Origin of the sequence: Brachybacterium sp. GCM10030252, assembly GCF_042666535.1 — a bacterium.
Taxonomy (GTDB): Bacteria; Actinomycetota; Actinomycetes; order Actinomycetales; family Dermabacteraceae; genus Brachybacterium.
Genome location: NZ_JBHTDM010000009.1, coordinates 281,478 through 336,578, shown reverse-complemented (window position 1 = coordinate 336,578; position 55,101 = coordinate 281,478). Strand labels below are relative to the sequence as shown.

At 70.5% G+C, this 55,101-nt stretch carries 54 protein-coding genes and 1 riboswitch (1 of these 55 cut by a window edge); of the genes, 37 read left to right on the top strand and 17 right to left on the bottom strand.

The annotated features are described in order from the left end of the window. The 6 genes from ACFQRJ_RS10180 to ACFQRJ_RS10155 form a co-directional block, all read left to right on the top strand. A protein-coding gene (locus ACFQRJ_RS10180; protein ID WP_377018930.1) for a LacI family DNA-binding transcriptional regulator crosses the window boundary here: on the top strand, nt 1–651 show its 3' portion. 384 nt of this gene lie to the left of the window's left edge; only the last 651 of its 1,035 coding nucleotides appear in the window; its start codon lies beyond the left edge, outside the window; its stop codon occupies nt 649–651. A gap of 187 nt (nt 652–838) precedes the next feature. Next, on the top strand, nt 839–2,149 hold the full coding sequence (locus ACFQRJ_RS10175) for an extracellular solute-binding protein (RefSeq protein WP_377018929.1): 1,311 nt from the start codon (nt 839–841) through the stop codon (nt 2,147–2,149). 76 nt (nt 2,150–2,225) lie between these two features. Further along, nucleotides 2,226–3,203 (top strand): carbohydrate ABC transporter permease, encoded by a 978-nt coding sequence (locus tag ACFQRJ_RS10170; protein ID WP_377018928.1) that lies wholly within the window; start codon nt 2,226–2,228, stop codon nt 3,201–3,203. Continuing rightward, complete coding sequence (locus tag ACFQRJ_RS10165; protein WP_377018927.1) at nt 3,196–4,035, top strand: carbohydrate ABC transporter permease; 840 nt, start codon at nt 3,196–3,198, stop codon at nt 4,033–4,035. Before ACFQRJ_RS10170 ends, ACFQRJ_RS10165 begins: the two co-directional genes overlap by 8 nt. Before the next feature lie 70 nt (nt 4,036–4,105). Then, on the top strand, nt 4,106–4,837 hold the full coding sequence (locus tag ACFQRJ_RS10160; protein WP_377018926.1) for a sugar phosphate isomerase/epimerase family protein: 732 nt from the start codon (nt 4,106–4,108) through the stop codon (nt 4,835–4,837). A 46-nt stretch (nt 4,838–4,883) separates the two neighbouring features. Next, nucleotides 4,884–6,014, top strand: a complete 1,131-nt coding sequence (locus ACFQRJ_RS10155; protein WP_377019004.1) for a Gfo/Idh/MocA family protein — start codon at nt 4,884–4,886, stop codon at nt 6,012–6,014. Between the two features lie 160 nt (nt 6,015–6,174). On the opposite strand, the gene ACFQRJ_RS10150 is transcribed toward ACFQRJ_RS10155, so the two are convergent. Further along, entirely contained in the window at nt 6,175–7,299 is a 1,125-nt protein-coding gene (locus ACFQRJ_RS10150) for a glycosyltransferase family 4 protein (protein ID WP_377018925.1), read from the bottom strand. Nucleotides 7,300–7,523: 224 nt separating this feature from the next. Between ACFQRJ_RS10150 and ACFQRJ_RS10145 the strand changes: the two genes are divergently transcribed. From ACFQRJ_RS10145 to ACFQRJ_RS10115, 7 genes are all read left to right on the top strand, one after another. Further along, nucleotides 7,524–9,761 carry a glycogen debranching N-terminal domain-containing protein gene (locus tag ACFQRJ_RS10145; protein ID WP_377018924.1) on the top strand — a complete coding sequence of 746 codons (2,238 nt, stop codon included), beginning with the start codon at nt 7,524–7,526 and terminating at the stop codon, nt 9,759–9,761. Nucleotides 9,762–9,833: 72 nt separating this feature from the next. Next, nucleotides 9,834–10,337 carry a MerR family transcriptional regulator gene (locus tag ACFQRJ_RS10140; RefSeq protein ID WP_377018923.1) on the top strand — a complete coding sequence of 168 codons (504 nt, stop codon included), beginning with the start codon at nt 9,834–9,836 and terminating at the stop codon, nt 10,335–10,337. 145 nt (nt 10,338–10,482) lie between these two features. Continuing rightward, complete coding sequence (locus tag ACFQRJ_RS10135; protein ID WP_377018922.1) at nt 10,483–11,529, top strand: homocysteine S-methyltransferase family protein; 1,047 nt, start codon at nt 10,483–10,485, stop codon at nt 11,527–11,529. Between the two features lie 228 nt (nt 11,530–11,757). Beyond that, a complete protein-coding gene (locus ACFQRJ_RS10130) occupies nt 11,758–12,030 on the top strand; it encodes a hypothetical protein (RefSeq protein ID WP_377018921.1) in 273 nt (90 codons plus the stop codon). Nucleotides 12,031–12,276: 246 nt separating this feature from the next. Then, a riboswitch (TPP riboswitch) is annotated at nt 12,277–12,370 on the top strand. A gap of 116 nt (nt 12,371–12,486) precedes the next feature. Next, on the top strand, nt 12,487–13,149 hold the full coding sequence (locus tag ACFQRJ_RS10125; RefSeq protein WP_377018919.1) for a TenA family protein: 663 nt from the start codon (nt 12,487–12,489) through the stop codon (nt 13,147–13,149). Then, nucleotides 13,146–13,808, top strand: a complete 663-nt coding sequence (gene tenA / locus ACFQRJ_RS10120; RefSeq protein WP_377018918.1) for a thiaminase II — start codon at nt 13,146–13,148, stop codon at nt 13,806–13,808. Before ACFQRJ_RS10125 ends, tenA begins: the two co-directional genes overlap by 4 nt. A gap of 307 nt (nt 13,809–14,115) precedes the next feature. Beyond that, nucleotides 14,116–15,357, top strand: a complete 1,242-nt coding sequence (locus tag ACFQRJ_RS10115) for a polysaccharide lyase family 1 protein (RefSeq protein ID WP_377018917.1) — start codon at nt 14,116–14,118, stop codon at nt 15,355–15,357. 159 nt (nt 15,358–15,516) lie between these two features. Here ACFQRJ_RS10115 and ACFQRJ_RS10110 read toward each other — a convergent pair whose 3' ends face one another. Continuing rightward, a complete protein-coding gene (locus tag ACFQRJ_RS10110) occupies nt 15,517–16,896 on the bottom strand; it encodes a NupC/NupG family nucleoside CNT transporter (protein WP_377018916.1) in 1,380 nt (459 codons plus the stop codon). Between the two features lie 200 nt (nt 16,897–17,096). Continuing rightward, nucleotides 17,097–17,819: a TSUP family transporter gene (locus ACFQRJ_RS10105; RefSeq protein WP_377018915.1), complete on the bottom strand. Its 723-nt coding sequence runs from the start codon at nt 17,817–17,819 to the stop codon at nt 17,097–17,099. A gap of 116 nt (nt 17,820–17,935) precedes the next feature. Between ACFQRJ_RS10105 and ACFQRJ_RS10100 the strand changes: the two genes are divergently transcribed. Both ACFQRJ_RS10100 and ACFQRJ_RS10095 read left to right on the top strand, forming a co-directional pair. Then, nucleotides 17,936–18,283: a PadR family transcriptional regulator gene (locus tag ACFQRJ_RS10100; RefSeq protein WP_377018913.1), complete on the top strand. Its 348-nt coding sequence runs from the start codon at nt 17,936–17,938 to the stop codon at nt 18,281–18,283. Nucleotide 18,284: 1 nt separating this feature from the next. Next, complete coding sequence (locus ACFQRJ_RS10095; protein WP_377018912.1) at nt 18,285–19,247, top strand: permease prefix domain 1-containing protein; 963 nt, start codon at nt 18,285–18,287, stop codon at nt 19,245–19,247. A gap of 215 nt (nt 19,248–19,462) precedes the next feature. Here the strand turns inward: ACFQRJ_RS10095 and ACFQRJ_RS10090 are convergent, their stop codons facing one another. After that, on the bottom strand, nt 19,463–20,407 hold the full coding sequence (locus tag ACFQRJ_RS10090; RefSeq protein ID WP_377018910.1) for an AraC family transcriptional regulator: 945 nt from the start codon (nt 20,405–20,407) through the stop codon (nt 19,463–19,465). 219 nt (nt 20,408–20,626) lie between these two features. On the opposite strand from ACFQRJ_RS10090, the gene ACFQRJ_RS10085 reads away from it, so the two are divergent. Together ACFQRJ_RS10085 and ACFQRJ_RS10080 are read left to right on the top strand one after the other, a co-directional pair. Next, nucleotides 20,627–21,454 (top strand): NAD(P)H-dependent oxidoreductase, encoded by an 828-nt coding sequence (locus ACFQRJ_RS10085; protein WP_377018909.1) that lies wholly within the window; start codon nt 20,627–20,629, stop codon nt 21,452–21,454. A 2-nt stretch (nt 21,455–21,456) separates the two neighbouring features. Beyond that, the gene (locus tag ACFQRJ_RS10080; protein WP_377018908.1) at nt 21,457–22,437 is read left to right on the top strand and encodes a zinc-binding dehydrogenase; all 981 of its coding nucleotides are present in this window, start codon (nt 21,457–21,459) and stop codon (nt 22,435–22,437) included. A 153-nt stretch (nt 22,438–22,590) separates the two neighbouring features. Here ACFQRJ_RS10080 and ACFQRJ_RS10075 read toward each other — a convergent pair whose 3' ends face one another. The 3 genes from ACFQRJ_RS10075 to ACFQRJ_RS10065 form a co-directional block, all read right to left on the bottom strand. Then, the gene (locus ACFQRJ_RS10075) at nt 22,591–23,505 is read right to left on the bottom strand and encodes a TolB family protein (RefSeq protein WP_377018907.1); all 915 of its coding nucleotides are present in this window, start codon (nt 23,503–23,505) and stop codon (nt 22,591–22,593) included. Between the two features lie 52 nt (nt 23,506–23,557). Further along, the gene (locus ACFQRJ_RS10070) at nt 23,558–24,043 is read right to left on the bottom strand and encodes a pyridoxamine 5'-phosphate oxidase family protein (protein WP_377018906.1); all 486 of its coding nucleotides are present in this window, start codon (nt 24,041–24,043) and stop codon (nt 23,558–23,560) included. 161 nt (nt 24,044–24,204) lie between these two features. After that, nucleotides 24,205–25,581 (bottom strand): cytochrome P450, encoded by a 1,377-nt coding sequence (locus tag ACFQRJ_RS10065; protein ID WP_377018905.1) that lies wholly within the window; start codon nt 25,579–25,581, stop codon nt 24,205–24,207. A gap of 89 nt (nt 25,582–25,670) precedes the next feature. Here ACFQRJ_RS10065 and ACFQRJ_RS10060 point away from each other — a divergent pair, with 89 nt between their 5' ends. The 4 genes from ACFQRJ_RS10060 (at nt 25,671) to ACFQRJ_RS10045 (ending at nt 28,934) form a co-directional block, all read left to right on the top strand. Then, complete coding sequence (locus ACFQRJ_RS10060; protein WP_377018904.1) at nt 25,671–25,919, top strand: DUF6480 family protein; 249 nt, start codon at nt 25,671–25,673, stop codon at nt 25,917–25,919. Between the two features lie 78 nt (nt 25,920–25,997). Then, nucleotides 25,998–26,144, top strand: coding sequence for a hypothetical protein (locus ACFQRJ_RS10055; RefSeq protein WP_377018903.1), 147 nt, complete (start codon nt 25,998–26,000; stop codon nt 26,142–26,144). A gap of 84 nt (nt 26,145–26,228) precedes the next feature. Further along, complete coding sequence (locus ACFQRJ_RS10050) at nt 26,229–27,518, top strand: prolyl oligopeptidase family serine peptidase (RefSeq protein ID WP_377018902.1); 1,290 nt, start codon at nt 26,229–26,231, stop codon at nt 27,516–27,518. A 141-nt stretch (nt 27,519–27,659) separates the two neighbouring features. Beyond that, nucleotides 27,660–28,934 (top strand): ATP-binding protein, encoded by a 1,275-nt coding sequence (locus ACFQRJ_RS10045; protein ID WP_377018900.1) that lies wholly within the window; start codon nt 27,660–27,662, stop codon nt 28,932–28,934. Nucleotides 28,935–28,944: 10 nt separating this feature from the next. Here the strand turns inward: ACFQRJ_RS10045 and ACFQRJ_RS10040 are convergent, their stop codons facing one another. Continuing rightward, nucleotides 28,945–29,838 (bottom strand): helix-turn-helix domain-containing protein, encoded by an 894-nt coding sequence (locus tag ACFQRJ_RS10040; RefSeq protein WP_377018899.1) that lies wholly within the window; start codon nt 29,836–29,838, stop codon nt 28,945–28,947. Between the two features lie 152 nt (nt 29,839–29,990). Between ACFQRJ_RS10040 and ACFQRJ_RS10035 the strand changes: the two genes are divergently transcribed. Continuing rightward, on the top strand, nt 29,991–31,013 hold the full coding sequence (locus tag ACFQRJ_RS10035) for a zinc-dependent alcohol dehydrogenase family protein (protein ID WP_377018898.1): 1,023 nt from the start codon (nt 29,991–29,993) through the stop codon (nt 31,011–31,013). A gap of 4 nt (nt 31,014–31,017) precedes the next feature. On the opposite strand, the gene ACFQRJ_RS10030 is transcribed toward ACFQRJ_RS10035, so the two are convergent. Next, complete coding sequence (locus tag ACFQRJ_RS10030; protein WP_377018897.1) at nt 31,018–32,022, bottom strand: NAD(P)/FAD-dependent oxidoreductase; 1,005 nt, start codon at nt 32,020–32,022, stop codon at nt 31,018–31,020. Nucleotides 32,023–32,111: 89 nt separating this feature from the next. On the opposite strand from ACFQRJ_RS10030, the gene ACFQRJ_RS10025 reads away from it, so the two are divergent. After that, on the top strand, nt 32,112–32,672 hold the full coding sequence (locus ACFQRJ_RS10025) for a helix-turn-helix domain-containing protein (RefSeq protein ID WP_377018896.1): 561 nt from the start codon (nt 32,112–32,114) through the stop codon (nt 32,670–32,672). A gap of 18 nt (nt 32,673–32,690) precedes the next feature. Here the strand turns inward: ACFQRJ_RS10025 and ACFQRJ_RS10020 are convergent, their stop codons facing one another. Next, nucleotides 32,691–33,722 (bottom strand): aldo/keto reductase, encoded by a 1,032-nt coding sequence (locus ACFQRJ_RS10020; protein ID WP_377018895.1) that lies wholly within the window; start codon nt 33,720–33,722, stop codon nt 32,691–32,693. 183 nt (nt 33,723–33,905) lie between these two features. Here ACFQRJ_RS10020 and ACFQRJ_RS10015 point away from each other — a divergent pair, with 183 nt between their 5' ends. Both ACFQRJ_RS10015 and ACFQRJ_RS10010 read left to right on the top strand, forming a co-directional pair. Next, nucleotides 33,906–34,325: an endonuclease/exonuclease/phosphatase family protein gene (locus ACFQRJ_RS10015; protein WP_377018894.1), complete on the top strand. Its 420-nt coding sequence runs from the start codon at nt 33,906–33,908 to the stop codon at nt 34,323–34,325. Between the two features lie 3 nt (nt 34,326–34,328). Further along, nucleotides 34,329–34,772, top strand: a complete 444-nt coding sequence (locus ACFQRJ_RS10010) for a hypothetical protein (RefSeq protein ID WP_377018893.1) — start codon at nt 34,329–34,331, stop codon at nt 34,770–34,772. 81 nt (nt 34,773–34,853) lie between these two features. Here the strand turns inward: ACFQRJ_RS10010 and ACFQRJ_RS10005 are convergent, their stop codons facing one another. After that, the gene (locus ACFQRJ_RS10005) at nt 34,854–36,011 is read right to left on the bottom strand and encodes a GTP-binding protein (RefSeq protein WP_377018892.1); all 1,158 of its coding nucleotides are present in this window, start codon (nt 36,009–36,011) and stop codon (nt 34,854–34,856) included. Nucleotides 36,012–36,069: 58 nt separating this feature from the next. Here ACFQRJ_RS10005 and rpmB point away from each other — a divergent pair, with 58 nt between their 5' ends. From rpmB to ACFQRJ_RS09975, 6 genes are all read left to right on the top strand, one after another. Continuing rightward, on the top strand, nt 36,070–36,306 hold the full coding sequence (gene rpmB, locus ACFQRJ_RS10000; protein ID WP_377018890.1) for a 50S ribosomal protein L28: 237 nt from the start codon (nt 36,070–36,072) through the stop codon (nt 36,304–36,306). 11 nt (nt 36,307–36,317) lie between these two features. Next, nucleotides 36,318–36,485, top strand: a complete 168-nt coding sequence (gene rpmG, locus ACFQRJ_RS09995; RefSeq protein WP_377018889.1) for a 50S ribosomal protein L33 — start codon at nt 36,318–36,320, stop codon at nt 36,483–36,485. Beyond that, on the top strand, nt 36,485–36,790 hold the full coding sequence (gene rpsN / locus ACFQRJ_RS09990; RefSeq protein WP_377018887.1) for a 30S ribosomal protein S14: 306 nt from the start codon (nt 36,485–36,487) through the stop codon (nt 36,788–36,790). Before rpmG ends, rpsN begins: the two co-directional genes overlap by 1 nt. A 10-nt stretch (nt 36,791–36,800) precedes the next feature. After that, entirely contained in the window at nt 36,801–37,046 is a 246-nt protein-coding gene (locus ACFQRJ_RS09985; RefSeq protein ID WP_377018886.1) for a type B 50S ribosomal protein L31, read from the top strand. After that, complete coding sequence (ykgO, locus tag ACFQRJ_RS09980; protein ID WP_377018885.1) at nt 37,043–37,168, top strand: type B 50S ribosomal protein L36; 126 nt, start codon at nt 37,043–37,045, stop codon at nt 37,166–37,168. Before ACFQRJ_RS09985 ends, ykgO begins: the two co-directional genes overlap by 4 nt. 105 nt (nt 37,169–37,273) lie before the next feature. Continuing rightward, a complete protein-coding gene (locus ACFQRJ_RS09975; protein ID WP_377018884.1) occupies nt 37,274–38,812 on the top strand; it encodes an FAD-dependent monooxygenase in 1,539 nt (512 codons plus the stop codon). A gap of 120 nt (nt 38,813–38,932) precedes the next feature. Here the strand turns inward: ACFQRJ_RS09975 and ACFQRJ_RS09970 are convergent, their stop codons facing one another. The 6 genes from ACFQRJ_RS09970 to ACFQRJ_RS09945 all read right to left on the bottom strand — a co-directional run bounded on the left by ACFQRJ_RS09970 (nt 38,933) and on the right by ACFQRJ_RS09945 (nt 47,161). After that, nucleotides 38,933–40,162, bottom strand: coding sequence for a Gfo/Idh/MocA family protein (locus tag ACFQRJ_RS09970; protein ID WP_377018883.1), 1,230 nt, complete (start codon nt 40,160–40,162; stop codon nt 38,933–38,935). 364 nt (nt 40,163–40,526) lie between these two features. After that, entirely contained in the window at nt 40,527–42,536 is a 2,010-nt protein-coding gene (locus ACFQRJ_RS09965; protein ID WP_377018882.1) for a beta-galactosidase, read from the bottom strand. Nucleotides 42,537–42,589: 53 nt separating this feature from the next. Then, on the bottom strand, nt 42,590–43,945 hold the full coding sequence (locus tag ACFQRJ_RS09960; protein ID WP_377018881.1) for a serpin family protein: 1,356 nt from the start codon (nt 43,943–43,945) through the stop codon (nt 42,590–42,592). A gap of 86 nt (nt 43,946–44,031) precedes the next feature. Further along, complete coding sequence (locus ACFQRJ_RS09955; protein WP_377018880.1) at nt 44,032–44,949, bottom strand: carbohydrate ABC transporter permease; 918 nt, start codon at nt 44,947–44,949, stop codon at nt 44,032–44,034. Further along, nucleotides 44,946–45,830: a carbohydrate ABC transporter permease gene (locus ACFQRJ_RS09950; RefSeq protein WP_377018879.1), complete on the bottom strand. Its 885-nt coding sequence runs from the start codon at nt 45,828–45,830 to the stop codon at nt 44,946–44,948. Before ACFQRJ_RS09950 ends, ACFQRJ_RS09955 begins: the two co-directional genes overlap by 4 nt. Beyond that, complete coding sequence (locus tag ACFQRJ_RS09945; protein ID WP_377018878.1) at nt 45,827–47,161, bottom strand: ABC transporter substrate-binding protein; 1,335 nt, start codon at nt 47,159–47,161, stop codon at nt 45,827–45,829. The genes ACFQRJ_RS09950 and ACFQRJ_RS09945 overlap by 4 nt, the downstream gene beginning before the upstream one ends. Before the next feature lie 353 nt (nt 47,162–47,514). Here ACFQRJ_RS09945 and ACFQRJ_RS09940 point away from each other — a divergent pair, with 353 nt between their 5' ends. The 6 genes from ACFQRJ_RS09940 to ACFQRJ_RS09915 all read left to right on the top strand — a co-directional run bounded on the left by ACFQRJ_RS09940 (nt 47,515) and on the right by ACFQRJ_RS09915 (nt 54,986). Then, nucleotides 47,515–49,212 (top strand): sodium:solute symporter family protein, encoded by a 1,698-nt coding sequence (locus ACFQRJ_RS09940; protein ID WP_377018876.1) that lies wholly within the window; start codon nt 47,515–47,517, stop codon nt 49,210–49,212. 22 nt (nt 49,213–49,234) lie between these two features. Then, on the top strand, nt 49,235–49,558 hold the full coding sequence (locus tag ACFQRJ_RS09935; protein ID WP_377018875.1) for a hypothetical protein: 324 nt from the start codon (nt 49,235–49,237) through the stop codon (nt 49,556–49,558). 133 nt (nt 49,559–49,691) lie between these two features. Next, complete coding sequence (locus tag ACFQRJ_RS09930; RefSeq protein ID WP_377018874.1) at nt 49,692–51,197, top strand: S10 family peptidase; 1,506 nt, start codon at nt 49,692–49,694, stop codon at nt 51,195–51,197. 4 nt (nt 51,198–51,201) lie between these two features. Next, nucleotides 51,202–53,133 (top strand): glycoside hydrolase family 15 protein, encoded by a 1,932-nt coding sequence (locus ACFQRJ_RS09925; RefSeq protein WP_377018873.1) that lies wholly within the window; start codon nt 51,202–51,204, stop codon nt 53,131–53,133. Between the two features lie 34 nt (nt 53,134–53,167). Continuing rightward, complete coding sequence (locus tag ACFQRJ_RS09920; RefSeq protein ID WP_377018872.1) at nt 53,168–54,646, top strand: NAD-dependent succinate-semialdehyde dehydrogenase; 1,479 nt, start codon at nt 53,168–53,170, stop codon at nt 54,644–54,646. A 19-nt stretch (nt 54,647–54,665) separates the two neighbouring features. After that, a complete protein-coding gene (locus tag ACFQRJ_RS09915) occupies nt 54,666–54,986 on the top strand; it encodes a DUF3870 domain-containing protein (protein WP_377018871.1) in 321 nt (106 codons plus the stop codon). The last annotated feature ends 115 nt before the right edge of the window (nt 54,987–55,101 follow it).

The following is a 55,101-nucleotide window of genomic DNA, read 5'->3' as shown; positions in this document are numbered from 1 at the left end:
GACGGCGTGGTGCTGCTGGACCTGGCGGAGGACGACCATCGCCCGGCCGTCCTGGAGTCGCTGAACCTCGACTTCGCCGTGCTCGGCCACTACACCGGCCCCGAGGACTTCGTGAAGGTCACCACCGCCGAGGCCGAGGACGCGCGCACCGTGGTCGAGCACATCGTCGCCCGCGGCTACGACGGCTGCATCCAGCTGACCGGACCAGCCGGCTACGCGCACGAGCGCCGGCGTCTGGAACTGCTGCGGCAGCTGTGCTGCGAGCAGGGCATCGCCCACACCCACGCCTCCGGCTCGTACACCATCGACGCCGGCATCGCAGCGTTCGAGCGCTCCGACCTGGCCATCAGCGAGCGGCCCGCCGTGATCGCCTCGAGCGACCTGCTCGCGATCGGGGCGCTGCGCGCGGCGCTGGCGAGGGGACTCGACGTGCCGGCCTCGCTCGGCATCGTCAGCTGGGACGACTCGCTGATCGCAGAAGTGGCCTCCCCCGGGATCACCGCCCTCTCCCGCCAGCCGTTCGACATGGGCCACCACGCCGGTGACCTGCTTGTACGGCGGATCGAAGGCGAGGCGCTCGGCGGCGCGGAGCTGCAGAACGCCCCGGCCGGCCTGGTCCCCCGGGAGTCCACCGGCGCCCCGCGCACGTGATCGCGCGGACCGTGACCACGTCGTGACGTGACGCAGTTGACACCGGCACCTGCGCCACGCAATACTCGCCGAATCGATTAAGTCCGAATCGGTTAAGCAGGTCCGGCCCGAAGCCCTCGGAGGGGTGAGGTGCCACCGACCCGTTCCGAGTCCCACCACCAATGACGGTGTATCTAGGAGTCCCCCGATGCGACGACGCACACTTCTGACCGCAGCCCCTCTCGCCGCCGCCGGCGTGACCGGACTCGCCGCCTGTGGCGGAGGGTCCGGAAGCGGCGGTTCCAACGAGAGCCCTGATTCCCTCACCTACTGGGCGTCCAACCAGGGCACCAGCCTCGAGCACGACAAAGAGGTGCTCACCCCGGTCCTGGAGAGGTTCGAGGAGGAGACCGGCATCTCCGTCAGCCTCGAGGTCATCGGCTGGAACGACCTCCAGACCCGTATCCAGACGGCGATCACCTCCGGGCAGGGCCCCGACGTGGTCAACATCGGCAACACCTGGGGCGTGAGCCTGCAGTCCACCGGCGGTCTGCTCGACCTCGGCGACGAGGAGTTCGAGGCGCTCGGCGGCCGCGACAAGTACGTGGAGGCGGCGCTGGCCACCGGCGGCGCCCCGGACACCGACCCCACCTCCGTGCCCCTGTACGGCCTGGCCTACGGCATGTTCTACAACGTGCGGATGTTCGAGGAGGCCGGCCTCGAGCCGCCCACCACGTGGGAGGAGATGGTCGAGGCCGCCAAGGAGCTCACCGACCCCGACAACGGCGTGTACGGCATGTCCCTGGCCGCGGGCTCCTACACGGAGAACAACCACTTCGCCTTCATCAACGCCGTCCAGAACGGCGCGGCGCTGAACACGCCCGACGGCGAGCCCTCCTTCACCGAGGACGGCGTGGTCGACGGCATCCTGCGCTACCTGGATCTGATGCAGAAGCACAAGGTCGTCAATCCCTCCAACGCCCAGTTCGACAACGGCACGATGTCGGTCACCTCGTTCGCCAACGAGGAGTCGGCGCTGATCATCAACCAGAACAACGCCCACTCCACCATCGAGTCCAACGGGATGACGCCGGACCAGTTCGCGGCGGTCCCGTTCCCCGCCCCGGAGGGCGCCGCCAGCGACTGCGCCTCGCACCTGGCCGGCATCAATCTGGCGATCATGAAGGACACCCAGAACCGCGACGGCGCACTGGAGTTCATGAAGTTCATGACCTCCCCGGAGACGCAGAAGGAGCTGGGCAAGCCCTTCGCCGCGCTGCCGGTGCTCAAGGACGGCGAGCCGACCTTCACCGAGGACACCGAGCAGGCCGACATGTTCATGGAGATCTACGCCGAGCGTGCCGAGCCGCTGCCGCTGGTGCCGTGGGAGGACCAGTTCGAGACCTCCGTCGGCCAGGCGATGAACGACATGTTCGCCACCATCGCCACCGGGGGCACCGTCACCCGTGACGACGTCATGACGGCCATGCAGACGGCGCAGGACTCCATCCGCGCCTGAGCCCCACAGCGGCCGACGGGACACGCCCTCCCGTCGGCCGCTGCGTGCCCGCCGTCGCCAGGAAGAGAAGAGCTTCATGACCACCCTCACCGCCCCGGAGGGCTCGAAGACGCCCGCTTCGAGTCCGGAGCACCCCGCACCGCGCCGCCCGCGCCGCAATTGGTTCCCGTACCTGATCATCCTGCCCGCGGTGCTGCTCGAGCTGCTGATCCACATCGTCCCGATGGTCACCGGCTTCTGGATGAGCTTCATCGAGCTGACCAAGTTCTTCATCCGCCGCTGGGGCGAGGCCCCGTTCGTCGGCCTGGAGAACTACCAGATCTCGGTCGATCTCAGCACCCCGATCGGCCAGGGCCTGCTGAACTCCTTCGTGGTCACCGTGGGCTACACGATCCTCGTGGTGGGCATCAGCTGGGGTCTGGGCATGGCCGCGGCCGTCGCCCTGCAGCGGCCCTTCCGCGGCCGCGGGGTGTTCCGCACCCTGTTCCTGATCCCCTACGCCCTGCCGCTGTACGCGGCGGTGATCACCTGGAACTTCATGCTCCAGCGCGACACCGGCGTGGTCAACCACGTCCTGGTCGACCAGCTGGGAATCCTCGACGGCGCCCCGTTCTGGCTGATCGGCGACAACGCGTTCCTGTCGGTGGTGATCGTGGCGATCTGGCGCATGTGGCCCTTCGCGTTCCTCATGTTCATGGCGGGCCTGCAGTCCATCCCCGGGGAGCTGTACGAGGCCTCCTCGATGGACGGCGCCTCCCCCTTCCGGCAGTGGCGCTCGGTGACCCTGCCGATGCTGGCACCGGTGAACCAGACCATGGTGCTGGTGATGTTCCTGTGGGTGTTCAACGACTTCAACACCCCCTATGTGCTGTTCGGGACGGCCCAGCCCCCGGCCGGCGACCTCATCAGCTTCCACATCTACAACGCCTCGTTCCTGTCCTGGGACTTCGGGGTCGGCAGCGCCATGAGCGTGCTCCTGCTGCTGTTCCTGCTGGTGGTGTCGCTGACATACCTCTACTTCACTCAGTGGAGGAAGGAGAAGAACAATGCGTGAGACCGTCGGAGAGAAGATCTTCCGCGTCATCGTGCTGCTGGGTCTGACCGTGTTCGTCGCGGTGCCGCTGTACGTCATGATCACCACCTCCATGAAGCCCCTGGGGGACGTGCAGGCCGGGTTCTCGTGGATCCCCGAGCGGATCACGTTCGAGCCCTTCGTCCAGATGTGGTCGACGGTGCCGCTGGCCCGCTACTTCATGAACTCCCTGGTCGTCACCGGGGTCGCGACCCTGTTCAGCGTGGGCGTGGCGACGTTCGCCGCCTACGCCGTCTCCCGCTGGCGGTTCCGCGGGCGCAACCCGTTCATGACCACCGTGCTGTCCACGCAGATGTTCCCCGGCGTGCTGTTCCTGCTGCCGCTGTACCTCATCTTCGTCAACATCGACGCCACCTTCGGGGTTCCGCTGGTGGGCACGCGGATCGGCCTGATCATCACGTATCTGACGTTCTCGCTGCCGTTCTCCATCTGGATGCTCGCCGGGTACTTCGACGGCATCCCCCAGGAGCTCGACCAGGCGGGCAAGGTCGACGGCGCCAGCAACATCACCATCCTGCTGCGCATCATCCTGCCGGCCGCCCGGCCCGGCATCGTGGCGGTGGCGATCTACGCGTTCATGACGGCCTGGGGCGAGGTGCTGTTCGCCTCCGTGCTGACCACGGAGGACACCCGCACCCTCGCCGTCGGCCTGCGGCAGTACGCCACCCAGACCAACGTGTACTGGAACCAGGTCCTCGCCGCCTCGCTCGCGGTGTCCATCCCCGTCGTCGCCGGCTTCCTGATGATGCAGAAGAACTTCGTCGCAGGCCTGACCGCCGGCGCCGTGAAGTGACGCGCGGGCCGGGAGCCACCCGCTCCCGGCCCCGCTCGCCCGACCACCACGACTTCCCCGAAGGAGCACCATGGAAATCTCCGTCCAGATGTACAGCGTCCGCGAGGCGCTGGCCGCCGACTACCAGGGCACCGTGGCCCGCCTGGCCGAGCTCGGCCTCCGCTGCGCCGAGCCGTTCCACCTCGTCGAGCACAAGGACGACCTGGTCGCCGCCCGCGAGCAGTTCGACATCACCTTCCCCAGCGCCCACCAGGGCTTCCTCGGCGATGTCGACTTCGACGAGGTGCTGGAAGCGGCCGGCGCCGTCGGCGTCGAGTACCTCATCGACCCGTTCTGGAACCCCGAGGACTGGAAGGACGCGGACAAGGTCCGCTCCCTCGCCCTCCGGCTGAACGAACGGGCGACCCAGGCCGAGGGCACCGGCATCCGCGTCGGCTACCACAACCATCACTTCGAACTGGCCTCCACCCTCGAGGGCCGCAGCGCCCTGGAGCTGTTCGCCGCCGAGCTGGACCCGCGGGTCATCCTCGAGGTCGACACCTACTGGGCCGCCGTCGGCGGGGCCGACGTCCCCGCACTGCTGGGCAACCTCGGCGACCGCGTCCAGCTGGTCCACCTCAAGGACGGCGACCTGGCGGAGGACCCCTCCGGCCAGCAGCCGCTCGGCGGCGGGAAGATGCCGCTGGCCGAGACCCTGAAGGCCTCCGCCGGCGTCGCCTACGGCGTCATCGAGTTCGACCAGTACGCCGGGGACATCTTCGAGGGCATCGCCGCCTCGCTCGAGTACCTCCGCAGCGCCTGAGGCCGAGACGACCCCCATCCCCCACTCACGAAGGAATACCGTGAACCTGCAGAACCCCTCCGGACCCGTCGGCATCGGCATCATCGGCGCCGGCACCATCTCGGCCGAGTACCTCAAGAACCTCACGTCCTTCCCGGACGTGGCCGTGCACATCATCGGTGACCTCTACCCCGAGGCCGCCGCGACCCGCGCCGCGGAGTTCGGCGTCCCCGCCTCCGGCACCGCCCAGGACGTGCTGGACCACCCCGAGGTGGAGATCGTCATCAACCTGACGATCCCCACCGCGCACGCCGAGGTGTCCCAGTCGATCGTGGCCGCCGGCAAGCACGTGTGGACCGAGAAGCCCATCACCACGATCCCGGCCGACGCCACCGCCCTGCTCGAGGCGGCCGCGAAGCACGGCGTGCGCATCGGCGGCGCCCCGGACACCGTGCTCGGCGCCGGCATCCAGACCGCGCTGCGCACCCTGCGCGACGGCTCGATCGGCGACCCGGCCAGCGCGCTGACGATCTTCCAGTCCCCCGGCCCGGAGGACTGGCACCCCAACCCCGCCTTCCTGTTCCAGGAGGGTGCCGGGCCGCTGTACGACATCGCGCCGTACTACGTCACCACCCTGGCCCTGGCCCTCGGCCCGGTCACCAGCGTCTCCGCGGTCGGCTCCAAGGCCCGCGACCAGCGCACCATCGGGTCGGGGCCCAAGGCCGGCGAGGTCTTCGACGTCACCGTGCCCACCCAGGTCTCGGCACTGCTGCGCTTCGAGTCCGGCCAGAACGCGACCGTGCTGCTGAGCTTCGACTCCCCGCACAAGCGCGCCGGCTTCGTCGAGGTCTACGGCACCGAGGCGACCCTGGCCTTCCCCGATCCCAACGTGTTCGACGGCGACTCCGCGCTGACGGTCTACCGCGGCGAGGAGCCGGCTCCGGTGCCCGCCACGGGCGCCACCACGGGTCGCGGGCTGGGCGTGCTGGAGATGGCCCGCGCGATCCGCGCCGGCGTCCCCCACCGCGCTCAGGGCGAGATCGCCGCGCACGTGCTGGACATCATGGTTGCCATCGAGACCGCCATCAGCCGCGGCGAGACCGTCACCGTGAACTCCTCGTTCACCGAGGTCGAGCCCATGCCGGCCGACTTCGACCCGTTCGCCTCGACCCTGAGCACCGCCGCGGCGACCGTCTGAGCTCCGCGCGGCTGGACGGTACTCACACGCACAGGCGCGGCTATATACGTCGCGCCTGGCCGCTGGAGTACCGCTGAGCAGGATCGCCCTGGCTCGCACGGCGCACCCGCCGAGGGCCCCTACTCCCATCACGGGAGCAGGGGCCCTCGGCGCGCCGCGGTCAGCGGGCGATCGCCCGGGTGACCTCCTCGATGCTGGTGCCGCCCTCGACCAGCATCCGGTAGATCCGCTCGTACCCCGCGGCCATCACCGGAAGGTCGAACCGCTCGAGCGCATCGCGCCGGCATTCCTGGGCACTGATCTCCCCGGAGCGCTCGATCGCGGCCGCCAGGGCCTCCACCCCGGTGGCCAGGAACCCATTGTGCCCGTCGCGGACGATCTCCGGGACACTGCCGCGCGGGGTCGCGATGACGGGGGTGCCGCAGGCCAGGGCCTCGGCCATGACCATCCCAAAGGGCTCTTCCCAACGGATGGGAAAGACCAGGCACGAGGCGCGGGCGAACAGCTCGCGCTTGAAGTCGGCATTGGCCTCGCCGACGTACTCGGCGTGACGGCCGAGCCGAGGCCGGATGACCTCGTCGAAGTACGCCTTCTCGCTCTCCTCGCGCAGCTTGCCGGCGAGGATCAGCTTGCGCCCGGCCCTGCGCGCCGCCTCGATGGCGAGATCGGGGCCCTTGTCCGGGGTGAAGCGGCCCATCCACAGCGCGATGTCGTCCTTGCGGTCCTGGAACGGGAAATCGGGCACGTCGATGGCGTTGTGCACCGTCCCCACCCAGTTCAGCTCCGGCGCCTGGCGCCGCTGGGCATCCGAGATCGCCACCACGTCCACGTCGGTGCCCAGCCGCCGGTAGTAGTCCCCGTTGTCCCCCGCGACCGGGCCGTGCATCGTCACCACCGTCGGCTGCCCGCGCCCGGCGGCCAGCAGCGGGCCCGCCGCAGAGTGGTCGTGGACGATGTCGACCTCGCGCTCGGCGAGGGCCCGGCGGGCCTCGGCGGCCAGGGTGAGCTCCGGCAGCACGCTGCGGCCCAGCAGGTGCGAAGGCGCCTCCGGATAGACCTGCACATAGTCCTGGGCGAGGGTGCCGGGCTTCCCGGCGCCGATGAGCGTGACCTCGTGACCGCGGGCGACGAGCTGATCGACGAGCGTGGCGACCACGGCCTCGGTCCCGCCGTAGGCGCGCGGCGGCAGCTCGAACCAGGGCGGGGCGATCATGCCGATGCGCAGCGGCCGCTCGCCGTCCAGCTGCGGGCCGCGCGGGGGGTTCTTCTGCGGAGTCAGCGTCATGAGTGTCCTTCCATCCACCGTGTCGCTCCACCGAGCGCGTACCCCGTCAGCAGGCCGCGCCGGCGACACCTCCTGTGAGGCCGCGACCACCGGATCGTGACCTCGCACGTAAGTTTCTTGCCTCAGTATGCATCGAGAACCTACGATCGCAACTGTAGGTTTCGCCTCGGTGCGCGTGACGCGCACCACCTCGCAGCACTGCCTGGAAAGGAGCCGACCCTGCCATGACGGATACCGCCGAGTCCCTCGAGCACCCCGCGACACCCGCGACCCCGGCAACGCTCGAGACCCCGGATGCGGCCGGCGCGGACGAGAGCGCCGCGCGCCCCGCTCCCCGCGCCCCGGCAGCCGATCGCGCCCGGCCCCGCGGCAGCGGGGTGATCCCCCAGACCCGGTCCTCCGTGACCCTGGTGGAGGGCAGCTCCTTCTGCGTCTCGGACACCGGTGGTGACATCCGGCCGCACGAGGCGCACGGTCTGTTCGTCCGGGACACCCGCATCGTCTCGAGCTGGGAGCTGCGTATCGACGGCGCCCCCGTCGAACCGCTCAGCGTGCTGCCCGGCGAGCCGTACGCGGCCCGCTTCATCGGCCGGGCACCGACCCGGCCGGGACAGGTCGAGCCGACCATCGTGGTCGAGCGCCATCGACTGATCGGCCGCGGCATGCGGGAGGACCTCACGGTCACCAACCACGCCATGGAGGCCGCCGGCCTCGACCTCGAGATCCTGGTCGACGCCGACTTCGCCGGGCTCTTCGAGGTCAAGGACCGCCGGCCCACGTCGGCCCGGCCGCCCTCGGCGGAACGACTGCCCGACGGGCTGCGTCTGCGCTCGGACAGCGTCGGCGGCCGCGGGGTGCGGATCTCGGCTCCCGGCGCCCAGCCCGGCCACCGTGCCCTGATGTTCCGGATCGTGGTGGGCGCCGGGGAGAGCTGGCACGGGAGCGTCGAGGTGCTGCCGGAGGTCGACGGCACGGAGCTGAGCGCCTCGTTCCCGCTGGACCGGCCGATCTCCGCGACCGAGCCGGCGCAGCGGATGCGCGGCTGGACGGACTCCTCCCCGCGGATCGAGGTCGACTCCAGCGTGCTGGAGCAGGCTCTGGCGATCAGCCGCCAGGATCTGGGGGCGCTGCGGATCAAGGACCCCGATCATCCCGAGGACGACGCAGTCGCCGCGGGCGCACCGTGGTTCATGGCGCTGTTCGGGCGCGACTCGCTGCTGACCAGCTGGATGATGCTGCCGTACACGCCCGGGCTGACGATGGGGACGCTGCGCACCCTGGCCCGGCTGCAGGGACGCGAGGTCTCGGCGATGCGCGAGGAGGAGCCCGGCAGGATCCTGCACGAGGTGCGCCTGGGCGCGGACCTCTCGCTCGCCCCCGGCGGGGACGGCATCTACTACGGCTCCATCGACTCCACGCCCCTGTTCGTCGCGCTGGTCGGACGCGCCGCGCAGTGGGGCGTGCCCCGCACCGAGATCGATCAGCTGCGGCCGGCCGTGGAGGCGGCGCTGACCTGGATCCAGGAGTACGGCGATCGCGACGGGGACGGGTTCGTCGAGTACCAGCGCGCCACCGATCGCGGCCTCCAGAACCAGGGATGGAAGGACAGCCTGGATTCGATCTGCGACGAGCACGGCCACGAGGTGAGCACCCCGATCGCCCTGGCCGAGGTGCAGGGCTACTGCTACGCGGCCTTCCTCGCAGGTGCGGTGCTGTTCGAGATCTGGGGCGAGCAGCAGCGCGCCGAGCAGCTGCGGGAGCGCGCCGCCGCCCTGAAGGCGCGCTTCCACGACGCGTTCTGGCAGGAGGATCTGGGCTTCTACGCGATGGCGCTGGACGGCGCCAAGCGACCCGTGCGCGTGCTCTCCTCCAATATCGGCCACTGCCTGCTCAGCGGGATCGTGGAGGAATCGGTCGCGGACCGGGTCATCGACCGCCTGCTGGAGCCGGAGATGTTCACGGGCTTCGGGATCCGCACGCTCTCGTCCGCGGCCCTGCGCTACAACCCGGCCAGCTACCACAACGGCTCGGTGTGGCCTCACGACACGGTGCTGGGAGCCGCGGGCATGGCGCGCTACGGCCGACGGGATGCGGCCACCGCGGTGGTGGACGGGCTGCTGGACGCCCTGGAGGCGTTCGACGGGCGCCTGCCCGAGCTGTTCTGCGGCTTCTCCCGCCAGGAAGCGCCGATGCCCGTGCCCTACCCCACCTCCTGCTCGCCCCAGGCATGGGCCGCCGCGACCCCCTTCGAGATGCTGCGCATCGCCCTCGGCCTGGAGGCTGACGTCCCCGGCGGGCGGTTCGTCGCGGCTCCCACCCCCGCCTCCGTGGGTCGGGCGAGCCTCCAGGGCCTGCCCGTGGCCGGTGGCGAGCTCACAGTCGCGGCCGACGCCTATGCTGTATCGGTCGACGGCCTGCCCGCCGGCATCCGACAGGAGGAGCACGCTCGAGCGCAGGGGTGACCGGCGGCCGGCCCCGCGGTCCCGCCGATCGCCGTCCCGGCGATCCCGCGCGAGAACACCGGAGAGTTGATCATGACGCGAACAGGGCGATCGGCGCAGCGGCGCGCGGAGGATCCCGGCTCCGCCGCGAGCGCCGCGTACGCAGGTCCGCAGGAGGACCCGCTCCTCCCCCACGGTGGGGAGGATGCGCCGTTCTACACGATCGGACAGACGGCGGAGCTGATCGGCGTCCAGCCCGCCACGCTGCGACGGCTCGACGACGAGGACTTCGTCTCCCCCGACCGCTCGGACGGAGGCCAGCGCCGCTACTCGCGCCGCGAGATCGCGCAGCTGCGCGAGATCGTCGACCTGACCCGGGAGGGCGTCACGCTGCCCGGCGTGCGGCGGGTGCTCGCTCTGCGCCGCCGCGTCGAGGAGCTCGAGGATCGACTGGGGACTGCTGAGGCCGGCCAGGCGGACGTCGCCGCCGGGGAGGGTCCACAGGGCGACGAGTCACGGGGTGACGGGCCACAGGGCGGCGGCGAGGAGAAGGACGCGGGCGACGAGGGAACACAGGGCGACCAGCCGCGGCCATGACCCGGCACCGCCGAGGAGGCCACCCCTGCCCTGGCGCCCCGGCATCGTGCGCGTTCACAGATCGCCACAACCCATACGGCCCACCACGAGGCACGGATACAGTCACCAGCGGCCACCACTGGAACCGCGACGACGAGGGCACGCCATGACCCGCAACCACCTGACCGAACGCCTCGATGCCGGCACCGTCATCTGCGCCGAGGGCTTCCTCTTCGAGCTCGAACGGCGCGGCTACCTGACCGCCGGCGAGTTCGTGCCCGAGGTCGCCCTCGAGCACCCCGAGGCGCTGCGCACCCTGCATGTGGACTTCCAGCGCGCCGGCTCCGACATCGTCGAGGCCTTCACCTACAACGGCCACCGCGAGAAGATGCGCGTCATCGGCAAGGAGGACCTCCTCGAGCCCCTGAACCGGTCCGCTCTGCAGATCGCCCGCGAGGTCGCCGACGCCGTCCCGGGCAATCTCGTCGCCGGCAACATCTCCAACTCCAACATCTGGGACCCGGCGGACACCACGACGCAGCGCGAGGTCCGAGGCATGTTCGAGGAGATGGTCGGCTGGGCCGTCGAGGAAGGGGCCGACCTCATCGTCGGCGAGACCTTCTACTACGCCGAGGAGGCGCTGACCGCGCTCGAGGTCGCCAAGGCCTCCGGCCTGCCCGTGGTGATCACTCTCGCCCCGATGGCGTTCCAGGAGATGGCCGAGGGCGCCGGGATCGTCGAGACCGCACAGCGCCTCGAGCAGGCCGGGGCCGACGTGGTGGGGCTGAACTGCTTCCGCGGGCCGGCGACGATGCTGCCGTGGCTGCGCGAGATCCGCGAGGCCGTGGACTGCCACGTGGGCGCTCTGCCGATCCCGTACCGCACCACGGAGGAGGAGCCGACGTTCTTCAACCTCTCCGATCCCGCCGCGGCCGTGCCCTCCCCGCACGGGCGCACCTTCCCCACCGCCCTGGACCCCCTGCTGACCAACCGCTACGAGATCAGCGCCTTCGCCCGTGAGGCGCTGGAGCTGGGCGTGAACTACCTCGGGGTGTGCTGCGGCGCAGCCCCGATCCACATCCGCGAGGTCGCCGAGGCCGTCGGCCGCACCACCGAGGCGAGCCGCTACTCCGAGCGCATGGAGAACCACTTCATGTACGGCAGCAACGAGCGTCTCCCGGAGCACATCGTCGGCCTGGGCTCGCGCGCCTGAGCGTCGGCCCCGGGCAGGTACGGGTCCGGCCCGACGAGGCTCCGGGCTCCGCCCGAAGAGTTCGGGACTCGGCCCGAAGAGCTCGGGACTCGGCCCGACGTCGCTCGGGGCTCCGCCCGGCGCGAGGGCTTGAGCTTCCAGCGATCGCGGGCCGGAGCAGTCGATCATCGGCGCGGAATATCGGATACTGCCAGTGACCGGACACCACCGGAGGAAAGGAGCAGGACGATGACCAGCACGCCGCACGAGCACTCCCCCGAGGCCCCGCTCGAGGACGCCCTGGACCAGGAGGTCGATGCCCTGCCGGACGACGGGACCACGGACGCCCTCGGCTCCGAGGAGCTCGGCTCCGTCACCTCCGCCTACGCCGATCCAGCGGATGTCCTCGACCAGCGCCGCGAGGTCCCGCTCGACGAGGACTACGCCCCCGAGGCGACCGGTGAGGACGGCTCCGAGGACAGTGCCTTCGGGGCCGACGACGGCGCCTTCGACTCCGAGTGAACGGCGACCGACCGCAGGAGCGGGACGCCGCTCGCTGACCGGCAGGACCGTCGGTCCACCTGATCGGCGAGACCGTGGGCCCACCTGATCGCTTGATCTCCGACCCCTCGGTCATGCGGAGTCTCGTCGCGTGATCGGTGACCCTCCGGGGACCGACGTGGGCGATCACGGCCCCGCTCAGCCGCCCCGGGACCCGGCCTCAACGCCGCGGTCCCGGGGCGGCTCCTGCTATGTCGGGGTAAGGTCGTCGTCGACACGGGGTGCCCCGCCAGGGGCTGAGATCACACCCGACGAACCTGATCGAGTTAGCGCTCGCGGAGGGATGTCATGACGTCGCACTGCGTCACTGCGTCACTGCGCCGCTCGCCGCGTCGCGAGCGCGCCTCGAGGTCGGGCCCCGGGTCACCGGATCGGGAGCTCCCATCCGGACGGATCGACTGACGAGGAGAAGTCCCGATGTCCACCTCTTTCACCGACGACCTCCGTGAGGCCAGCGAACCCACCTGGACCCGAGCCGTCCAGCACCGCTTCGTGGCGGAGCTCCACGACGGGTCGATCCCCGACGAGGCGATGGCCGGATACCTGATCCAGGACCATCGCTTCCTCGACAGCTTCCTGGTGCTCCTGGGCGCCGGCATCGCCGAGGCCCCCACGTTCGAGGCCCGGCTGCGGCTGTCGCAGTTCGTCGGCGAGGTCGCCGGGGACGAGAACACCTACTTCCTGCGCGCGTTCGAGTCCCTGGGCGTGAGCGAGCACGACCGCGCAACCGTCCCGGACACGCTGGCGACCACCGGCTTCACCACCATCTTCCGCGAAGCCGCCGAGACCCGGGACTATGCCGCGATCCTCGCCGTGCTGGTGGTCACCGAATGGCTCTACCACGACTGGGCCGCCGCCGCTCCGGACCCGCGGCCGAGCAGCTTCGTCCACTCCGAATGGATCGACCTCCACGACAACCCGGACTTCGCCGGCTTCGTGAACTTCCTGCACGCCGAGCTCGACGCAGCAGGACCCGGCAGCCCCGAGCGGGCCCGGGAGTTCTTCGAGCGCACCGTCGCCCTCGAGCTCGACTTCTTCGAGCAGTCCTACCTCCACCCGTTCACCGGGGAGGCACGATGAGCCTGTTCGACGATCTCAGGTCCGCCGCCCTGCCCGACTGGGACGATTACACCCGCCACCCGTTCGTCGAGCAGCTCGGCGCGGGCACACTGCCGCTCGCCGCATTCCAGGACTACCTGATCCAGGACTACCTGTTCCTCGTCCAGTTCGCGCGGGCCAACGCGCTGGCCGCCTTCAAGAGCCGACGGCTCGAGGACATCCAGCACTCCGCCGATGCCCTCGCGACGACCCTGGCCGAGACCGAGCTGCATGTGCGGCTCACCGCGAGCTGGGGCATCGATCGCTCGCAGCTGGACGCCGCACCCGAGAAGCAGGCCACCGTCGCCTACACCCGGTACGTGCTGGACAGCGGGCAGGTCGGGGACCAGCTCGACCTGAATGTGGCCCTCGCCCCGTGCGCGATCGGGTACGCCGAGATCGGGGCCCGTCTGGCTCCCCGCCTCGAGGAGCAGCCGGAGCACCCCTACCGCGACTGGATCGCCGAGTACGCGAGCGAGGAGTTCCAGCAGGCCGCGCGCGACGCCATCGCCCACCTCGACGTCCTGGCGGCGCGGTCCCTCACCGAGCAGCGATTCGAGGAGGTGGCCACGGTGTTCCGCACCGCGACCCGGCTCGAATCCGCCTTCTGGCAGCAGGCGCTGGACGGCGCCGTGGAGTGAGGGGCCACGCCGCGGCGGGCAGCCAGAAATCGGTTCCCGCCCGCCATCGAGGGTTGATACGAGGCCAGCGGCACAGTATGGTCGCACCCAAGATCAGCGGGAAACCGGTTTCTCATCGCGAGGGCGCGAGGATGATCCGCGCTCTGCCACGACATCCCCTGTGTGGTCGCCGTACCCGAGAGGCGAACCCGCTGCGATCGGACGAATGACCCCGCCGACGGCGGTCCATTCGAAGGACAGCAATCCACACTCAGGAGAGCCCGTGCTACGACGCCGACGTTTGATGCAAGCCCTGACCACCGCAGCGGTGGCTGCCCCCCTGACTGCTGTCGGCGCGACCACCGCGCAGGCGCGCCCCGAGGACCCGGCGCGAGAGACCCTGCGCGCCGGGGACGGCTGGGGGTCCGCCGGCGCCGGCACCACGGGAGGTGCCGACGCCGCCGGCGACATGGTGTTCACCGTGACGACCAAGGCCGAACTCATCTCCGCGCTCGAGCGAGCCGGCGACGAGCCCGTGATCATCACGGTCCGCGGCACGATCGACATGAACACGGGGCCCGACGGGGCTGCGCTGACGTGCGAGGACTACGCCGACCCCGCGTGGGACCTGGAGGCGTACCTCGAGGAGTACGACCCGGCCCACTACGACGGTGACCCGGAGGGACCGCTCGAGGACGCACGCGACCGTTCCCACCAGGCACAGCTGAACAGCATCCAGCTGGACCTGCCGAGCAATCTCACGCTCATCGGTGAGGACGACGCACGCCTGATCGGTGTGAGTCTGATCCTGCGCGGCGAGAACATCATCGTGAGGAACCTGGAGCTCACCGGCATGGAGAACTGCTTCCCGCAGCGCAACCAGGACGGGTGGGTCTCCGAGGGTTTCGACGTCGTCGGTCTGATCGGCGCCAAGAACGTGTGGCTCGATCACCTGACCATCGACGGACCGTATCGCGCAGGCGAGCCCAAGGAAACCATCTTCGGCGACGTGGTCCACCGGGTCGACGGCCTGCTCGACATCACCAATCAGGCAGACCTGGTCACCGTCAGCTGGAGCACGATCAGGAACGGGAGCACCTCGGTGCTGATCGGCAACAGCGACAGCAAGCCGGAGGACGAGGGCAAGCTTCGCGTGACCTTCCATCACAACCGGTTCGAGAACCTCGCCGAGCGAGCCCCACGCGTCCGCTACGGGGCTGTCCACGTCTACAACAACCTGTTCGTCATCCCCGACGCAGAGCACTTCGTCTACTCGTGGGGAGTCGGCGTGAACTCCAAGCTCTGGATCGAGGACAATGCCGTGCGTGCCGTCGACGGTGTGGCCCCCGCGGAGCTCGTGCACGCATGGGGCGGGACCGAGGTGCACATCGGCGCCACACGATTCAATGGACAGGACGTCGACCCGCTCGCCGCGTACAACGAGGTGGCCGAGGACGCGCTGGTCGAGTACCCGGGCCCGGCCCCGACCCTGTACGGCCACCGCCACCCGCTTCCCGCGGTGGAGCCCGTCGTCCGCGCCAAGGCAGGCGCGCACGGACTCTCCCGGTAAGACCCCGGGGAGCCCGCCACCGGAGGCCGGTACACGACATCTCAGGGCCGGGCCTGCCCGCAGGTATCCGACGACGTCCCACCGAGCAGGTGCTCCGGGTCAGCGCCCACCGGACTCCTGAGGACCTGCTCGGCGGGGCCGCGCCGGCCGGCCGCCGACTCAGGCCAGCAGGATGCCGGCGATCGTGGCGCTCATGAGGTTGGCGAGGGTCCCGGCGAGGATGGCCTTGATGCCCATCTGGGCGATCTCGGAACGGCGCTCGGGGGCGATCTGGCCGATGCCGCCCAGCAGGATGCCCAGGGAGCTGAAGTTCGCGAAGCCGGTCAGGCTGAAGGTGATGATCGCCGCGGACTTCTCGCTGAAACTGCCGGCCTCGGGACCGAAGTTGGTGAAGGCGACGAACTCGTTGAGCACGAGCTTCTGCCCCACGAAGCTGCCGGAGGCGACGGCCTCGCTCCACGGCACGCCCAGCATGACCATGACCGGGGCGAACACGTAACCCAGGATCTGCTCGAACGTCAGGTCACCGGCACCGAACCAGTCGCCCACCGTGCCGATCAGAAGGTTGACCAGGCCGATGAGAGAGATGAAGGCCAACAGCATCGCCCCGATCATGGCGGCGAGCTTGAGCCCGTCGCCCGCGCCACCGGCCGCGGCGTCGATGACGTTGCGGTACTGGATCTCGCCGAGGTCCTCCTCGGCGTCGTCCGTCGTCTCCTCGCCAGTGGCCCCGGCGGAGGCGTCGGACCTCGTCGCGCCGGCAGTGCCGGCAGTGCCGGAGCCGGCCGGGACCGTGCTGCTGTCTCCCGAGCGTGCCGCCCGCCGCGACTTCGCGGCGCGGCTGCTCGCGGCGACCAGCTCGGCCTCGCGAGCGACGGCATCGGGATCGTCCTCGGGCACGATGATCTTGGCCATCAGGAGGGCGCCCGGAGCGGCCATGAAGCTCGCCGCGATGAGGTATTCCAGCGGGGCGCCCAGCAGCGAGTACCCCACCAGCACCGAGCCGGCGACGGTCGAGAGCCCGCCGACCATCACCGCGAACAGGCCCGAGCGGGACAGCCGCTTGATGTAGGGGCGCACCACCAGGGGTGCCTCGGTCTGCCCCACGAAGATGTTGGCGGCGGCATTGACGGATTCGGCGTAGCTGGTTCCCAGCAGTTTGCCCAGCGCGCCGCCGAGCCAGGAGACGACCTTGGGCAGGATCTTCCAGTGGTAGAGCACCGCGGTCAGCGAGGCGAAGAAGATGATCACCGGCAGCACCTGGAAGGCGAAGACGCTCCCCTCCTCGGGCAGCACCGGCCCGAACAGGAAGGAGATGCCCTCGCCGGAGGTGTTGATCACGGCCTGGAAGCCCTCCGAGACCTTCTGCAGGGCCCACCGTCCCGGCCCCCAGTACAGGACCAGCACGCCGAACCCGACCTGGAGCGCGAGCGCCCCCAGGACGGTGCGCAGGCGGATCGCCCGGCGGTTGCTGGACAAGGCGAGAGCGATCAGCAGCAGGCCTGCCATCCCTCCGATGCCCCAGAGCAGGTCGACCATCGCTCTCACCTCACAGAAGCAGATCAGGAATATATGCCGCGGTCGCAGGCGCCAGTGTAGGGGTCGCTCGGACGTGCGCCTGCCGCGGCGGGGCCCGTACGTGGCGGTGTCCTCGTCCGGCTGCTGCCGGTACATCGTCCTGCGGCCGTAGCGTGAGGTGAAGGTCGGGTCAGGCCCGCACCCGGTCACCCCGCGCCGGCTCAGGCGAGCGCCCGGACGATCGTCACCAGCGCACCGGCGACGGCCAGGACCACCACGACTCTCATCATCGTCGGCCCGGAGAAGCGCCCGGCGAGCCGCTGGCCGACGACGGTGCCGCCCAGGATGGCTGCGATGGTCACGATCCAGCCGCCGATGCCGAACGACGGCAGGGCCCACTTCGCGGCGAGGGACACGATGCAGATCACGGCGAAGTGCGCCTGGATCGAGGCCGCGAACCCACGGTGCTCCCATCCCGTGGCGATCGCGTAGACCGCCACGGCCGGGCCGCCGACGCCCGCGGTGACGTTCATGAAGCCCGACGCCGTGCCGAATGCCGAGCTGACCGTCATCGAGTCCTCGAGCCGTCCCGAGCGGAAGAACACGGTGACAGCGATCGCCACGAGGACCGATAGCCCCACCAGCACGGCGAGCGGATCCGCCGGCAGCACCAGCAGCACGAGCGCTCCGATGCCGATGCCCACCAGGGAGAACGGCGTGAAGCGCAGCAGACGCCGCCACTGGACGTCCCGACGCAGGAGCCAGAGGTTCACGGACGAGGACACCAGTCCGCAGAGGTTCGTGACCAGGACGCCCTCGAACGCCCCGAGCGTCAGCACCAGGAAGGGAGCGACGACCAGGGCGAACCCCATGCCGGTCAGCCGCTGCAGTCCCGCCCCGACGCCGACGATCACGGCGAGCAGGGTCAGGGCGGTGAGCGTCACCCGAGCCAGCCTACGGCGGCACGGTCGCCGGGACGACGATGCGACTGCCCCCCTCCGCCGGTCACACGACACCGTGCTATTGACTATGGTGTGTGGCGCACACTATCGTGTGAGTTATGAGCGATGCCTTCGAGACTCACCTGCAGGAGCTGCGGCGCGGCACGATCGTGCTCGCCTGCCTCCAGCTGCTGCGCACACCCGGATACGGCTACGGACTGCTGCTGGATCTGGAACGCCACGGCTTCGCCACGGACGCCAACACCCTCTACCCGCTGCTGCGCCGCCTCGAGAAGCAGGGCCACCTCGCCAGTGAGTGGAACACCGACGAGGCGCGCCCGCGCAAGTTCTACCGCACCTCGGCCGAGGGCATCCGCCTGGCCGAGACCCTCACCACGGAGTGGCTCGCGCTGACCGACGCGATCACTTCCCTCACCGACGACGACCGCCCGGACCAGGAGAACTGAGATGACCACCCCAGCCACCCCGTCACTGACCCAGCGGTACATCGCCGCGACGACCAGGTCCCTCCCTCCCGAGGCGCAGGACGACGTGCGGGCCGAACTCGAGGCATCGATCGCCGACGCGGTCGAGACTCGCACCGAGCAGGGCGAGGACCCCGCCGAGGCGGAGCGCGCCGTGCTCACCGAGCTGGGCGACCCCGCGGCCCTCGCCGCCGGCTACACGGACCAGCCCTTGCAGCTCATCGGCCCGCGCCACTTCCTGGCCTGGTGGAGACTGCTGAAGCTGCTGCTGATGATCGTCCCGGCCTGCGTCGTCGGCGGCGTCGCCCTGGGGCAGGCTCTGGCCGGCGCATCGTTCGGCGACATCATCGGCGAGGCGATTCCCCTGGGGATCTCGGTGATCCTGCACCTGTGCTTCTGGGTGACCTTCGTGTTCGCCGTGCTCGAGCGCACCGGCGCGGAGGCCACCAGCACATGGGACGTCGACCAGCTGCCCGAGGCCCCCACGGACGGCACCTCCCGCAGCGAGCTCGTCGCCTCGCTGGTGTTCCTCGTCCTGAGCGCGGCCGCGCTCTTCTGGGACCGTTTCCGCGGGTTCGTGTGGACCGACGGGGAGAAGCTCGCCGTGCTGCACCCGGACCTGTGGCCCTGGGGCGTCGCTGCCCTGCTGGGGCTGATCGCACTGGAGGCCGCACTGGCCCTCGCGGTGTACGTGCGGGGGCGCTGGACGGCGGCCCTGGCCACCCTCAACTCCGCGCTGGCACTGCTGTTCGTGGGGTGGGCGCTGTCGCTGCTGGCACGCCAGGAGCTGGTGAACCCGGCTCTGGTGGACGTCATCACCCGGGAGAGCGATCTGGCACCGGGCGCGCTGCGCACCCTGGCCATCGTGACCGCGTTCGCCATCGTGGCGGTCTCGATCTGGGACATCGTCGACGGCTGGCGGAAGACCCGGCGGGACGCCCGCTGACCAGGCCCGCCACCGGGCGAAACACGCACCCAGCACAGCCCGACACCCCTGCGCCGATGTCCGGACTCCCGATCGGGCCGTGGCAAGAAGGTGTAGCTGAGCGGCACGCGCCCTCCTCCTGAGGGGGTCGCGTGCCGCTCAGCTACATGTTCGTGCCAGTCACCTATGGGACCGCCGCCTGCCGCCCGCCTTCGGGGCCGCCTTGCACCAGTCAGCTACGCGGCAGCGCGCCGCGACTGCGCCCGGTACTGACTGGGGCGGATCCCGTACTCCCTGGTGAACGCGGCGCTGAGCGCATAGGGGCTGGAGTAGCCGACGCGCCGGGCGACGGTCTCGATGGTGTCCTCGGTGTCCTGGAGCAGGTCGGCCGCCAGGCACAGCCGCCAGCCGGCCAGGTAGGAGATCGGCGGTTCGCCCATCACGTCGGCGAAGCGGCGGGCGAGCGTCGCGCGGGAGACCCTGGCCGCCCGGGCGAGCGACTCCACGGTCCACGGTCGTGCCGGGTCCGTGTGGAGGGCGGCGAGCGCGGGGCCGACGACTGGGTCTCCGGCGGCGCCGTACCAGGCCGGCGCGCTCGCCTCGGGCAGGGCGAACCAGTCGCGCAGGGCGCCGATCAGCACCAGGTCGAGCAGGCGATCCAGGACCGCCTGCTGACCGGGCTCCCGGCTGCCCAGCTCGGCCTCCAGCATGTCCAGCGCCCGCGAGCGCTGGTGACGGCGGGGCAGGACGACCGCCGGCGGCAAGGCGCCGAGGAGGCGCTCGGAAATACGGCCCGAGGTCGGGAAGGTTCCCGTCAGCAGCACGTGCTCCCTCGCGGGTGCGGCACGCCGGCGGTCGAGCCCCTTTATCCCATCGAGTCTGCCTGCCGGCTCCAGACACCTGCCGTCCGCGCGCACGATGCAGCTGGGTGCCGCAGCCCTGTCGAGGGGATCGCTGGTGATGAGGACCGGGTCTGGGCCGGTGAGGATCAGGAGGTCGCGCGCAGCGAGGCCGACGGGTTCGACGCCGTCCTCGATGAGCCATGTCTGTCCCTGCAGCGGCGTGGCGACGGTCGAGGAGCCGGCCTCGAAGCGGATTGACCACGGCGCCTCGAGCAGATTCTGATCGATCAGCGCCCCCGAGGAGCGGATGTTGTCGAGCACTTCGGAGAGGGTGTCCACGACGCCACCCTAGTCGGCACCGGGGCCCACCCTGAGACGGTGGCGCATCTGTTTCAGCGTCAGGGACATTCTCCCGTCTCATCCGGAGGCGATGGAATGGGGCATATCCACAGACCGAGCCACGACCGAACCTGTCGCCCCCAGCCCTTGGCTCACCCCACGGCGTCAGCCCACCGGTACCTCTCATGGTCCCGCCGATCCTCACCCTTGGAGGCCCTCATGTCCGTCGACCATCCGCCCACTCCCGGCTGCGCACTCTGGGTGCTCGCGCATCCTCGGCGCGAATCGCTGAACGGCCACCTCTTCCGCACCGGCGTCGAGGTGCTCTCCCGCGATCACGACGTGGCGACCTCGGACCTGTACGCCATGGGATTCAACCCGGCGTTCGGTGAGCAGGACCTCGGTGATCAGGCCGCCGCCCCGGGCAACCTCGCCGTCCACGCCGGGGAGGCCTACACGCGGGGCCAGGTCGCCGCCGACGTCCGCGCAGAGCACGCGAAGCTGGCCGCGGTAGAGCTGCTGGTCATCCAGTTCCCCCTGTGGTGGTACGGCCCGCCGGCGATCCTCAAGGGATGGCTGGACCGAGTGCTGACGGACAGCTTCGCCTACGACGCAGAGCTCGATCCCGAGGTCGGCATGCCGCGCCGCTACGGCGACGGCGGCCTCACCCGGAGAAAGGCTCTGGTCATCGTCTCCGCCGGCGACGACGAGCGCACCCTCGGGCCTCGCGGCGTCAGCGGCGACCTCGACTCCCTGCTGTTCCCGCTGACCCACGGCGCCCTCTGGTACGTCGGCATCGACGTGCTGGACCTGCACGTCATCCACGACGCCGACTCGCTCACCGCCGACGACGTCGAGCGGGAGACCCAGCGCCTGACGTCGCGGCTCGAGGGCCTCGATGCCGAGAGCAACCGCCCCTACCGGCGGCTGCGCGACGGCGACTACCCCTCCCACCTGCGCTCGCTGGATCCCGGCTTGCTGCCGGGGCGCCTGGACCTCGGCATCCATCGCCGTGAGACCCCCGCGGGCGCCGACGGGAGGCCGTGACCATGGCCAACGCACGAGATGGCGTGGACGCGGTGTCCAGCACGGCGCCGACGGTGCCCTCCATGGAGGCCTGGACGACCTCCCCCACGGCTCCCGGCCGGCTGGAACTGGCCCAGGTCCGCACGCCCGATCCGGGACCGCAGGATGTCCTGGTCGAGGTCGCCGCGTTCGCCCCGAATCCGGGCGAACTGGTGGCGCTGGCGTCGGCGCCGGCCGGGTGGATACCCGGGTGGGACGGGGCCGGTCATGTGGTGCGCGCGGCGGCCGATGGCAGCGGTCCCCCACCCGGCGCCCGGGTCGTGTTCCTCGGGGCCGACGCGGGGTGGGCGCGACGGCGCGTCGTGCCGTCGGACTCCGTCGCCGAGGTGCCGGAGACCGCCGACCCCACCGCGATCGCGGCGATCCCGGCGCCGATGGCCAGTGCATTGCGGGCTCTGCGCCGCCTCGGGTCGCTGTTGGGGCGCCGTCTGCTCATCGTCGGGGCGAACAGCGCCGTCGGCAGCGCGGCTGTCCAGCTCGGGGCGCGCTCCGGCGCCGACGTCATCGCCGTCGCCCGGAACCGGGAGAGTCATCCCTGGCTGCGCCGGCTCGGTGCGCGCGAGGTCCTCGCCGACGTGCGGGAGGTGACCACGCGCGTCCATGCCGCTCTCGACATGGTCGGCGGGCCACATCTCGTCGCGGCGTATGCAGCCCTCGAGGCCGGTGGGACCGTGGTCGCCCTGGGACACTCTGCTTCTCAGGAGGAGCACTTCCCTCTCGGGGCGTTCGAGGCCTCCAGCGGCCGGCACAATCGGGCGATCACCAGCTTCTTCCTGGGCGCTGAGGCCGAGCTCTCCACGGAGATGGCGTGGCTGGCCGGTGAGGTCCATGCCGGTCGGCTCGACCCGGGGCCGCTCGATGTGCGTTCCTGGCACGAGCTTCCCCACTGGGTGGCCGGCGGTGCTGCGCGCAGTCACGGCAGGGTCGTCTTCCGGGTCGAGTGACCGGCTGACACAAGCCACGCTCCCGGATTGCCGCCGGTCTCGAACCAGAGGGCGGCGGCGAGGACGGCGAGGATTGGCCGAAAACGTCGCAGGATCGGCGGACAATGCGACGCCACGTGCCAATGTCGAAGAGTCGAGTACGCCCGGCGACTCTCAGCTCTCGGCTCGCGCAGCGTCGCTCTCGGTGCGCCCATCGTCCATCGGGTACTCGACGTAGGCGATGCTGCGGCTGTCCGGGGACCAGCTGTTCACGTTCATCGTGCCCTGGCCTCCCAGCACCCGCGCGAGGTCCCGCATCCCGGACCCGTCGGCTTCGCAGAGCCGCACGATGACGTCCCGGTCCGCCGGGTGGCCCTCCGTGCCGGACGGGAAGCTGACGTAGGCCAGTCGCGTGCCGTCCGGGCTGACGTGCGGGAACCAGTTCACGCGCTCGTCGGACGTGAGCTGCTCGGCGCCGCTGCCGTCGGGGCGCATGCGGAACAGCTGGGCGTGGCCGGGCCGGGTGCGGGCCCGTTCGGAGTTGAGGTAGATCCAGGTGCCGTCCGGCGCGTACTCGGCGCCGTCGTCGGGGAACTCGTCGTCGGTGAGCTGGGTATCCGGCCCGCCAGCGGCAGGGATGGTGAAGACGTTCGGGGCGGACCAGGCGCCGTCGGCCGACGTCTCCACGCCGATGTAGGCGAGGGTCGTCCCGTCAGGACTGACGCCGTGGAGGAAGTGCAGGCGGCCATCGTCATTGGTGACTCGGGTGGCCTGCCCGCCGGCGAGCGGAGCGCGGTAGATGTGCCCGTCGTCCGCCGAGACGAAGAAGTGCTCGTCGTCGGGATCGAGCACGTGGTCGTTGTTCAGCTCCGGCACGTCGCCGAGGTCGATCCGCTGCGGCGCGCCGCCGTTCAGCTCGAGCCGGAATAGATGGCCGTCGCCGTTGACGTAGAGCGCGGTGCCGTCCAGCGCCCAGTTCGGAGCCTCATAGAGCACGTCGGCCGATTCGTGGAGGACCGCGGTCTCACCGGTGTCGACGCCGAGGATGCGGATGATCGCGTGCTGGCCGTCGGCAAGGGTGCGTGCCATGAAGTGCTCCTTTGTCGGGGAACGCGGAGCGGTGCGCCCCGTTGCGTGGGGATCAGAGTTCGGTGGTGCCCGTGCCGCCGGCGGTCCGCTCCCCGGAGACCTTGGCCTTGAGGATCTGGGCGATCCCGGCGACCTTCCCACCGGGCAGTCCCCAGAACTGCGCCGAATCACCGACCACTTTGAGCAGGCCGAGGTCCGGGTCATCCTTGCCATCCGGGAAGTAGGCGGCGGCTCGGTCACTCCACAGCTCGTCGATCTTGGCGTGGTCGTCGACGAACTCGGCGCGCCCCGCGACGGACAGCCACGAGCCGGCGTCGGCCACGGCGAGGTTCACATGCGGCTCTTGTCGCAGCGCATCGGCCTGACCACCCGTGAGGCCGATGAAGAACCACACGTCTGCATCGTCGGTGACCTCCTGGATCGCCATCGGATGGGACAACAGCTTGCCGTCCGGCAACGCCGTGGTCAGCATGACCAGGTCGGAGGCGCGGAGCTTGTCCACGACGTCCTGCTGCGACAGGTTCTCGATGTCTACCATGGTGACTCCTCCATCAATCGTCTCGGATCCGTGCAACCGTGGCCGACGTTACTCTGCCTTGCTGCGTGCGCGACGACGGCCGAGTCCCCCTGCCGAAGCCGCGTTCGGTCCCGATATGTTCCCTGGCTCGGAACGTACCGGAACCGAACTGGGCGCGGTGCTCAGCCCAACGGCGCCACCGCGAACCGCGAGGAGAACGGGCTCAGGCTCCCCGGGAGCGTGCTGGTATCCAGCGGCTGCTGCGCCGTCAGCGAGCGCTGCCGGACCAGCTCGCCGAGCACCATGGAGCAGGTCAGCAGCACCACGTTGCGCCCGGGGCAGATGCCGGGCCCGTCGCTGAAAGGAACCAGCGGCCAGGCGCGGTCGTCCCGCTCGCCCGGCTCGTGCCCCTCCAGCCACTGCTGCGGGGCGAAGCGATGCGCCTCGGCGAGGTGGCGCTCATCGCGGTGGAAGTACGGGGCGAAGATGATCACCGCGGTCCCCGCGGGCAGGGAACCTGTGCGCCAGGTCGTCTCCTCGGTGGTGTCGCGCAGCAGCAGCGGGGTGGTGGGCCACAGCCGCAGCGACTCCAGCACGGTGGCGCGGAGGTAGGGCAGCTCCGGGGCGCGGGTCATCTCCTCCCGGGCGGTCTCGACCGCGCCGGGATGGGAGGTCAGCAGCGACAGGGCGCGGAAGGTGGCCCAGGCGGCGGCGTCGAAGGCGAACAGCCACTGCGGGATCTGCTGGATCGGTTCGGCGTCCCGAGAGGCAAAGGTGCGGGCCACCATCTCGGCGAGGCTGCCGGGTTCGGCCGCCTCGACGTAGCGGCGCAGCTGCGCCAGGAAGCTCTCGCGCAGCCGACGGTTCTGCGGCATCGCGTAGGCGAGGTTCGCCCGTCGGCGCAGGCGCCGGATGTCGTCGGTGATCTGGTGGTCCTCGCGGGCGGCGGAGCCCAGGACGATCTGGCGCACGATGCGCCACCAGGCGGTGGCGAAGCCGTCCCAGTCCAGGGTGCCGGTGAAATCGGCGTGCCCCAGCAGGGAGGTCACCTCGCGTTCGATCGCGGCGGTCATGACCTCCGCATGGCTGTGCACGGGCCTGGAGGATTCCAGGACCTCCTCGTTCAGGGGCCGACGGGCCCGGCGCTCCTGCGCGGAGGAGACCAGGGAGGATTCGGGCTCGAAGTGGTTCAGCGCCCCACGCTTCTCGAGCGTCGCGGGCGTGAACGGCTCCGGCGTGCCGTCGAGCACGCGGTGGACGTCCGCGGGTGTCAGCACAAGTGCGAGACGGCGGCCGGGGATCCGCAGCTGGACGGGCCCGTCGCCATAGCGCTCGTGCAATCGCTGCATCTCGCGGACGCCGGCACTGTCGAGGTCGAAGCGCTCGACGAGGTTCACCGGTCCGGGCCGGCGCACGATCGGCCCTTTGACCACGGGTGAGAGCAGGATTCTCGTGAGCACCCGGGCGTGGTCGGAGGCGCTCAGCAGCGGAACCTGACCGGCCCCGTCGCGGTCGGGGCTGGGCTGTCCGGAGCCGGCGTGCGTCGTGTCGCGAGGCATGGCTCCAGATTCGCACGAGAAGACCCTGCGCGACCTTCCGAATGGTCCGATGGATATCGCGCGGTGGCGAACGCTGGCACGCTGTGGCCATGTCAGAGAAGACTTCCGGCCCCGGCCCCGCTGATCCGAAGCGTCAGGATCCCGACACCGACCCGTCGGCCGATCCGTGGCCGCTGCATGAGGACACCCCGGACTCCCACGAGGACCGTGGGGCCAACGCGAACCCTGATCCCGAGGAGCAGAACCTCACCGGGCTCGAGGAGGGCGGCGGTGTGCCCCCGGGCGAGACGCCGCCGGCCGAGGACCAGATGAGCTCCGACCAGGGGCACGACGAATGAGTTGAACACGTGGAGACCCGGCTGCCCCGTCGCCTCGCGCGCCGGGACGGCCGGACCGACGGATAAGGAGCACACACGATGACTGACCTGGCGGCACGGCCCGCCTTCACCGATTACCAGCGCGGGCGCGCAGCGTGGCGGCGTACCGGCATCCGGAACACCGAGTTCCGGCGCGTGATCCACCGCCTGGACGCCCTCATGGAAGAGGAGCTCACCGAGGGGTGATCACGGGAGGGCGGGCCCGATACGGTGACTCAGGCCACCTCTGATGGCTCACCCCTGATGGTTCATCCGGACGAAGGAGTTCCCATGACCGCCCCTCTCCCCCGCCGCACCCTCCTGACCGCCGGCAGCGCGGGCACCGCCGCGGCCCTGGCCGCTCTCGCCCCGACCGCCTCCGCCCAGGGTCGCAGCGGCGGGGCCCCGGCCCGCCCCGGTGGCCCACCGGCTCGTACCGCGCGCTTCACCCTCCAGGCACAGGTGCTCGACGGCGGCCAGCAGGTCACCTCGGTGGTCATCAGCGCCGGTCGCCGTGGCGGTCTGATCCCGGGCGATCTCTCCCCGGAAACCTTCACCGTGCACGCCACCGGCACCAATCCCGTCACCGGCACTGCCGCCTTCGACGTGGACCGCACCGTCACCGCCGCCCGCGCCGACCACAGGGGCCGGATCACCCTGGATCTCGAGCACGGCCCGGACGTGGAGGGCGCCGGCACCCTGGAGTACCTCGACGAGGCGAGCCGCAACGTCCTGTTGGAGCTCGAGTACACCCTCACCCAGAACGCTCCCCTTCCCGCCCGCGGCAACGGGCACGGCACGATCGACGAGTTCGTCCAGGATGGCCTGGTCGACGCGGAGGTGGACGCGTTCAGCTCCCACGTCGCCGCCTCCGGCACCAACTATCGCCTGTTCACCCCGCACGGGCATGGCAGCGCACGCGAGCTGCCGCTGGTGGTATGGCTGCACGGCGGCGGCGAGGGCGGCCTGTTCGACGGGGAGATCGAGTACTACGACAACGAGACCCACCTGCGTGCCAATCGCGGCGCCCTGGCCTTCGCCACCGACGAGGCGCAGGAGATCTTCGGCGGCGCGATCGTGGTCGCTCCGCAGTGCACGTCCGCGTGGATGGACGACGGCCCGGCGTTCGAGCCGCTGATCGACGAGATCATCGAGGAGGTCGCCGCGGATCATCCCGTCGACCGCGAGCGCGTCCATGTGATCGGCTGCAGCAACGGCGGCTACATGAGCCTGAAGATGGTGGTGGAGAACCCCGGCGCGTTCGCCTCCGCGGTGCCGATCTGCGGCGTGATCCAGGCGCGTGGCGACTCCCCGGGCCGCCTCGTCACCGATGACGAGCTCACCGCCATCGACACGCCCACCTGGCTGATCGCCGCGGCCGACGACACGACCGTGGATCCGCAGGCGAACACGGTCCATGCCCACGGCCTGATCCCGGACTCGATCATGAGCCTGTACGACGACGTCACCTGGGAGGGCGAGAGCTACCCCGGGCACTTCTCCTGGATCTACGCCGCCCGCAACGACCCCTCGCACCAGGGCACGCATCTGTGGGAGTGGATGGCCGCCCAGCAGCGCTGAGCGCTCGAGCGACGCTCCCTCGACAGGTGGCAGGACGACTAGTAACTCCTTGGCAGGACGACTAGTAGATCGGTGGCAAGACGACTAGTAGATCCTTGGCAGAACGACCAGTAGGGGGTATCGTCGCAGGCAGGAGGCCCCATGACTCAGTCTGCGAAAGAACCGGCCAACACGTACCTGCACCGCTATATCGACGACGAACTCGACGCACTCCTCCCAAACCTTTCGGCCATCGCGATCGACGGCCCCAAAGGCGTCGGGAAGACAGCCACCGCGTCTCGGCGAACAGACGCCATTCTGGCTCTGGATGATCCCGCGATCCGGTCGCTCGTCGCCGCAGATCCGCAGTTCCACCTCTCCCGTGCCGATACCGTCCTCATCGACGAGTGGCAGCATCTCCCCGAGATCTGGGATGCGGTGCGCCGCGCCGTCGATGCCCGCAGCGAGCGCACGTATCTTCTGACCGGCAGCGCATCACCGCAGACGGGGGTCGACACGCATTCGGGGGCAGGCAGGATCGTCTCGCTGAGGATGCGGCCTCTGAGCCTGGCCGAGCGCCCGACCACCGATCCCTCCGTCCGGATCACCGACCTCTTCGAGCCGGGTTCGACGATCAGGGGGCACACCGAGTTCACGCTGGCTGACTACGCCGCAGAGATCTGCGGGTCCGGGCTGCCCGATGTCCGTGCGCTTCCGCCTCGAGCGCGACGTGCAGCTCTCGCCGGTTACGTGGACCGGATCATCGACCGGGACATCCCTGCGGAGGGGATCTCCGTGCGCCGGCCCGCCTCCTTGCGCGCCTGGCTCTCGGCCTACGCCAGTGCCACGTCGACGACCACCGACTACACGAAGATCCTCGACGCGGCTACGCCGGGTGACTCGAGCAAGCCCTCCAAGGCCACCGCGCTCTCGTATCGGGACATCCTCACGAAGCTGTGGATTCTCGATCCTGTCCACGCATGGCTGCCGGGGTTCTCGCAGATGAGCCGGCTGACCCAGGCATCGAAGCATCACCTTGCCGATCCTGCCCTGGTGACGACACTGCTCAACGCCTCGGAGAGCTCGCTGCTCTCCGGAGCCGACGGCGCTGCCGAGCTATTCGGGCGATTGTTCGAATCACTGGCAACGCTGACGATCCGTGCTGCGGGAGCAGCGGCAGAGGCACGAGTGTTCCACCTGCGCACTCGGGGCGGGACCCGCGAGGTGGATCTGGTCCTGGAGCGATATGACGGCAGTGTCGTCGCCTTCGAGGTGAAGCTCGCTCGCACGGTCGACGATGGCGACGTCCGCCATCTGCACTGGCTGGGCGAACAGATCGGCCCTCGACTCCGCAGCAAAGTCGTGCTGACGACAGGATCGGACGCGTACCGGCGCCCGGACGGGGTCTGCGTCGTCCCGCTGGCTCTGCTCGGGTGAGCCCTGCCGCTCAGCCGTCCTCGGCGAGCGCGGCCCGTCGTGCCTCCTCGCGGCGGGAGGCCTCCCAGCTGGCCAGCAGCTGCAGTCGCTCGGCGCTCTGGGACCCGGGCTCGGCGGTGTAGATCATCAGCACGCAGCCGGGCTCCGCCGTGATCGCGAGCTCCTCGTAGGCCAAGGACACCTCACCCACGACGGGATGGTTGTACCGCTTGGTCCCCGCGCCGTGCTGGCGCACATCGTGGCGGCCCCACAGGGTGCGGAAGAGGTCCGAGCGGGTGGACAGCTCGCCCACGAGGTCCTGCAGCTCCGTGTCGTGAGGGTCGCGGGAGGCCTCCATGCGCATGATCGCCACGCACATCTCGGCGAACAGCTCCCAGTCCGGGTAGAAGTCCTTCGAGGCCGGGTCCAGGAACTGGAAGCGCGCCAGGTTCGGGGTGCGCCCGCCGTCCCCGATCAGTGGCGAGAAGAAGGCCCGGCCCAGGTCGTTGGTGGCCAGCACGTCCTGGCGCGGGTCGCGCACGAAAGCGACCCCGTCGGTCAGCGAATCCAGGGCCCATTGCAGGCTGGGTCGCAGCGCCGTCCGGCTGCTCGAGGGCCGACGGGCCCTGCCCGAGGCGGGGATGCCGTCGGCCGCGCGCGCGAGATCGAGCAGATGGGTCCGCTCGGTCTCGTTCAGCTGCAGCGCCCGGGCGAGCGCATCCAGCACGGCGGCGGAGGCGCCGCCGATCCCGCCGCGCTCGAGCTTGGCGTAGTACTCGACGCTGACCCCGGCGAGCAGCGCCACCTCGCTGCGGCGCAGCCCCGGCACCCGCCGCGCGCCGACGGAGGGCACGCCGGCCTGCTGCGGCGTGATCTTGGCGCGGCGGGAGGTGAGGAACTCGCGCACCTGAGACCTGTTATCCATGGCGACACCTTAGGCCGCGCTCTCGGGGCACCGGGATGCTCCGGGGGGCTCTGGGGTGCCCTGCGAGTACACCCCTCATCAGTCACTCCCCACCAGCCGCCCTCCCGGCGCACCATGGGAACGTCCATGCACAGACCCCTCAAGGAGACATCATGCGCGCCGTGATCATGCACGCCCCCGGCGACGTCCGCGTCGAGGACCGGGAGGACCCCACCATTCTCGAGCCGACGGACGCGGTCATCCGCCTGGCCGCGACCTGCATCTGCGGCTCGGACCTGTGGCCCTACCGCGGCGCCGACCAGCCTGACCACCAGCACATGGGCCACGAGTACGTCGGCGTGGTCGAGGAGATCGGCGACGCGGTCGAGACGCTCGAGGTCGGCGACTTCGTCGTCGGCTCCTTCGTGATCTCCTGCGGCCAGTGCGAGATCTGCCGCGAGGGCCACCCCTCGCGCTGCGTCAACGCGATCTTCGTCGACGGCGAGATCGGCACCCAGGCCGAGCGCGCCCGGATCCCCTTCGCCGACGGCACGCTCGTGAAGACCCCCGGTACCCCGGACCCCGATCTCATCCCCTCCCTGCTGGCCGCCTCCGACGTGCTGGGAACCGGCTGGTTCGCGGCCGATGCCGCCCAGGCCGGCCCCGGCAAGACGGTCGCCGTGGTGGGCGACGGGGCCGTCGGCCTGCTGGGCGTGCTCTCCGCGCAGCAGATGGGCGCCGAGCGGATCATCATCTTCAGCCGCCACGCCGACCGCCAGTCACTGGCCCGCGAGTTCGGCGCCACTGACGTCATCGAGGAGCGCGGTGACGCCGGGGTGGAGAGGCTGAAGGAGCTCACCGGCGGACTCGGCGCGCACAGCGTGATCGAGGCCGTGGGCACCCAGGAGTCGATGATGCAGGCGATCCGCGGCACCCGCCCCGGCGGCCACATCGGTTTCGTCGGCGTCTCGCACGACGTCGAGCTGCCCGGCCAGGAGCTGTTCTTCTCCGCCGTGCATCTGCACGGCGGCCCCGCCCCGGTGCGCCGCTACCTGCCCGAGCTGATCCAGCTGATCTGGGATCGGAAGATCGACCCGGGCAAGGTCTTCGACCTCACCCTGCCCCTCGAGCAGGCTCCTGAGGGCTACCGGGCCATGGATGAGCGCCGCGCCACCAAGGTGCTGCTGAGCGTCTGAGCTCTCACGCCGCCGTGTCCGCCTTCCGCGCGGCCACGGCGGCGTCGGCCGCGGCGAGCTGGGCGTTGATGTGCGCCCCGGCGAGCGCTCCGGCCGCGGCCGACGCCCCCACCTGCGCGCTCAGCTCCGCGACATTGCCGGCGGCCCAGACGCCGGGAACCTCGGTGGTCCCGGCCATGCCGGTGACGATGTGGCGACCCATCCCGTGGGGCAGCTCCTCCATCGGCAGGCCGAGGGGCTCGAGGCCCTCGGTGCGCGCGTGCATGGTGGTGCCGACGGCCAGGACGCGGCGCTCCACGACCTCTCCGCCGGCCAGACGGACTCCGGCGATACCACCGCCCTCATCCGCGATGACCTCGGCGAGTTGGTCATCGACGATCCGGATGCCGAGGGCGTCGAACCGCTCGCGGGTCTCGTCGTCGAGCTCGGTACCGCGCTGGAAGTAGACGAGGTCGTCGGTGAGCTGGCGGAACAGCAGCGCCTGGTGGGCGGAGATGGGCCCGCGGGCGAGAAGCCCGATGGGTTCGTCGCGCACCTCCCAGCCGTGGCAGTACGGGCAGTGGACCACGCCGTGGCCCCAGTGCTCGGCCAGGCCCGGGACGTCGGGCAGCTCGTCGCGCAGCCCGGTGGCGATGAGCAGCCGGCGAGCAGTGAGGCGGCGACCGTCGGTCAGCTCGAGGGTGAAGCGCAGATCGCCGTCGGCCGACGGATCGGCGGGGCGCGCCGCGGCGACCGTGCCGGTCACGATGCGGCCGCCGTAGCTGCGCACCTCGCCGCGGCCGCGCTCAAGGTACTCCCCGGGCGGGGTGCCCTCATGGCCGAGCAGGCCGTGGATCCCGTCGGCCGGGGCGTTGCGCGGCGTACCGGCGTCGATGACGAGGACGGAGCGCCGGGAGCGGGCGAGCATCAGTGCGCCGCTCAGGCCGGCGGCGCCGCCGCCGAGCACGGCGACATCCACCGTGCCCTCCGGCAGGACCTCGAAGTCAGGGGTGGAGCGTGTGTCAGTCATGGAGAGTCCTTCTCGTCGTGGGGAGCCTCCCGCGGAGGCGTCACCCTGAGACTAGGCAGGTGTTGCCTCGCAGGCATAGACTCTTGCCTATGACGCAAGAAGATGGCGCCGTCGACGGCCTCGTGCGCAAACGGATCCGTGGCCTGCGCCTCGCGCAGGGCTGGTCGCTGGCCGACCTCGCCGAACGGGCTCACCTCAGCCAGTCCACTCTCTCGAGGATCGAGAACGGGCAGCGGCGGCTATCCCTGGATCAGCTGGTCACCCTCGCCCGCACGCTGGATACGAGCCTGGACCAGCTGGTGGAATCCGCGACCGACGACGTCGTCTCCAACCCCGTCATGGACCGCCACCTGGACGCGCTGCGGTGGAGTCTACAGAGCAGCCCGGACACCGTCGTGCTGCGCCGGCGCCTGACCGAGCCGCCGCCCGCCCCCACCAAGATGCGATCCCACCCGGGACAGGAGTGGATGGTCGTTCTCTCCGGCACCGCAGTCGTGCTACTGGGCGAGCGCCGCTACCGCGTCGAGACCAATCAGAGCGCCGAGTTCCCGACCATGCTCCCCCACGCCTTCGGCAGCGAGGGCGGCCCGGCCGACGTACTCATGGTGCTCGACCGCGAGGCGCGGCGGGGGCACCGATCGGAGAACTGACCGTCGGGTCGCTCCGGTTCAGCTCTCCTTCGTCAGCGGCCGGCGCCGCTGTTTGATCCCGGCCGGACCGTAGGGATAGTCGTCCATCTGCGGGGCGCTGACCTCGTCGAGGCGGCGCAGCTCGTCGTCGCTGAGCTGCAGGTCGGCGGCTGCCATGTTGTCGCGCAGCTGCTCCACGGTGCGCACGCCGAGGATCACGGAGGTGACGGCGGGCTGGGCGGCGGCCCAGGCCAGTGCGACCTGGGAGAGGGAGGCGCCGTGGGCGTCGGCGATCGCGCGCACCTCGTCGATCGTGCGCCAGGTGCGCTCGTCGTCGTTGCGCTTCTGCCACGCTTCCATCCCGCGCTGCGGGTTCTCCCCCAGGCGCGTGGCGCCAGTGGGCTCCTGATCGCGCTGGTACTTCCCGGTCAGCCAGCCGCCGGCCAGCGGCGACCAGGGCAGCAGGCCCATGCCCGCGTCCTGGACGGCGGGGACGATCTCGTGCTCGATGTCCCGCACCAGCAGGTTGTACTGGGGCTGCAGGGTGACGGGGCGGGCCCAGCCGTGGGCGTCGGCGATGTGGACGGCCTTGGTCAGCTGCCAGCCCAGGTAGTTCGAGAAGCCGTAGTAGGAGATCTTGCCGGCGGAGATCGCGTCGTCCAGGAAGCGCAGCGTCTCCTCGACCGGGGTCAGGGCGTCCCAGGCGTGCATCTGGTACAGGTCCACGTGCTCGACGCCGAGGCGGCGCAGGGACTTCTCCAGTGCCGTACGCAGATGACGGTGGGAGATGCCGATGTCGTTGGGCCCGTCACCGGTGCGGGCGCGGCCCTTGGTCGCGAGCACCACCTGCTCGGCCTCGGTGGGGTGCTCGGCCAGCCAGCGGCCGATGATCTCCTCGGAGGTGCCGCCGGTGTAGACGTCGGCGGTGTCGAAGAAGTTCCCGCCGCCCTCGACGAAGGCGGTCATGATGTCGAAGGAGGTCGCCTCGTCGGCCTCCTTGCCGAAGGTCATCGTGCCCAGCGTCTGCGCCGAGACGACGGTTCCGCTGCAGCCGAGAAGTCGGTAATCCATGGTCACTCCCGTGGTCGGATCCAAGCCCTGAAGGCGTGCCACCGGGGGCGATGAGCGCCGGCGATGGCAGCGAAAGGCGTGTGATCAGTGTCTCAGCACACAGGGTGGGCGTCGAGTGGCGGTCGGAGCGTGGACGCATGACGAACCCTGGCGGACGTCGCGAGATGCCGTCAGGATGACGGCATGCGCATCGCGACACTGAACACGTGGGGCACGCGCGGGGACTGGCCGGCCTGCCTCGAGATGCTCCGCGCCGAGTTCGAGCGGATCGACGCCGACGTCCTCACTCTCCAGGAGACAGTGCTGACCGCGGAGATCGACCAGGCGGCTCTCATGCTCGGGGGCGGGTACCACTACGCCCAGCAGTCCGTGCGAGAGGACGGCTCCGGTGGCGCCGTGCGCGGCCAGGGCATCACCACCGCAAGTCGTTGGCCGATCGGCGAGGTCATCGAGGTCGACCTGAACGTCACCGACCGCACCGGGGAGTTCGCCTGCACGTGCCTGATCACGGAGATCTTGGCTCCCGCCCCGCTCGGGCGCCTCTGGGTGGCGAACCATTTTCCCGACTATCAGCTCGACCACGAACGAGAGCGCTGCCTCTAGGCGGTGAAGGTCGCCCGCGTTCTCGAACAGGTGGTCCGGGACCGCCCCGGGCACGTGATCGTGGCGGGCGATCTGGACGCCGAGCCCGATGCGGACAGCGTGCGCTTCTGGACCGGCCGGCACGTGCTCGAGGACATGAGCGTGTGCTACCGCAGCGCGGCGGAAGCCGTGCCTCCGGCGCGCGAGACAGGCCCCACCAGCGCACCGGGAGCAGGCGGCAGCATCGAGACATACCTCCCGAACAACCCGCTCCAGGTCGATCTCGACTGGCCGTTCCGCGCGATCGACCACGTCCTCGTGCGGTGCGGTCCCACAGGGCCGACGCTGCTGGCACGCTCGTGCGTGCGCGCCTTCGACACCCCAGAAACGATCGCCAGCGATCACTATGGCCTGGTCGTGGATTACGAGGTTCCCGAGAGACACGAGGCCGACGGGAACGACCGGTAGGAGGCCGACGGCGCTCGCGCACCGATGTCCGCGAGTCGACCGACGGGAGCTCGCGGCGCATCGAACGTTTCTGATCGCCGTTCACCGCAGCACGCCGCGCTCCCCGAGCCACGGCGCCAGCGGGTCCTCCGCCCCCATCCACGGCTCGAGGCCCGTAGCCCACTCGTCCTCGGTGAGCAGGCTGCGCCGGAACGCCGCGCGCACCCGCTCGGCGTCGGCCGCCTCGACACCCGTGACCACGAGCCGCGTGGTCGGCAGCTCGCGGCCAGTCTTCCAGGTGGCGCCGATGGAGACCTGCCCGCCGGCGCCGTCCCACTGGCAGATGGTGTCGGGGCGGTCCGGCACCCAGAAGCGTCCGCGGCTGCGCAGGCGCCCGCCGCCGAGGGCCTCGATGTTCTCGAGCAGGCGATCGGGGTGGAAGGGTCGCTCGGAGTGCAGGTCGAGAGTCCAGGTGCCGTGCGCCGATGGCCCGCCGTAGGGCTCGACCACGCGGGAATCGCGGCGCAGCAGGGCCGCCTGGTGGTCGAGCGCCCCTCTATGCATCGAGCCGCTCTCGAGGTCATGGAGTCCGACGGCCAGCAGCTGGTCAGGTGCGCGCAGATGCTCGAGCAGCTCCCGGCCGGCCGCGACCCGCTGCGTGGCCGCCTCGCCGTCGGCGCCGGAAGGCCCGTCGGCGTCGAGCACGAGCAGCCCGGAGTACTCGATCTGGGCGGCGAGCGCCTCGCCCACGCTGCGCTCGTCGCCCTCGGCCCATTGCAGCTGCCGCTCGGCCAGAGTGGCATCGCCGAGGAGGTCCTCGTGGAGGCTCTCGGCCGAGAGCACGGTCGAGGCGCTCGCCAGGTGCCATGCGCGCTGGTGCGGCGCCAGGGTGCCGGCGACGATGGAAGGGTCCGCCGAGATCGGTGGCGCGAGCAGGATCACGCTGATGCGAGGGTCGCTCGCGAGACGGTTCAAGGCCGGCACGGCGTCCTCCCGCATCGCGCACGAGGCACAGGGGTGCTCGAGGACGACCTCCTCGTCCTCCGCGATGCCGTCGGCGGACAGGACGAGCCGCCGCAGGGTGACCGACTCGACGTCGACCTCGTAGCGCAGCGCCACAGCGCCCGGGACGTCCAGCAGCAGGCTCGCGACCAGCGAATCCCTCAGCACCGCGTCGATCGCGGTGACGACGGCGACAGGCGTGGAAGATTCCGCCGCTCCCGGTCGTTGACGACGGTGGATCTCATGAGGCTCGGTCATACCGGTACTGCTCCAGACGCTTGACGATAATGATTCTCAGTAGCTAGAATCTGCCGTCATGTCCCGACGCTGTCAAGTCACCGGGGCCGCACCGAGCTTCGGCAAGAACGTCTCCCACTCGCATCGGCGCACCTCGCGCCGGTTCGATCCCAACATCCAGTCCAAGCGGTTCTACGTCCCGTCCCTGGGCCGCACCGTGCGCCTGCAGGTCTCCACCACGGGCCTGCGCACCATCGACCGTCGCGGGATCGAGGCCGTCGTGGCCGAGATCCGCGCCCGCGGCGAGAAGATCTGAGAGGAACACCCATGGCGAAGAAGAACGACGTGCGCGCCACCGTGAAGATGCGCTCCACGGCCGGCACCGGCTACACGTACATGACCACCAAGAACCGCCGGAACACCCCCGATCGCCTGGTCGCGCGGAAGTACGACCCGACGCTCCGCTCCGTCGTCGAGTTCCGCGAGGAGCGCTGATGGCCAAGACGTCGAAGATCGCGGCGAACGAGCGCCGGAAGGAGCTCGTGGCCCGCTACGCCGTCGAGCGCCGCGCCCTCAAGCGCGCCATCAAGGACCCGAGCACGCCGATGACCGAGAAGGTCCAGGCCCAGCGCGCCCTGCAGCGCATGCCGCGAGACGCCAGTCCCACTAGGTTGCGCAACCGCGACGCGATCGATGGCAGGCCCCGCGGGTACCTGCGCCGATTCGGGCTCTCCCGGGTCCGGTTCCGCGCCGCCGCCCACCGCGGCGAGCTGCCCGGCATCACGAAATCCAGCTGGTGAGGAGAACACCATGAAGCAGAGCATCCATCCTGACTACCGGCCCGTCGTCTTCCGCGACGCCGCCGCCGGCTACTCGTTCCTGACCCGCTCCACCCGCGGCTCCGAGAAGACGGTGACCTGGGAGGACGGCCACGAGTACCCCGTGATCGACGTCGAGGTCTCCTCGGCCTCGCACCCCTTCTACACCGGCCAGGCGAAGGTGCTGGACACCGCTGGCCGCGTGGAGAAGTTCCGCCGGCGCTACGGGCAGCGATGAAGGTCCGCTCCTCCTTGCGCTCGCTGGTCCGCAAGCCCGGCGCGCAGGTCGTGCGCCGCCGCGGGCGGATCTACGTCATCAACAAGAAGGACCCGCGCTTCAAGGGCCGCCAGAAGGGCTGACCCGCGACCCCGGCCGTGCCGGGACCAGGAACCCCTGGCTCCGGCACGGCCGTCGCATTACGGTGAAGCCACCCGCTCCGGGCACCACCGGCGAGAGGCTGGCCCATGACCGCAGTGCCCCTTCGCGAGCTTCCCCTGCTCGAGACCGACGTGCTGGTGGTCGGGGCCGGGCCGACGGGGCTGATGGCCGCTCTGGTCCTGGCCCGGCGCGGTGTGCGCGCCGAGGTTATCGACCCCAAGTCCGGCCCGACCCGTGAGTCCCGCGCCCTGGTGGTCCAGGCCCGGTCGATGGAGATCTACGATCAGCTGGGACTGGCGCAGCAGGTGCTGGAGGCGGCGAATCCTGCCACGGGGTTCCAGCTGCGGCAGTCCGCGAACCCGGAGGGGTTCCAGTTCGCTCCTGCCCAGGCCGGGGACACCCCGTTCCCCGGGGCGCAGATCTTCGAGCAGAGCCGCAACGAGGAGCTGCTGGCCTCTGCGCTCGAGACCGAGGGACGCCCGGTCAGATGGGGCCACCGTCTGGTCACTCTCCTCGAGGGCACCGAGACCGCGGACGAGCAGGTCGAGGCACTGGTCGAGAGTCCGCAAGGACTGATGCGCCTACGCGCCCGGTGGTGCATCGGGGCCGACGGGGCGAGCTCCCCGGTGCGTCACCAGCTCGGCCTGCCCTTCGAGGGCGTCACGGACGATGCCACCTTCTGCGTCGCCGATCTCCACGGCGTCACCGGGATCCCCGACAACACCGTCGCCGCCCGCTTCGGCGATGCGTCCTTCGCCGTGTTCATCCCGCTGGGCCCGGGCGGCCACGCCCGCCTCGTGTGCCTCAGCCCCACCGAGTCCCCGGATCAGGACGAGGTCCTGGCCGAGGCCCGCACCGACCTCGGCATCGATTTCGAGCGCGTGGAGTGGTTCTCCGCCTACCGGGTCCACCACCGCGTCGCCTCCCAGTTCCGCAAGGGGCGCGCACTGCTCGCCGGCGACGCCGCCCACGTGCACTCCCCCATCGGCGGCCAGGGCATGAACACCGGCCTGCAGGACGGTCATCACTTGTCGAACCTCCTGGCCGACGTCGTCCACGGCCATCTCACCCCGTCGGCCGTCGGACGCTACGAACGGGAACGGCGCCCCGTCGCCCTGGCCCTGATCGAGGGCACCGACCGCGCCTTCGGGATCATCGCCCGCCGCGGCCGCGGGGCCGCGGCGCTGCGACGCCGGTTCAGCGGGATCATCTCGCTCCTCGGCCCGACGCTGTTCCGGTCAGCCCTGGGCCCGCGCCTGGGCGGGCTGCTCGGCCAGTACCGGATCCGCTACCGGCAGGTGCTGGCCGGCACGACGCCGCCGGCCTGGGCCGATGATCCGGCGGTGGGCCTGCGGCTGCTGGCCGACGGGGAGAGGGCGGACGCTCTGCGCGCGATGACCTGGCAGCTGCACACCTACGGCGGCCACGCCCACCGGCCTGCCGTTCCGGACTGGATCGAGGGCCCGTTCGCCTTCGCCGCGGATCCCCGGGGCCGGCTGCGGCGCGATCGGATGTACCTGATCCGGCCCGACGGCTTCGTCGCCGCCGCGTTCCCGCTGCATGCCGGCGCCGCGAGCACCTACGACGTGAGCTCGGCGCTTGCGGCGTTCGAGGTCGTCGCGTGAGGCCGCCGCTAGCCGACAGACCCCCTTACCCCGGGCCCCGCGCCTGACGCAAGTGACGTCCGGGGCGGGCTCAGAGAATCAAGACGGCTGATAGGCCACAGCCGGTTCGCCGCACCCGCGTCACGCCTGCCCGCCGTCGAAGTACGCCCGCACGTCCTCCGTCACGGCGGGCACCTCGAGCGGCACTCCCCCGCTGCGGATCGACTCGGCGCCGCGCACCCCGGTGGCCACGGCCTCGCGGGCTGCGATCGCGGAGACCTCGGTGGCGCCGCCGTCGCGCGCGAAGCGGAGGAACTCCGCGACCAGGCGCGGATCGGCGCCGCCGTGCCACCCCTCGGCGCGCTCGATGACCTCGACGGCGTCGGGGCGGCCGGGTCCGGAGCGGCGCGACTGCCAGATGTGGATCTGGTCCCCGCCGTCGTTCCCCATGTTCTCGATCCGTCCCGCGTCGCCGATCACGGTGTAGTTGCGCCAGTAGTCCGGGGTGAAGTGGCACTGCTGGTAGGAGGCCAGTACCCCGTTGTCCAGTGTCATCGACAGCATCGAGATGTCCTCGACGTCGATGACGGGGTTCAGCTCCTTCTGGGCGGTGGGAGGCCAGGTGTCCTCGTCGTACCAGTCGCCCATGCGGCGGTCTGAGTTGTCCCGCCGATCGATGATGTCCCCATAGACCGCGAGGTCGCCGATGCCCGAGACGCGGCGGGTGTAGCCGCCGGCGAGCCAGTGGATGACGTCGATGTCGTGGGCGCCCTTCTGCAGCAGCAGGCTCATGGCCTTGTCCCGCTCGGCGTGCCAGTCCTTGAAGTAGAAGTCCCCGCCGGCGCCCACGAAGTGGCGGCACCAGATGGCGCGCACCCGGCCGATGCGACCGGAGTCGATGATCTCCTTCAGCTGCCGGACCACCGGCATGTGGCGCATGTTGTGGCCGATGTAGAGGCGGGCGCGCTTGTCCCGGGCCATGGCGAGCATCGCGTCGGTGTCCTCCAGCCGGATCGCCATCGGCTTCTCGCAGAAGGTGGGCAGGCCCGCCTCGAGGGTCTTCAGGGCGACCTCGGCATGCGCGTAGTCGGGGGTCAGGATCATGACCGCGTCGACGTCGTGCCCTGCCAGCAGCTGGTCGACGTTCTCGACCAGTGCGACCTCCTCCCCGAGCTGCTCCCGGGCCATCTCCTTGCCGCGCTCCGAGGGGTCGGCGACCACGGTGACGCGGGAACCCGCGCCGGGACGGTGGGCATGCTCGGCCAGCGGCGAGCGCGCCCCGAACCCGATCACCCCGATCCTCAGGTCCGGTGGGGCGGGGGCCGGAGTGGGGTCCGACGGGGCGAGCTGCGGCGGGGTGGGGCCGGGCATGAGTCTCCGATCAGGGGTCCACGGGAGGTGACGGGGCTAAGGGGTGGTGGGAAGAGACAGTGGGCAGTGGGCGACGAAGTGCTGGGCCGCACCGGTCCAGACGGGAGTGCCGGACCGGGGACAGCAGGACGGGCTCGGTGTTGCTGGCCAGCGCGCCGCGGCATTCCACTGATCCGTGGCACCACTGCAACGTATCGGGGGAATGGCGGGCGACGACGCGTGTGTCGGGGCGGGCGACGACGCGTGTGTCGGGGCGGGCGACGACGCGCGTGTCGGGGCGGCCCGGGCACGCAGGCCGCCCGGGCACGCAGGCCGCCCGCGCGCAGACCGACCGCACCCAGGCTGCCCACCGCGGTATGCCCGCTCAGCTCTCGCGCACCACTGCCGCGGCGCCGGCATGCACGGTCACGGCGCCTTCGACGTCGGTGGCCGAGAGCATCTCGTGGCCGCTGACCTGCACCACCTGGTCGCGGTCGGAGTGGTTGAGGACGAACAGGTAGGTGGTGCCGTCCTCCGCGAAGCGCCGCACCGCCTCGACATCGCGGTGCAGTCCCGCCACCGACGGCTCCACGCCGGCCGCGGCGACGATCTCGGCCACCAGGGCCTCGAGCCCCTCGGCCGACGGGCGGGCGGCGACGTACCAGGCTGCACCCTCTCCCACTGGGTTCCGGGTCACGGCGGGCCGGCCGTGCAGCGGCCCGTCGGCCCAGCTGCGGATCGCTTCGGCACCCTCGAGGCGGGTCTTCTCGCTCCACAGATCGGCCTCGGTGCCGTCGTCCAGATGCAGCACCTGGTCCGCCAGCAGCGGGGCGAACTCTTCGGTGCGCACGCCGAGCAGGTCGCGGAAGGCACCGGGGTAGCCGCCGAGGCGCACGTGGTCGTTCTCGTCGACGATGCCGGAGAAGAAGGTGATGACCACCTGCGCCCCCGAGCGGGCGGCCGCGGCGAGGCGGTCGGCGTGCTCGTCGCGCACCGTGTACAGGGTGGGGGCGAGCACCAGCTCGTAGCCGGTCAGGTCTGCGTCGACCGGCACCATGTCCACACCCACGCCGAGGTCCCAGAAGGCGGTGTACCAGCGCAGCAGCTCCTCGCTGTAGCGCAGCGCCTGGGTGGGGTGGGAATCGAGTTCGCTCGCCCACCAGGACGGATAGTCCACGATGATCGCGATCCGGTTCAGGACCCGGCTGCCGCGCACTTCGGCCAGCGCTTCCAGGGCACGGCCGAGCGCGACGGTGCTGCGCCAGACGTCGGTGTCGCGGCCGGCGTGGGGCACCATCGCCGAGTGAAACTTCTCGGCGCCGGCGCGGGATTGGCGCCACTGGAAGAACATGACCCCGTCGGCCCCGCGGGCCACGTGCGACAGGGAGTTGCGCAGCATCTCGCCGCGACCCTTGGCACGGTTGCGAGGCTGCCAGTTCACGGCGGAGGTGGAGTGCTCCATGAGGATCCACGGGTCGCCGCCGGCGACGCCGCGGGAGAGGTCCGCGGCCAGCGCCAGCTCGATCTGGCCGCGCGGGTCGTCGGCGATCAGGTAGTGGTCGTTGGCCACGAGGTCGAGGTCATCGGCCCACGAGTAGTAGTCCATCCACTTGGTGTCGGACTTGAGCATCAGGTTCGTGGTGGTGGGGATCTGCGGGGTGATCTCCCGCAGCACGTCGCGCAGGGCCCGGTAGTGGGTCAGCAGCTCGTCGCTGGAGAAGCGGGCGAAGTCCAGCTGCTGGGTGGGATTGGCGTAGGTCGGCGCCGCGCGCGGCGGCAGGATCTCGCGGAAGGTGTCGTAGCGCTGGGACCAGAACGCCGTACCCCAGGCCTCGTTGAGCGCGTCGATCGAGCCGTACCGGCGCTCGAGCCAGGCGCGGAAGGCGGCCGCGGCCCGGTCGGAGTAGTCGTGGGGGACGTGGCACCCCAGCTCATTGTCCACGTGCCACAGCGCGAGGGCGGGGTGGTCGCCGTAGCGTTCGGCCATCATCCGGGTCATGCGCACCGCGTACTCGCGGAACAGCGGGGAGGAGACGGCGTAGGCCTGGCGCCCGCCCTGACCGAGCACGGTGCCGTCCTCGGTGACGGGGAGGATCTCGGGGTGGTGGCGGGTCAGCCACGGCGGCGGCGACGCGGTGGCGGTGGCCAGCGCTACCTTAATGCCGGCCTCGCCGAGGCGGTCCATGGTCTCGTCCAGCCAGGTGAAGTCGTAGTCGCCCTCGCGGGGCTCGATCGTGGCCCAGGCGAAGATGGCGACGCTGACCAGGTTCACTCCGGCCTCGCGCATCAGGTCGATGTCCTCGAGGCGCACCTCCTGCGGCCACTGCTCGGGGTTGTAGTCGCCGCCGTAGGCGATCCCCTCGACGCCGACGGGCCAGGGTCGTGCAGCAGTCATGTCTCCTCCATCGCGAGATCATTCGGGAAGCGCTTCGGCCAGCATAGATGCCGTCATCGCGTCTGCGTCGGATCGCCGATCCAGCCGACGACGAGCGGGGCGAGCGTCGAGGTCTCGTAGGCGACGACCAGGAAGGGCGAATCCAGCACGAGTTCGTGCTCCTCCGCGGGCGCCGAGACCGCCTCGGCGACGACGGCCGTGGCCGCTGCCGCCTCCATGCCCTCCTCGTCCACGGTGATCACCGCCTTCTGGATCACCTGCGAGATGGACAGGTCCGTCTCGGCGGTGATCCCGGAGAAGTCGGCCGCACCGGCATCGAAGGCATCGCTCATGCCCAGCTCCTGCAGCGGCCCCGACAGCTCGCCGGCCCAGCCGATGTCGAACCCGGGCAGAGTGAGCTCGGTGGCACCGTCGGAGGCATCGAGCCCGCTCAGCAGCGCCGAGAGGCTGGCTGCAGTGTCGTCGGCGCTCTCCGCCCACGCATCGAGCACGGCGGCCACGTCCTCGAGCGGCTGAACGAGAGCGAGCGCGAGGTCGCCCCCGTACGTCCCCAGCGCCGTCGCCCGGCACAGCTCGTCCTCGTACCAGCTGCCGGTCGTGCCGCTGAGCATCTCGACGCTCTTCTCCTCGCCCTCGGCGGTGGTGAACGTGCCGCCGGAGCGAGTCAGCGTGTCCTGCCAGGCTGCCTTCAGGTGCAGCGCATTGACCAGCACCAGCCGTGTCTGCGCATCGAGGGCGTCCTCGGGGACCAGCTCCTCGATCAGATCGTTCGTGGCCTCGGCGACCCAGTCGTTGATCCGCTGGCGGGCCTGCTCCCGCTCGGCGTCGTCGGCGAAGTCCGCCTCGTAGACGCCGCTGGCGAAGTAGGTGGCCAGGCCCTCGAGGAAGCCGACCTCGACGGCCATCCCCTCCTGCAGCCAGGTGCCGTTCACCAATGAGGCGACGGGCGGCTGCGGGGCATCGTCCCCGGCGTTGTCCCGTTCCTGATCGCCCACGGCGGCCAGCACGGTGGCGAGGGTGTTGGAGACCTGGGCGAGCTCGTCGATGCTCCCGCCGAGGGCCTCCTCCATCTGGGCGCGGGTGTCCCCGGCTGCTCCCAGTCCGGCCATGGTCAGCGCGATCTGGGCGGACAGCGGTGAGCACACGGCGTTGACGGCGCTGCGGTCGATGCCTGCCCACAGCCGCGCCGTGAAGGGCACGACGCTCTCGCCGGCGCTCTCGGGCGAGCCGGGCTCGGCACGCGGCAGCTCGGCTCTCAGATCCGGCTCGCCGACCTCGCCCTGCCCGTCGTCGCCGCAGCCCGCCAGAGCGACCGGCGCGAACGGGAGGGCCGCCCCGGCCGTCAGGACGGAGCGCCGGCGCCACTCCGGGCGACGTGCAGGGCGGGGCGGAGCAGCAGTGGTGGCCATGTCCTCATCGAAGACGGGACGACGGCCCGGTGCAAGGGCCCCGGCGTTGCGAATCGGCACCGAGGCTGTGCGGGGCCCGGGAGAGGTCACCCCTTGACCGACCCCTCCGTCAGCCCGCCGCGCCAGAAGCGCTGGAGGACCAGGATGAGGATGGCCAGCGGGATCACCGACAGCAGCGCGCCGCCGACGGTGAGCTGGTAGAACTCCGGCAGCCGGTCGGTCTGGGCCCGCCAGTTGTCCAGGCCCAGGGTGATCGGATAGAGCGTCTCGTCGGCCAGCATCACCAGCGGCAGCATGTAGTTGTTCCAGATCGCGACGAACTGGAACAGCACGATCGTCACCAGGGCCGGGGTGAGCTGCGGCAGCGCGAGCCGGTGGAACAGCCCCAGCTCCCCCACCCCGTCGATCCGGCCGGCCTCCAGCAGCTCGTCCGGGACCGCGGCGCTGGCGTAGATCGAGGCCAGGAACAGACCGAACGGGCTGACCAGAGAGGGGATCAGCACCGACCAGTAGGTGTTCGTGATCCCGATGGAGCTGAACAGGAAGAACAGCGGCAGCGCCACCGCGGTGCCGGGCACCAGCACGCCGCCGAGGACCAGCACGTAGACCAGGCGCCGGCCCGGGAAGCGGTACTTCGCCAGGGCGTACCCCGCGGCGGCCGCGAAGTAGGTGGCCAGCACCGAGCCGACTCCCGCGTACAGCACGGAGTTCAGCGCCCACCGCGGGAAGATCCCGCCGTTGGCCGAGAGCACCGCGCGGATGTTCTCGAGCAGCTGGAAGTCCTGGCCGAACCAGAAGCCGCTGGTGCCGAACAGGTCCTCGGTGGACTTGGTGGCGTTGACGAGAACCCAGTACACCGGCACCAGGAAGTAGATCGCGATGACGGCGAGGATCGCGGTGACCAGGATGGTGGTGGTCGGTCTGCGCCCCGCCTCGCGGGAACCGGAGCGGCCGTCGGCGACGGGCGCGGCGCGGCGGCGGGTGGGGGTCTGCGTGGTGGTCATCGGCGCTTCTCCGTCCAGGAGGAGACTCCCAGCGCGATCGCCGAGAGCACGAAGGCGGAGACCGCGATGATCACGGCCTGCGCGGCGGCCATGCCGACGTCGTTGTACTGGAACGCGAAGGCGTAGGCGGCCATGTTCGGGGTGTACTCCGAGGTGATCCCGGCGCTCATGTTCTGCATCAGCCGCGGTTCGGCGAACAGCTGCAGGGTGCCGATGATCGAGAAGATGATCGTCAGCATCACCGCGGGGCGGATCAGCGGCAGCTGGAGGGAGCGGACGATCCGCATCGGCCCGGCTCCGTCGATCTTCGCCGCCTCGTACAGCTCGCCGGGGATCGCCTTGAGCTGGGCGATGATGATCAGCATGTTGTACCCGGTGTAGGTCCAGGTCACGATGTTCGCGATCGACCACAGCACCAGTTCGGGGGCCAGGAAGTCGATGTTGATGCCGACGATCCCGAGGACGTCCACGATGGGGCTGAGCCCGGGGATGTACAGGAAGGACCACAGGATCGTGGCGATCACGCCGGGGATCCCGTAGGGCAGGAAGTAGGTGGCGCGGAAGAAGCCGGGCCACCTCGCGCTCGCGCTCTCCAGCAGCAGCGCGAGGATGGTGGCGGCGACGATCATCACCGTCACCTGGACCACGCCGAACAGGATCATCCGCCCGATAGAGGCGATGAAGTTCGCGTTCGACAGCGCGGCGACGTAGTTCTCCAGCCCGGCGAAGGCGCTGGTGACGCCCTCCTCGCCGAGCAGCCCGGAGCGTTCGACGCTGGTGAAGCTGTAGCCGATGGCCATGATGATCGGGATGATCATGGTGCCGATGAACAGCACCAGGAAGGGCCCGAGCAGGAGCCAGGGGGCGGTCTTCGATCTCATCGTGCCTCCTCCGCGTCCAGTCCGATCTCGCGCATGATCCGGACGATCTCCGCCTGGGTCTCGGCGAACATGTCCGTCAGCGGGACCTCGCCGGTGATGGCGCCGTTCATCCCGTCACCGATGATCGCCATCGCCCGCTGCATGAGCGGCGCCCAGGTCCACTCGAGGTTCTGACCCTCGGCCATGGGGACGAACACCTCTTCGTTGTAGTTCTGGCCGGAGAAGAACTCGGAGGGCTCCTGACGGACCTCTCCGATGTAGTCGGCCGCCGGCGACCAGCCGATGCCGGAGTTCTCGATCATGGCGTCGATGCCGACGGGGTCCGTGCACATCCAGGTCAGGAACTCCAGCGCTTCCGCAGGGTGCGCACTGTTGGACAGCACCGCGGCCGATGACCCGCCGTGGGCACCCGAGGCGAAACCGTCCTCCCACCTGGGCATGGGAGCGACCGCCCATTTCCCCTCCGCCCCGGGCGTGGTCTGGATCAGGGCATCGCTCCAGGAGCCGGAGATGGAGGCGAGCACGTCCCCGGCTCCCGCCGCGGCGTACCAGGGCGTGGAGAAGGCGCCGTACCCGGTGCCGACGAGCTTCTCGGCGAGGATGCCGTCCCAGAACTCCGCGACGCGCATGGAGGCGTCGTCGGTCATGTTCACGATCCAGCCGTCCCCCTCCGGGGTGAACCACTGCGCGCCGGACTGCATCGCCCACGCGACCGGATGGGAGCCGTCGCCGGGATCGAGAGTGATCAGCTGCTTGCCGGCCTCGGAGACGGTGCCGGCGAGCTCGCGGAACTCCTCCCAGGTCGCCGGGGGCTCCAGTCCCATCTCCCCCTCGAGCACCTCACGGTTGTAGAAGGTGCCGACGGGGCCCGTGTCCTGCGGGACGGCCCAGTAGGAATCGCCGACCTTGACCTGGGAGACGGCGCCGGGGTCGAAGGCGGACTCCTGGTCCGCGAAGCCGTACCGGGTGAGGTCCACCAGCGCGCCGGCGAGCGCGAACTCGGGCACGGATCGCAGCTCCACCTGCGCGATGTCAGGGCCGCCGCCGGCGGCGACCGCCGAGAGGATCTTGGCGTAGCCGCCGTCGGGACCGCCGGGGATCCAGGTGGTCTCGACGCGGATCCGATCCTGGCTCTGGTTGAAGATGTCGGCGACCTTCTGGAGGTCTTTCAGCCACGCCCAGTAGGTGAGGGTGACGGGTCCGTCGGCCGCCGGGATGGTGGCCTCGGCGTTGACGCCGCCGGGGTTGGGCGGCGCGCACGCGGCGGCGGCAGCGGCCAGGGCGGCCGCTCCCGAGCCGGCGAGCGCTGAGCGCCGCGAGAATCTGCTCATGGGGCTGGTCTCCTCTCCTCGTCCTCGAGGGTGAGGCCACCATAACCGCACGCCCCGAACGTTCCCCGAACCCGACGGGAAGCGGTTGCCGTGTCGGCCGTTCCGCCGGCCGGAACAGCGGCCCGCACGGCCGCGCCCGATCGGGCGGAACCGCCCATACCACCCCATGGATCTGTGACGTCCGACGCGTCTGGCGCACACCCGCGCTGATCACCGAAACGTTTCGGTTATCCCGCTCCTACTCGGTGGTAGCGTGACCGGCCGTCAGCACGAGCTGCCCTCCGCCGGTGCGCCTCCCTCCTCGGGTCCACGCCGGCGGCGGCCCCTCTTTTCCCACGTTCCAAGGATTCCTCATGGTCGACATCCGCCTGGATGCACAGTGGATCGACTACGCGATCATCGCGTTGTACTTCGCGTTCGTCCTCGGCGTCGGTTGGTACGCCAAGCGCGGCGTCTCGAACTCGATCGAGTTCTTCCTCTCCGGTCGCTCCCTGCCCGCCTGGGTCACCGGTCTCGCCTTCATCTCCGCCAACCTCGGCGCCGTCGAGATCATGGGCATGTCCGCCACGGGCGCCCAGTACGGCCTGCCGACGATGCACTACTTCTGGGTCGGCGCGATCCCGGCGATGCTGTTCCTGGGCGTCGTGATGATGCCCTTCTACTACGGCTCCAAGGTGCGCTCGGTCCCCGAGTTCATGCGCATGCGTTTCGGCACCGGCGCCCACCTGGTCAACTCCCTCAGCTTCGCCGTCGCCCAGCTGCTGATCGCCGGCGTGAACCTCTCGCTGCTGGCCACGATCGTCAACCGCCTGCTGGGCTGGCCGATCTGGGTGGGCCTCGTGCTCGCCGCGGCGTTCGTGCTGTTCTACATCACCGTCGGCGGCCTCTCCGCCGCCATCTACAACGAGGTGCTCCAGTTCTTCGTGATCGTCGCGGCCCTGCTGCCGCTGACGCTGATCGGTCTGCACCGCGTGGGCGGCTGGCAGGGCCTGACCGAGCGCGTCGCCGGTGACGGCATGCTCGGCTCCGAGCAGCTGCACACGTGGCCGGGCGAGCAGCTCTCCGGCTTCGACAGCCCGGTGCTGTCGGTGGTCGGCATCGTGCTGGGCCTGGGCTTCGTGCAGTCCTTCGGCTACTGGACCACGAACTTCGTCGAGGTCCAGCGGGCCATGGCCTCCAAGGACCTCACCGCCGCCCGGATGACGCCGATCATCGGCGCCTTCCCCAAGATGTTCATCCCCTTCATCGTCATCATCCCCGGCATGATCACCGCGGTGCTGGTGAACGAGATGGTCGACTTCAAGCAGTACGCCTCGGCCGGAGACGCCGAGGCGGCCGCCGCCACGGGCGTGACCTACAACGACGCCCTGCTGCTGCTGATGCGCGACGTGCTGCCCAACGGTCTGCTCGGCGTCGCGATCGCGGGCCTGCTGGCCGCGTTCATGGCCGGCATGGCCGCGAACATCTCGGCGTTCAACACGGTCGCCAGCTACGACCTGTACCAGCAGTACGTGAAGAAGGACGCGCCGGATGCCCACTACACGTTCGTGGGTCGCGTCGCCACCGCCGCCGCCTGCGTCATCGCGATCTTCACCGCGCTGATCGCCGGTCAGTTCTCGAACCTGATGGACTACCTGCAGGCTCTGTTCGGGTTCTTCAACGCGCCGCTGTTCGCGACGTTCATCCTGGGCATGTTCTGGAAGCGGATGACGCCGACGGCCGGCTGGGCCGGCCTGGTCGCCGGCACCCTGGCGGCCGTGGGCCTGTGGGGCTCCTCGACGTTCTTCGGCGTCTTCGAGCTGCCCGGCCAGGGCCTCGCCTTCGTCAGCGCCTTCGCCGCGTTCGCGGTCGACATCATCGTCTCCGTCGTGGTCACGCAGTTCACCGCTCCCAAGCCGGTCCTCGAGCTGAAGGGCCTGGTGTACTCCGAGACCGCGAAGGCCGACCTGGTCGATCCCGAGGAGAAGAACCTCGCCTTCTACCGCCGCCCGGTTCCCATGGCCTTGATCGCTCTGGGCCTCGTCGTCATCCTGAATATCGTCTTCGCGTGAGCGCGGACGGAGGAGATCACTCATGAGTGCACACAAGGACAGCAGCACCGCCGACGTCCCCGACGGCACGCACGTCGAGACCACCGGGGCCTTCGACATCCGCAATTTCATCGGCGCCCTGATCGGGCTCTTCGGCATCGTCGTGACCCTGATGGGTCTGTTCGCCTTCACCGAGGCGGAGGCCGCCAAGACCGGCGGGGTCAACGCCAACCTGTGGGCGGGCCTGGCCATGATCGTGGTCGCGATCGCGTTCGTCCTCTGGACCAAGGTGGACCCGCTGCGCATCGTCGTGCGGGACAACGAGGAGGGTGCCGAGGCACCTCGGGACATCGCTCCTCTGGAGTGAGGGCCTGAGACCCAGCTCCCTCTCCGCAGGACCGATCCCGGCCCGCCTGCCCGATGCTCCTCGGGCCGGCGGGCCGGCGTCGTCGGGGCCCGCGTAGCATCGAGGCCGACGCCCCCGACGTGAAGGAGCACGAGTGAACGCCGAGTCCACCACCCCCGCCCCCGAGGCCGGCAAGGGCGCAGACGCCACCCCCGTGCCCGAGGACAATCTGGTCACCACGCTGCACTCGCTCGCGCTGGCCGACGGGCCGCTGGACTACACGGCCACCGCCGGCACCGTGGTGCTGAGGGAGGAGCCCGAAGGTGAGGAGTACGGCCGCGCCACCGCCTACGCCGAGCTGTTCTCGGTCTCCTACGTCGCCAGCGCACCGGCCCCGGGCGGCTCGGAGGCGGCCCGGCCGGTGGTGTTCGCCTTCAACGGCGGCCCCGGTGCCTCGACGGTGTGGCTGCACCTGGGGCTGCTCGGCCCGCGCCGGGTGGACGCCGGCGACGCCGGCTCCCCGGCCGCCCCGCCGCACCGACTGCTGGACAACGACGAGACGATCCTGCGCCACGCGGACCTCGTCGTGGTCGACGCGATGACCACCGGCTACTCCCGGCCCGTCCCCGGCCAGAAGCCCGACCGCCACCACGGACTGGCCGCGGACCGCGACCTGATCGCCTCCTTCGTCATCGACTGGCTCACCCGCAACCAGCGCTGGACCTCCCCGATCTACCTGGCCGGGGAGTCCTACGGCACCACCCGCGCCTCCGCCGTGGCCGCCCGCCTGATGGACCGCTACTACGTGGCCGTCGCGGGCATCGCCCTGATCTCCCCCGTGCTGGACTTCGGCACCATCCGCTTCACCGAGGGCAACGATCGCCCCTACGTGCACTACCTGCCCACCTACGCCGCCATCGCCCACGCGCACGGCAAGCACGAGGAGCGGCTGCTGCAGGACGTGGTCGACGAGGCCGAGGCCTTCGCCGAGCAGGAGTACCCGGCCCTGCTCGCCGCGGGGCTGCGCCTGTCCCCCGAGCAGAAGCTGGAGGCGGCCGCCCGCATCGGCTCCCTGATCGGGGTGGACCCCGACTGGGTCGAGCGCGCGGATCTGCGTGTGGAGCACCAGGCGTACCTCGCCGAGCTGCTGCGGGACCAGGGCCTGGTCGCCGGCCGCATCGACGGGCGCTTCACCGCTCCCGCCGGGGACGGCAACGCCGCCGCGATGGAGACGGACCCCTCGATCGACCAGCTGGCCCCGGCCTACACCGCGACGATCAACCAGTACCTGCGCCGGGAGCTCGACTTCACCAGCGACGTGGTCTACGAGATCATGTCCGCCCGCGTGCACCCGTGGAGCTACAAGGACTTCGAGGGCCGTGCCGTCGAGGTCGCCTCTGACCTCGCGCGGCTGCTGCGCAAGTCCCCGCACACCCGGGTGCTGGTCTCCCACGGCTACCACGACGCCGCGACCCCGTTCCATGCCAGCGAGCACGTCCTGGCCCAGCTCGCCATCCCGCGCGAGGACTACGCCGAGCGGATCCGCATCGAGTACTACGAGGCCGGGCACATGATGTACTGCCACGAGCCCAGCCGCCTGGCCCTGTCGCAGCATCTTGCCGAGTTCGTCGGCGCGGCGGAGCCGGAGATGGTGGACTGATCTCATGACGGCCCCACGCATCGAAGAGCACGCCCTCCTCTCCGACCAGCGCACCACGGCGCTCGTGACGCGGGAGGGGGACATCGACTGGCTGTGCATGCCGCGCTTCGACGCCGACGCGATGTTCACCTCGCTGCTCGGCGACGAGTCCCACGGCCACTGGTCCCTGCGGATCGCCGACGGGGAGGTCCTCTCCCGCCGCTACCTGCCCTCGACGATGGTGCTGGAGACGGTGTGGCGCTCCCCCACCGGCACCGCGACGGTCACGGAGTTCCTCCCGATCGACCTCGCCGACCCGTCGGACGATCCCGCCGCGGACAGCGGAGACGGCGCGGACGGCAGTGATTCCGACGCCGCCGACCGGCCCTCCACCCCCAGCTCCGCCTCGAGCTCCGCCGCCGGCACGGCGACCTCCCTGCGCGGCGACGTGGAGGATCACGCGGACCTGATCCGCAGCGTCACCTGCACCGAGGGCACCGTCGAGGTGGTCCAGGAGCTGAAGATCCGCTTCGAGTACGGCCAGGCCGTGCCGTGGGTGCGCCGCGGCCAGGACGAGAAGGGCGAGAGCGTGCTGATCGCCGTCGCCGGCGGGGACGGCGTCGCCCTGCACGGGCCGGCGCTGAGCGCGCACGGCCGTGTCCACCGCGGCAGCCACCGGCTGGCCTCGGGCGAGAGCGCCTCCTGGGTGCTCACCTGGTTCCCCTCCTGGCAGCAGGTGCCCGCCGCCCCGAACGTCCGCGCGGCTCTGGCCCGCACCACCGCCGAATGGGCCGGCTGGCTGGGGCAGGTCCGGGTGGAGAACGAATACGCCGAACCCGTCGCCCACTCCCTGCTGGTGCTGCGGGCCCTCACCCACCGCCGCACCGGCGGGATCATCGCCGCGGCGACCACGAGCCTGCCCGAGGACTTCGGCGGGGTGCGCAACTGGGACTACCGGTTCTGCTGGCTGCGCGACGCGGCCCTGTCCCTCGAGGCGCTGCTGGCCCACGGTCACATCGATGCCGCCGCCACCTGGCGCGACTGGCTGCTGCGGGCCATCGCCGGCGACCCCGAGCGCCTCCAGATCATGTACTCCATCACCGGGGACCGGAACCTGGCCGAACGCGAGCTCCCCCACCTCCCCGGCTACGAGGACTCGGTGCCGGTGCGCATCGGCAACGGGGCCGCCGGCCAGTACCAGGCCGACGTGGTCGGCGAGGTGATGATCGCGCTGTCGGCGATGCGCGAGGCCGGGCTGGAGGAGTCCGCCTGGTCGTGGCCGCTGCAGAAGGCCCTGGTCCGCTACGCCGTGGACCGGATCGACGAGCCCGACCACGGGATCTGGGAGATGCGCGGCGAGCCCGCCTACTTCACCCACGGCCGCGTGATGATCTGGGCGACCTTCGACCGGGCGATCGATGCGGTCGAGACCTACGGCCTGCCCGCCCCGGACGAGGACCTCGCCCGCTGGAAGCACCTGCGCGAGCAGGTGCGCGAGGAGATCCTCACCCGCGGCGTCGGCGAGGACGGCGCCTTCACCCAGACCTACGGGTCCGCCGAGGTCGACGCCTCTCTCCTGCAGATCCCCCACACCGGCTTCCTGCCGCCGGACGATCCGCACATGCTCGCCACCGTCGAACGGATCGAGCGCGACCTGCTCACCGAGGACGGACTGATCCTGCGCTACCTCACCAAGGGCCAGGACGGGCTGCCCGGGGACGAGCACCCGTTCCTGGTGTGCTGCTTCTGGCTCGTCGAGCAGTACGCCGGCTCCGGCCGTCGCGCCGACGCCGTCCAGCTCATGGACCGCATCCTGGCCTGCGCCAACGACCTCCACCTGATGGCCGAGGAGTACGACGGCACCGCGCAGCGCATGGCCGGCAACTTCCCCCAGGCCTTCAGCCACCTCGGCCTGATCCGAGCGGTCGACGCTCTCGCCCTGACGATCCCCCGCTGAGCCCCGCCAGCAGACGACGAAGGAGATGACCACGATGAGCGATCTGCCCACCATCACCGAGGCCCGCATCGCGGAGCTGATGGACCGCGTGCCCCGCAGCTCCTATATCGACGGCCGGTTCCTCGCCGCCGCCGGGGACCTGGACGTCATCGACCCCGCGACCGGCCGGCCGCTGACCCAGGTGGCCGACGCCGATGCCACGACCGTCGGCCCCCAGGCGCTCGACGCCGCCGTCGCCGCGCAGAGCGACTGGGCGGCGACCACCCCGCGCGAGCGCTCGGAGATCCTGCGCCGCGCCTACGAGCTGTGCCACGAGCGGGCCGATGACCTCGCCCTGGCGATGACCCTCGAGATGGGCAAGCCGCTGAAGGAGGCCTACGGCGAGGTCACCTACGGCGCGGAGTTCCTGCGCTGGTTCAGCGAGGAGGGCGTGCGCCCGCCCGGCGAGTTCCGCCCGGCTCCGTCGGCGAAGCACGCGATCCTCACCGTGTCCCGGCCCGTCGGCCCCGCCTTCCTCATCACCCCGTGGAACTTCCCGCTGTCGATGGCGACCCGCAAGATCGCCCCGGCGCTGGCGGCCGGCTGCACCGTGGTGCACAAGCCCGCCCAGATGACGCCGCTGACCTCCCTGCTGTTCATGGAGATCCTGGCGCAGGCCGGGGTCCCCGCGGGTGTGGTGAACTGCGTGGTCACCTCGGACTCCAAGGGCCTCAGCTCCACCCTGATGTCCGATCCGCGGCTGCGGAAGATCTCGTTCACCGGGTCCACCGCCGTCGGCCGCACCCTGCTCAGCCAGGCCTCCGAGCACGTGCTGAAGGCGTCCATGGAGCTCGGCGGCAACGCGCCGTTCCTCGTGCTGCCCTCGGCGGACATCGAGACCGCGATCACCGCGGCGATGCCCGCGAAGTTCCGCAACAACGGCGAGGCCTGCACCGCCGCGAACCGGTTCTACGTCCACTCCACCGTCGCCGAGGAATTCACCCGCCGCCTCGTCGAGGAGGCCGAGAACCTCGTCACCGGCCCCGGCGCCGAGGACAGCACCACGCTCGGCCCGCTGATCAACGAGGACGCCGTCCAGAAGGTCGAGGAGCTGGTGGCCGACGCCGTCGACCGCGGCGCGAAGGTCCTCACCGGCGGGCAGCGGCTCGATCGCGAGGGCTACTTCTACGCCCCCACCGTGCTCGGCGACGTCCCGGCCGACGCCCGCGTCAACCACGAGGAGATCTTCGGGCCCGTCGCCCCGATCATCGTCATGGACGACATCGACGAGATGGTCGCCGCCGCCAACGACACCGAGTTCGGGCTGATGAGCTACGTCGCCGGCTCCGACCTCGCCGAGGTCACCGATGCCGCCCAGCGCATCGAGGCCGGAATGGTCGCGGTCAACGTCGGCGTCTCCTCGGATCCCGCCGCCCCCTTCGGCGGCATCAAGGAATCCGGGCTCGGCCGCGAGGGCTCCCACGAGGGTCTGGCCGAATATCTCGAGACCAGCTACGTGCGCCTGCCGATGTGACCGGCATAAGCTTCGCCCCATGGGGACCACGATCTACCTGACCGGCGAGGCCAAGGCGCCGAGCAACAATCCGATCACGTCGCAGTGGGGATTGTTCTTCATCGGCCTCATCGTCGATACTGAGACGCACGTCATCCGGGCTGCGGACTGCACCGCCACGCTGACTCTCACCGTCGAGTTCGTGCGTGAGCTGCTGGTGGGCCGTTCGCTGCTCGAGGATGACGCCCTGGTGGAGTCGATCACCGACAGGTACCACGGGTCCTCGCAGAGGGCGCTCGCCACGTCCGTGCGCAACGCCGCTGCGAAGTACCGCGATCTGTCGGCCGGCATCACCGCATAACTCACCGTCCGCCCGGAACCTCACCGAACCGGATCCCGTCGGAAGCACCGTGAACGCGCCTCGGAAGAGGCGGCGCTCGCTGGTGCTTCCGATTTTTTTGTCCCCGAATCCGGTC

What these genes read in the sequence shown, in the direction of transcription:
- ACFQRJ_RS09935 (WP_377018875.1), top strand. Translation starts at nt 49,235, where the DNA reads ATGAGTGCACACAAGGACAGCAGCACCGCCGACGTCCCCGACGGCACG.
- ACFQRJ_RS09950 (WP_377018879.1), bottom strand. Translation starts at nt 45,830, where the DNA reads ATGAGATCGAAGACCGCCCCCTGGCTCCTGCTCGGGCCCTTCCTGGTG.
- ACFQRJ_RS10175 (WP_377018929.1), top strand. Translation starts at nt 839, where the DNA reads ATGCGACGACGCACACTTCTGACCGCAGCCCCTCTCGCCGCCGCCGGC.
- ACFQRJ_RS10095 (WP_377018912.1), top strand. Translation starts at nt 18,285, where the DNA reads ATGACCACCCCAGCCACCCCGTCACTGACCCAGCGGTACATCGCCGCG.
- ACFQRJ_RS09960 (WP_377018881.1), bottom strand. Translation starts at nt 43,945, where the DNA reads ATGGCCACCACTGCTGCTCCGCCCCGCCCTGCACGTCGCCCGGAGTGG.
- ACFQRJ_RS10065 (WP_377018905.1), bottom strand. Translation starts at nt 25,581, where the DNA reads ATGCCTCGCGACACGACGCACGCCGGCTCCGGACAGCCCAGCCCCGAC.
- ACFQRJ_RS10025 (WP_377018896.1), top strand. Translation starts at nt 32,112, where the DNA reads ATGACGCAAGAAGATGGCGCCGTCGACGGCCTCGTGCGCAAACGGATC.
- tenA (WP_377018918.1), top strand. Translation starts at nt 13,146, where the DNA reads ATGAGCCTGTTCGACGATCTCAGGTCCGCCGCCCTGCCCGACTGGGAC.
- ACFQRJ_RS10045 (WP_377018900.1), top strand. Translation starts at nt 27,660, where the DNA reads ATGACTCAGTCTGCGAAAGAACCGGCCAACACGTACCTGCACCGCTAT.
- ACFQRJ_RS10005 (WP_377018892.1), bottom strand. Translation starts at nt 36,011, where the DNA reads ATGACCGAGCCTCATGAGATCCACCGTCGTCAACGACCGGGAGCGGCG.
- ACFQRJ_RS09940 (WP_377018876.1), top strand. Translation starts at nt 47,515, where the DNA reads ATGGTCGACATCCGCCTGGATGCACAGTGGATCGACTACGCGATCATC.
- rpmG (WP_377018889.1), top strand. Translation starts at nt 36,318, where the DNA reads ATGGCGAAGAAGAACGACGTGCGCGCCACCGTGAAGATGCGCTCCACG.
- ACFQRJ_RS09915 (WP_377018871.1), top strand. Translation starts at nt 54,666, where the DNA reads ATGGGGACCACGATCTACCTGACCGGCGAGGCCAAGGCGCCGAGCAAC.
- ACFQRJ_RS10160 (WP_377018926.1), top strand. Translation starts at nt 4,106, where the DNA reads ATGGAAATCTCCGTCCAGATGTACAGCGTCCGCGAGGCGCTGGCCGCC.
- ACFQRJ_RS10055 (WP_377018903.1), top strand. Translation starts at nt 25,998, where the DNA reads ATGACTGACCTGGCGGCACGGCCCGCCTTCACCGATTACCAGCGCGGG.
- ACFQRJ_RS09985 (WP_377018886.1), top strand. Translation starts at nt 36,801, where the DNA reads ATGAAGCAGAGCATCCATCCTGACTACCGGCCCGTCGTCTTCCGCGAC.
- ACFQRJ_RS10130 (WP_377018921.1), top strand. Translation starts at nt 11,758, where the DNA reads ATGACCAGCACGCCGCACGAGCACTCCCCCGAGGCCCCGCTCGAGGAC.
- ACFQRJ_RS10085 (WP_377018909.1), top strand. Translation starts at nt 20,627, where the DNA reads ATGTCCGTCGACCATCCGCCCACTCCCGGCTGCGCACTCTGGGTGCTC.
- ACFQRJ_RS10135 (WP_377018922.1), top strand. Translation starts at nt 10,483, where the DNA reads ATGACCCGCAACCACCTGACCGAACGCCTCGATGCCGGCACCGTCATC.
- ACFQRJ_RS10060 (WP_377018904.1), top strand. Translation starts at nt 25,671, where the DNA reads ATGTCAGAGAAGACTTCCGGCCCCGGCCCCGCTGATCCGAAGCGTCAG.
- ACFQRJ_RS09955 (WP_377018880.1), bottom strand. Translation starts at nt 44,949, where the DNA reads ATGACCACCACGCAGACCCCCACCCGCCGCCGCGCCGCGCCCGTCGCC.
- ACFQRJ_RS10030 (WP_377018897.1), bottom strand. Translation starts at nt 32,022, where the DNA reads ATGACTGACACACGCTCCACCCCTGACTTCGAGGTCCTGCCGGAGGGC.
- ACFQRJ_RS10020 (WP_377018895.1), bottom strand. Translation starts at nt 33,722, where the DNA reads ATGGATTACCGACTTCTCGGCTGCAGCGGAACCGTCGTCTCGGCGCAG.
- ACFQRJ_RS10050 (WP_377018902.1), top strand. Translation starts at nt 26,229, where the DNA reads ATGACCGCCCCTCTCCCCCGCCGCACCCTCCTGACCGCCGGCAGCGCG.
- rpmB (WP_377018890.1), top strand. Translation starts at nt 36,070, where the DNA reads ATGTCCCGACGCTGTCAAGTCACCGGGGCCGCACCGAGCTTCGGCAAG.
- ACFQRJ_RS09920 (WP_377018872.1), top strand. Translation starts at nt 53,168, where the DNA reads ATGAGCGATCTGCCCACCATCACCGAGGCCCGCATCGCGGAGCTGATG.
- ACFQRJ_RS09975 (WP_377018884.1), top strand. Translation starts at nt 37,274, where the DNA reads ATGACCGCAGTGCCCCTTCGCGAGCTTCCCCTGCTCGAGACCGACGTG.
- ACFQRJ_RS10015 (WP_377018894.1), top strand. Translation starts at nt 33,906, where the DNA reads ATGCGCATCGCGACACTGAACACGTGGGGCACGCGCGGGGACTGGCCG.
- ACFQRJ_RS10140 (WP_377018923.1), top strand. Translation starts at nt 9,834, where the DNA reads ATGACGCGAACAGGGCGATCGGCGCAGCGGCGCGCGGAGGATCCCGGC.
- ACFQRJ_RS10100 (WP_377018913.1), top strand. Translation starts at nt 17,936, where the DNA reads ATGAGCGATGCCTTCGAGACTCACCTGCAGGAGCTGCGGCGCGGCACG.
- ACFQRJ_RS09925 (WP_377018873.1), top strand. Translation starts at nt 51,202, where the DNA reads ATGACGGCCCCACGCATCGAAGAGCACGCCCTCCTCTCCGACCAGCGC.
- rpsN (WP_377018887.1), top strand. Translation starts at nt 36,485, where the DNA reads ATGGCCAAGACGTCGAAGATCGCGGCGAACGAGCGCCGGAAGGAGCTC.
- ACFQRJ_RS10080 (WP_377018908.1), top strand. Translation starts at nt 21,457, where the DNA reads ATGGCCAACGCACGAGATGGCGTGGACGCGGTGTCCAGCACGGCGCCG.
- ACFQRJ_RS09945 (WP_377018878.1), bottom strand. Translation starts at nt 47,161, where the DNA reads ATGAGCAGATTCTCGCGGCGCTCAGCGCTCGCCGGCTCGGGAGCGGCC.
- ACFQRJ_RS10165 (WP_377018927.1), top strand. Translation starts at nt 3,196, where the DNA reads ATGCGTGAGACCGTCGGAGAGAAGATCTTCCGCGTCATCGTGCTGCTG.
- ACFQRJ_RS10035 (WP_377018898.1), top strand. Translation starts at nt 29,991, where the DNA reads ATGCGCGCCGTGATCATGCACGCCCCCGGCGACGTCCGCGTCGAGGAC.
- ACFQRJ_RS10125 (WP_377018919.1), top strand. Translation starts at nt 12,487, where the DNA reads ATGTCCACCTCTTTCACCGACGACCTCCGTGAGGCCAGCGAACCCACC.
- ACFQRJ_RS10075 (WP_377018907.1), bottom strand. Translation starts at nt 23,505, where the DNA reads ATGGCACGCACCCTTGCCGACGGCCAGCACGCGATCATCCGCATCCTC.
- ACFQRJ_RS10070 (WP_377018906.1), bottom strand. Translation starts at nt 24,043, where the DNA reads ATGGTAGACATCGAGAACCTGTCGCAGCAGGACGTCGTGGACAAGCTC.
- ACFQRJ_RS10150 (WP_377018925.1), bottom strand. Translation starts at nt 7,299, where the DNA reads ATGACGCTGACTCCGCAGAAGAACCCCCCGCGCGGCCCGCAGCTGGAC.
- ACFQRJ_RS09970 (WP_377018883.1), bottom strand. Translation starts at nt 40,162, where the DNA reads ATGCCCGGCCCCACCCCGCCGCAGCTCGCCCCGTCGGACCCCACTCCG.
- ACFQRJ_RS10170 (WP_377018928.1), top strand. Translation starts at nt 2,226, where the DNA reads ATGACCACCCTCACCGCCCCGGAGGGCTCGAAGACGCCCGCTTCGAGT.
- ACFQRJ_RS10110 (WP_377018916.1), bottom strand. Translation starts at nt 16,896, where the DNA reads ATGGTCGACCTGCTCTGGGGCATCGGAGGGATGGCAGGCCTGCTGCTG.
- ACFQRJ_RS09965 (WP_377018882.1), bottom strand. Translation starts at nt 42,536, where the DNA reads ATGACTGCTGCACGACCCTGGCCCGTCGGCGTCGAGGGGATCGCCTAC.
- ACFQRJ_RS10040 (WP_377018899.1), bottom strand. Translation starts at nt 29,838, where the DNA reads ATGGATAACAGGTCTCAGGTGCGCGAGTTCCTCACCTCCCGCCGCGCC.
- ACFQRJ_RS10145 (WP_377018924.1), top strand. Translation starts at nt 7,524, where the DNA reads ATGACGGATACCGCCGAGTCCCTCGAGCACCCCGCGACACCCGCGACC.
- ykgO (WP_377018885.1), top strand. Translation starts at nt 37,043, where the DNA reads ATGAAGGTCCGCTCCTCCTTGCGCTCGCTGGTCCGCAAGCCCGGCGCG.